Source organism: Albibacterium sp. (assembly GCF_035514885.1).
Classification (GTDB): Bacteria; Bacteroidota; Bacteroidia; order Sphingobacteriales; family Sphingobacteriaceae; genus Albibacterium.
Window position 1 is genome coordinate 1 of sequence record NZ_DATJCH010000026.1, and the last position, 57,671, is coordinate 57,671.

Below are 57,671 nucleotides of genomic sequence, written 5' to 3' on the forward strand. Positions count from 1 at the left end.
TTACGATGGATACTGCACCGATGATGTCTTTCTTCTGTTCTGTGGTATAACCGGTTACAACCACTTCGTTCAAACTGGTTACAGCCTCGGCAAGTGTCACATTAACAGCTGCACGGTTGTTGACTGCAACTTCCTGAGCTATATAGCCAATGTAGGTAAACTCTAAAGTGGCATTTGCCGGAGCGGTTAACGTATAACGGCCATTCACATCGGTCAATGTGCCGTTTGTCGTTCCTTTTACCACCACGCTTACGCCTGGTAAAGCCTCACCGGCTGCATCGGTAACTGTTCCTGATACCGTAGCCTGAACCAGACTCGAATTATTAGCTGCCAAACTTACCATGGGGCTCAACACACTGTTGCTTGATGCAAAAGAGGTGCTTCCCAAAACAAGTACAGCTAATACCTGGCCTGCCGTAATTCTCATTACTTTGTTCCAGTTAATAGGTTTTTGTAAATTAAGATTCATAGATTTATCCTTTTGGTTAAAAATTAAATAATTAGTTCCCGCCTTCTTATCAGAAGTTTCATCATGCGAGTTAAAAACCAGTCTTGTTAATACAAGATTGACATGTTTTAAATCAATCGTTTTCTGTCATATAATTTAGTTTAATAGTTAATTTTGTAATTAATTGGTTATAAAAAAGCAAACAGCAATCCAAGGCAATTGCTTAGCAGCAATTACTTAGACTTTATATCAATAAGAATTAAGAGAGCTAAGCACCTAATGCTTTTCTTGCATACTCAACGCACTTCGCAACTTCCTTCACAGCATCAGAGTCTGTTGGAATTTCGTATTCTAATTCAATCGTGGCTGGGAAATGATATTGATTTTTCGCTATCAGGTTGAGAACCTCAATAACAGGAGTATCACCTTCTCCCCAAACAACATTCTGACCACCATTGGCTTTAGACTTTCTGTCTTTAGTATGCATACTTGAAATGTGGGAATGACGAGCGTTAATAAACTCAATCGGGTCAAAGCCAGCAGCTACATAATGTCCCATATCAAAGTTGGCAGCATTATAAGCAGATTGAATAAAGGATGCATCCCACATATCAAATGTTTGCTGCAAATGTCCATGGTAACCTACATACACTCTATTTCTAGCAGCAATATCTCCTAAGCGTTTGGTTTGTGCGGAACTAGTAGGAAACTCTACCGTGACTTGATTAGCGCCCAATGCTTTGGCTGCGCGCATAGCATAATCTATTTCTTCATCGGTATTATTTACACCCAATGCACTTGGTTTAAAACCATAAATAGAAACCCCGGCATCGTTATACATTTTTCGCAATTGTTCAAAACGTGTCATTGATACACTTGCACGCCATGCAGCCACTTTTTTCCCATATTCTTCTTGTGCAGCTATGTACTCTGGGCTAGGTTGGGGACGAGGCTGTCCTGGAGCAGGTGCTGCCATTTGTGGGCGAACAGGAGCTTCTGGCGCTCCAGCAAATGCTTCTGCCGCAGGACCCATTAATTCAATAGCACTCACATTTGCATCTAAACAATACTGAAGAAGTTGTTCGGCACTGCTAGGCATACTCCTAAAAGAGTAGGTAATGCATCCTATTTGTACGCCATTAAATAAAGAGTTTGGTTTGCCTAAATTCTTGATATATGCTGGTGCTCCAAAAGTAGACTGAGAAGCCACTGCCATACCAGCTACCGCGAGAGTACTGGCGCCAAGAAATTTACGCCTGGATAGGTAATTGTTTTTCATAATTTATAAATTGGTTATTGGTTGATCTAATAAAAATCTAATATCTACAAAACAATTGTAAAAAGAAAGAAATATTTTCACAATTATGTTACAAGGCTATCTAACTAATAATCAGTGCAATCGATGGCATTTTTCGCAAAAAAATATCCTCAAAAAAGCAAAAGTCCCGAGAGTAAATACCCCCGGGACTTTTGCTTTTTTTAATTAAAACTCAGTAATTACTCAGCTCTAAACTCAACACCATTTAACGTCATTAAAAACTGGCTACCTTTGGCTTCTGCATTTTTAAATACAAAATAGATATCCTGTGGACCAGTTAAAGTCTGATTCAATTTGATAACAACATCAGAAGGTCTACTAGCCGCCCTGAATGCTGCTATTGATTCTGCTCTTAACTTATCTGCTGCTGCTTTATTTCCACCAGCATCTTGCAATGCCTGCTCTTCTGTTAATACCGGAATTTTTGGAGCAATAAATAGATTTACAGTTCCCTGTCCGATTAAATCACCGGTTGCAGAACCAAGACGCACTTCGATAGTAGCACCGGTATTCTTTTCTCTTTCTGTTGCATTACCATCAATACGTAAAGTTTTGATACCAGTCATATCCAACCCCTTAAATCCAAGAGAAGTGCCATCTAATGGTTTAACAATAGCATAACCGCCACGTCCGTCAACAACAAATTCGGCACCTTTTAATTCATCGGCATCACCTGCAGGAACCAATGGATTTCTCAATCTCACTAAGCTTTCCACTGTTTGTGCAGGAGCTGTTCCAGCACCTCTATCAGTATATCCGGCTTGAAGAATATACGATCCTCGGCCATTATCCCCATCAGGAACTATTGCGTTGAAGGTACCTTTCACAGGTAAGCTCTTAGAAGTTTCATCAGTAACATGCATGATATAGTTTAAGATTGTATTTGCATCGCTAATTGATACACCTGGATTAGCCGGCATTGCCGCTTCACCCCATACACCAGAACCACCATGACGGATTTTATTATTCAGTCTTTCCCATTCTGACGGAGTATTTTTATACTTTTCAGAAATTTTAACCAAAGCTGGTCCAATAGAAGCTTGATCTAAGTTATGACAACTAGTACAATTATTTTTAGCCATTAATGCCTGAGCAACATTTAAACCTGTCGACATATTAACGCTTCGTTGATTTTGTATTACTTCAGCCCAATCAAAACCTTCAGACACATATTGAATCGAAACAGAAACATGATCAGGAGTAATTTTACCATCAGCTAAGCTACCATCTTCAACATCGGTCAATTTCACATCATATTGGAAAGGTTTTCCAGGGAAGAAGAAAGTTTGGTTACCTGTTATTTCGAAAGATATTTCTGGCGCATTATTACCTGAGATGATTTTTACAGACTTCGAGCTACTCTCCCCTGACGGGTCCGTTACTGTTAGTGTAGCAGTAAATACACCTTCTTTATCGAAAGTAACTGAAGGATTCGCTTCATTAAACGTTTGTGTAGAAGCACCTGATTCATCAGAAACTTTCCACTCATATTTCAAATCATCACCATCCAAATCACGTGACCCTTCTGCCGAAAGTTTAGCAGTAAATGGTACAGTACCACCAGTTTTATCAACAGATGCCTCCGCGATAGGAGTACGGTTACCTGCATTATATTCAATTCTGACTAATTGAGAATTCGGACTTTTAGCAAACCAAGTACTTCCGTATTCCAATACATAAAGATCGCCTTCTGGGCCAAACTGCATATCAATTGGCTGAACTGGATGATAAGATGGTAAGAAACGTTCCATTGACTCATAGTCTCCATTCTCTTTCATAGTAATTGCCATAATCCAGCCTCTAGAAAAATCAGTAGCAATCCATTTACCTTCATAATATGATGGAAAAGGACGTTTAGCATCTTCTTTAAAATCTGCTCTATGATAAATTGGACCTCCTGTTGCACTACGACTTCCGCTACCTACTAATGGAAATTCTTCCGAAGGACCGTATGGGTAATAAATAAAAGGTTTAGCAACTGGTGGCAATAGTTCAAGGCCAGTATTGTTTGGTGAAGTATTGGTATAATGATTAGGATCCTTTGGCTCTAAAGGAACATTCTTCTCGTAATCAAAATACGGGAATGCCGCATTTGGACCAACAAAGTATGGCCAGCCAAAGTTACCTGGCCCACGAGCCTGATTCAATTCATCATAACCACGAGGTCCAATTTCAGTATCTTCGTTTGCATCCGGGCCAACTTCTGACCAATAAACATAACCAGTCTTACTATCTACGGCAACTCTCCAAGCATTACGGTGCCCCATAGTATAAATTTCTGGCCGGGTCTTTTCAGTACCTTCAGGAAATAAGTTTCCTTCTGGAATAGTATAAGTACCATCGTCCTCAGGGTGAATACGCAAAATCTTTCCACGTAAATCATTGGTATTTGCAGCATGCGCCTGGTCATCCCAACTAGCACGACCTGGTCTTTCATCTGTATGAGCAGATAGCGCATTTCCTGTATTATTTCCTACAGTCAAGAAAAGGTTTCCATCTTTATCCCAAGTCATACCCCCACCTGTGTGGCAACAAACTTCACGTTGAGTAGTAACTTCTAACATAACAATTTCAGAGTTATCTACCAATTTACCGTCAACTAATTCCCAACGGGTAAGAATGTGTTTTTTCTCTGTTGGATGAGCATAGTAAAGATAAATCCAGTGATTAGTATCAAAATCAGGATCAAGAGATACTCCTATAAGTCCTTCTTCTGCTTCTCTCACCACACCTTCTGCACTTGTATATTTCGTATTAACATTAATATGAGCAATTAATGTGGTTGTATCCAACGCAGCATCATATAGCTTGAGATCTCCCTTACGTTCAGAGATAACAACATTACCATTGCTCATTACCGCAAAGGCATTTGGCTCATCAAGATCTTGAGCCAAGACAACAGGCGTGAAGCGACTATCATCTGGTTTCTGTCCATTATCTACTATCCCGTTATTTGCGGAACAACCAGCAAATACGACAGTAAACAATACAAGAACCAAACCCATGAGCTTCATGAAATTAAATTTTCTCACAGTGCAAATTTTCATAAAATTTTTTAGTTAATTAATTAAGTTTATTGATATTAAGATTATAAATTAGTTTACAATGTTTCTGACAAGTGTTAAATTCACACAATGTAGGTTTCAAAAGTATATAATAAAAACTTTAGTTCCTATACATTTTTTTATTTTCCATAGCAAATAGAATTTTCATAAGCTTGTCACAAAACGAAGCACCTTGTAATTATACCGTAAATAAAAAAGAGGTTTTAATAGACTAGAAAATCTATAAAACCTCTTTTTCTCTTAATAGATAAATCAGCTAGATTCCGCTCAATTTCCACGGATCTCTATAGTCATCTTTAACAAATTGATTCACCACATCTACGTTTGTAACACGCATATTTTTTGCATCCCATAATAGTTTCTTTCCACGTGAAGGATATGATTTACGCATCGGACTTCCGGCCGGAGCATTCGTTGCTGGTGGAACATCTACAGATGCAGTAAACCCTCTGATAGCAAGATTTGCAATCAACATTGCCTCTGTTAACAAAGCAGCTTTTTCAAAAGGTGAACTCACTTCCATATTACCATAACCAGCCAAACAAGCTTGTACCCATTGTGCATAATGACCATTGGCTCCGTTAGGAACACGAGCATATTTAACCGGCACATTTAAACCTTGCATTCTCGATTCTGGCAATAGTCTGGGCCTGTCAGAATAGGTTTCAGCCATCATCTTTCCTTTAGTTCCAACGAAAAGAGAACCATTCGTTGGCCATATTTCATCTGGTCCGATTTCATCTGGACGAGAAGGAATAATTCCACCGTCAGACCAATGCACTTTCAACGGTTTTTTCGTCTTGCCCGTTGGAGCAAAAGTTAACGTAGAAGTAGTAGCAACCGGTCCGCTTTCGTCATTAGTATATAAGGTAGATACACTTGATTCTACTGAAACTACTTCTTTCAAATCAAATACATTCATAGGTGCCTCAATTAAATGTGCACCCATATCCCCAATCGCCCCGGTTCCATAAGCCCACCAGCCTCTCCAGTTAAACGGCACAACCGTTCCATACTGTGCATTTGGATCCGATTCAGGATAAGGTTTTGCAGCAGCCGGCCCTTGCCATAAATCCCAATCTAAAGTATCAGGCACAGGCGCTGTCTTTTCAGGCCACCTAACACCTTGAGGCCAGATAGGCCTGTTTGTCCAGCAATAAACATCTTCGATATCGCCAATCAAACCAGCTTCAAACCATTCTTTTAAAAGACGTGTACCGTCATTAGAAGCTCCCTGGTTTCCCATCTGCGATACTACCTTATAACGTTCAGCTAATTCAGCTAATAAGCGTGCTTCGTATATATTATGTGTTAATGGTTTTTGTATCCAAATGTGTTTTCCTAATGTAATTGCCGCTGTACCAATTACCGCATGGGTATGGTCAGGAGTTGATACCGAAACAGCATCAAAGTTTTTGCTCTCTTTATCGAATAGCTCACGCCAATCCACATATTTTTTAGCATCGGGATATTTAGCATAAGTAGCGGCCGCCCTTTTTTGATCTACATCGCATAAAAATGCGATCTTAGCTTTCCCACTGCCATTAAATCCATCAATATCACTTTCACCCTTACCGCCAACTCCTACCCCTGCTATATATAAAGTGTCGCTTGGTGCAACAAATCCCTTTCCGAGTACATGTCGGGGAACAATACTAAACGCCGCAAGCCCCAAAGCACCGGTTCTGATAAATTCTCTCCTGGAAGGAGCAGAAGAATTCCTTGTTGTGTCTTTTTTTGTCATTTTATATAGATTTTTGGTTAATTGAATATAGTCCCTATTACAAAACTATACATCAAGCAAGTTACATTTTTTATACTTTTTAACAAATATTTAATTCATAAAATAAAGATTCCAAAATGATGCAACAATGTATTAAGTTAAAATTTGGATTTACTGCGATTTATATTTTACTTTAGACATTAGATCAAAAACCAGAACAAATGCAATCAATAAAAAGCATACTACTTATCGCTATCTTAGTAGTAGCCACTCAAAGCCAGGCACAAACAAAAGTAATCGCACACCGTGGTGCATGGAAAGCACAAAATCTACCAGAAAATTCTATCGCTTCGCTTAACCATGCCATTCAGTTAAACTGCTTTGGTTCCGAATTTGATGTCCATCTCACGAAAGATGATGTACTGGTCGTCAATCATGATAAAGATTTTTACGGCATAGATATCGAGCGCTCTACCTACCAGGAGTTGTTAGCTAAAAAGCATCCCAACGGAGAGAGCATTCCCACCTTGGAAGCCTACTTAAAAGAGGGGATGAAACAGCGCAAAACTCGTTTGGTATTAGAAATAAAAAGCTCTATTATTGATAAAGCGCGCACGCTAAAAACTACTGAAATGACAGTAGCAATGGTCAATAAACTAAAGGCACAAAAATTAGTCGACTATATCTGCTTTGATTACGATGCAGGAAAACTAATTCATCAATTAGCGCCTAAGGCGGATGTAGCTTACTTAAATGGAGATATACCTCCCGACCAAGCAAAAAAAGACGGATATACCGGAATTGACTATCACTTCAATGTATTCAAAGAACATCCTGACTGGATAAAAGAGGCACATAACATTGGCCTTAGTGTCAACGTATGGACCGTTAATACTGATGATGACATACGAAATGCTATTAATCAAAAGGTAGATTACATTACCACTAATGAACCTGAAAGAGTATTTGAACTTATAAAAGCACAATAAGAAAATCTCTATTAATTTTAATTAACTCAATCAAACAAGGCAATATGAAAAATTACGAATTGAAAATCTTAGCACTAAGCTTCTTAAGCTTTTCTGCCTTTCAAGTCAGTGCACAACAACCTGCACCGTCAAGAGGAAATCCGGCAGATACAGAAGTTTGGGAACCTATTCCAAAGGTTGTTATTCCAGGAGAAAGCTTCAGCAATGCACCATCTGATGCAATTATATTATTTGATGGCAAGAATCTGGATCAATGGGTAACTGTTAAAGACAAATCGCCTGCAAAATGGACCGTTGCTGATGGACTGCTAACTGTCAATAAAGCAAGCGGCGATGGAAACATTGAAACTAAGCAATCATTCAAAAACTATCAATTACATTTAGAATGGCGTATTCCTGCTGATATAGATGGTGAAGGACAAGGAAGAGGTAATAGTGGTCTGTTTTTAGCTTCAACAGGAGGGGGTGACAATGGCTATGAAGTTCAAATCCTGGATTCATATAATAATGAAAACAAAACTTACGTTAATGGAATGGCTTCGAGTATTTATAAACAATTCATTCCGGCAGCTAACCCTGCAAAGAAAGCCGGCGAGTGGAACACCTATGATATAGCTTGGGTTGCTCCTACCTTCAATGCAGATGGTTCGGTTAAGACACCAGCACATGTAACTATATTCTTTAACGGCGTTTTAGTACAAAATAATGTTGAGTTAAAAGGCGAAACCTTATATATCGGCCAGCCGGTTTATAAACAATATGATTCGGCTCCTATTAAATTACAATCACACGGAGATAAAAGCAAACCAATTAGCTTCCGTAATATCTGGATACGTAATCTTTAAATCTGGACGATAAAAGAATAAAACAAGGCTTATAAAGGACTCTTATAAGCCTTGTTTTACTTTCAGCAATATTCATTTAGTACTCCTTCCGCTGTATCTTCGTTAAAACAGCCCAAAAAGCGTTGACGTAACGTAGGGATCACTCGGGAACAACGCAATCATGTAAAGCGAGGGTAATACAATTTACGAGCTTGCTTATAAGAAACTTAATATCTGCATCTTTTCTGTATCTTTGCAGAAATTAGAATAAAAGCACCCTTTTAAATAATACCATGTCAAATATCATTGCCATCGTTGGCCGTCCGAATGTCGGCAAATCCACCTTCTTTAATCGTTTAGTAGAGAAGCGCAAGGCCATTGTTGACGACTTTAGTGGAGTTACCCGAGATCGTCATTATGGAACTGGAGAATGGATCGGAAAACATTTCTCGGTGGTAGACACTGGTGGATATGTGCATGGGTCAGATGATATTTATGAGGCAGCCATTCGTGAACAGGTACTTATCGCAATCGATGAGGCAACCGTTATTTTATTTATGGTCGATGTAACTACAGGCGTTACAGACTTGGACGATGAGATTGCCAGCTTGCTTCGCAGAAGTAAGAAACCGGTTTTTGTTGTGGTTAACAAAGTAGATAATACCAATCTTCATATTGAAGCAACTGCTTTTTACAGCTTAGGATTGGGTGACCTTTTCCCTATCTCGTCTATGACGGGTTCGGGAACCGGAGAGCTGCTGGATGAAGTTGTAAAACACTTCGAAGATTTGCCGGAAGAAGAAAATACACTTGGGAAATATGCCATTGTAGGCCGTCCGAATGTAGGTAAATCTTCTCTTACAAATGCCCTGCTAGGACACACAAGAAATATTGTCACTTCGAATGCTGGTACCACTCGAGATTCCATATCAATTCATTATAATCAATTTGGACATGAATTTCTTCTTATTGACACAGCCGGATTAAGAAAAAAAGGCAAGGTTACTGAGGATATTGAGTTTTATTCGGTTATGCGTACCATCAAAACATTGGAAGAGGCAGATGTTATTCTTTTGATGTTGGATGCTACTGAAGGTATTGAATCTCAGGATATCAATATTTTCAGACTGGCAGAAAAGAACCGAAAAGGAGTGGTGATTATTGTGAATAAATGGGATTTAGTAGAAAAAACACATAAAAGTAGCAAGGAATTTGAAGATCGCATTCGCGAGAAGATAGCTCCTTTCACCGATGTACCGATTATTTTCACTTCCGTAACTGAAAAACAACGAATCATGAAGGTGGTTGAAGCAGCAGGAAGGGTCTATACTAATAAGACCAAAAAGATTTCGACATCAAAGTTAAATGACACTATGCTGCCGATTATTCAAAACTTCCCTCCTCCGGCAACCAAAGGAAAATACATTAAAATAAAGTATGTTACACAAATTAATGGTCGATCACCAATGTTCGCTTTTTTCTGTAACCTACCCCAATATGTGAAAGATCCGTATAAACGTTTTATAGAAAATAAGCTTCGGGAGAACTTCGATTTCGAAGGTGTACCTCTGGAAATTTATTTTAGACAGAAATAAGCTCAGCATTTGCTGAGTGCTATAAACCGATAAGGCCTTGGGATTGAGTTCCTAAGGCTTTATTTTTACAAATAAAATTAGGTTGTATATTAATTCAAGACTTCCAGACTTCGCTGAACCATATAGTCATCATGATTGCGAACCTTAAACCAAGCTTCATTTCCGAAAAAGTACCGACCCATCAATGCCTTAATATCTACTTCTAATTGCTTCGAAGACAACTTAACTTCTTGAGTAGAATAATTAACATCGTGACTTTTCAAGAATTCCAGAAACTCTTTAAAAGTACCAGGAGACAGGTGATAGTCTTCGATAAAGTTTTCGACAGCAAAAGATGGCGGACTGCTAATTAGTTTATTATAGACAAATTTACTTATCAGGTCTTTTTCTACTACTTCCTTATAAAATGGAGTTAAAGCTATGGTATCCATCGGTATATAAATATCGGGCATAATCCCACCATTAACTTTAAATAATTTACCTGAGCTGCTTTTATAGATTCTTCCATCGGCACTTACTGAATCTGTTCGGGTAATTTCCTGAGTTAGCTCCCCACTTATAAACCGCTGATTCAATTCATTAAAATACTGACCGTTGCCGAACTTATAAGGCTTCTGGATGCTTCGTCCCGTCGGTGTGAAATATCGCGCTACAGTAAGACTTAAAGCCGAACCATCTCCAAAATCAAATTGCTCTTGCACTAAGCCTTTGCCAAAAGAACGACGTCCGATAATAATCCCTCTTTTTAAATCCTGAATAGCTCCCGCGACAATCTCACTTGAAGACGCAGAGTTTTCATCAATCAAGACTATCAATTGTCCCTTTTCATACAAGCCACCATCGGTTGAATAATAATCAGTTCGTTTTTCATTAGCTCCTGCTGTATAAACAAGAAGTTTATCGGCTGGAAAGAATTCATCTGCAACTGCCAAAGCAGCATAGAAATATCCTCCCCCATTTCCACGAAGATCTAAAATTAACTTATCAAAGCGGTTCCTACCCAATGCTTTTAAAGTAGCATCAAATTCTTCTGCTGTACGTTCGCCAAAACGTTTTATTCGAATATAAGCCACTCTGGGTTGAATAATATAGGCTGCATCTAATGAGCTAACAACAATCTGATCTCGTTTAACCTTCATGGGGCTTTCAATCTCCTTGCCGTCTCTGCTAACCCAGATATTGACCAGGGAGCCACGTTTCCCTCGAACCAAATTCGAAATTTCTTCTTGACTGCGGTTAACCCCGGCAATGAGGGAATCGTTAACCCAGATTAACTTATCTCCACGCAATATACCTGCTTTTTGTGCTGGGCCATTCTCAACGACATTGGTAACCAACAAGGTATCATTTATGGAAAAGTATTCAATACCGATACCATCAAAGCTCCCCGAAAGATTCTCTTCCATAGCCCTGGCTTTACGTGGAGAGAAATAGACTGAGTGCGGATCCAGTCGTGACAGTATTTCCACAATTGCAACATCTTGAAGAGTATCCAGGCCTACTTTATCTACGTAGCGTTCTTGAATTAATTGCAAAGCTTTTTGAACTTTTCCGGTTTTATCTGTTGTACCAAGAGGGATAAAGCTATTATTTCCTATGCTTATGGATTCTTCAGCATAATTCTGACCAAGCATTAGCCCGACCGCAAGAACGGCGGCGTAAGCTAAGGCAAACCAGATGTTTTTTTTGGTAGAATTCTGCATATAATATTGGCACAAAAATAGCGTTTATCGCTTGTATTTTAATAATTATTGGTTAAAAGAACAAATAAAGAGCCAAATAATTTGATAAAGAATTATTTGTATTAATTTTATGACAGTTACCTGTTATTATCCGTGAATTATGCATGAAATTGAACCTTATTATCGCTGGCGAGATGATTATATTGCTGCAGAAGATGAACGCTCACCATTTTTTAACGAGGAGTACAGTGAGTTTGAATATGATAAACAGATTTATAATTTTTTACTCCACCCGCAGTGGGATTCCTTTGGCTCAGACACGTTGTATTTAAAGATTTTATTTGCAGATTATGAGCAAGAATATGCCATTATTGAGTTTATTGGAGAATGGAACGATGCGATAGATAATGATATTATGTTACTCAAAAGAGAGGTGATTGACCTCATGATTGATGAAGGCATTAACAAGTTTATTTTAATTGGAGAAAATGTTTTAAACTTTCATGCTTCAGATGACAGCTATTATGAAGAATGGTTTGAAGACGTAGGTGATGGATGGATTGCTGGTATAGATTTTCGCGAACATGTGATAGAGGAATTTAAAAATTCGGATATCGATTACTTTATTAATTTCGGTGGGACATTAAATGAACTGAGCTGGCGGACTTTAAATCCGGTGCAGGTTTACCATCATGTGAAGGAACAAATACAGCTCCGTTTAACATAAACGATACTTTATGAGGAAATCAATTGTTTTTATTTCATTTCTAACAGGTCTTCTTTTTTTATCTATTAATATCTCTGCTCAGGAGAAGAGTGATAACACTTTTGATAAAATCTTAGATAAAGAAAGCCTGCCTATTCCTGCCGAAAAAGATCAATTGTTTTATCTCCAACGTGATCCCAACACGAATACGATTATCTATTCCGTGAATTTGGAAGATGGTAAATTGGATGCCAGTCGGCCAGTAAAAGCTCATTGGATTCGCTATGCAGAAGGGGGTAAAAGAACTAATTTGTCCTTTATCCAACGAACAATGGCCTATGGAATACATCACTCAAAGGTAGTTGATGGAGAATTTGATGTTAAGATTCAAGCATATAAGGATCTGCCAATTCATGTAAGATTTAATCCGCAAAGCAAAAAATATCAGGCTTATACTCCTGTTAATAAGAAAGAGATCGTTCTGGAACGTATTTTTGTCCGCATTAATGGTGGGTCACTTTTTAAACCCCATGTTGAATACATTGAAATCAGTGGCTATGACCCGATCAACAAAGTAAAGATCAATCACCGTTTCCAGCCTTAAAAGACGATATAAAGAAACGGTGATTGAGCAATTAATTAAACGTCGTAGGTAGTAGACGATGTTTCTCCACCCCTACCTGTCCAGTTGGTATGAAAGAACTCACCACGTGGTTTGTCTAGACGTTCATATGTATGAGCACCAAAATAATCTCTTTGTGCTTGCAATAAGTTTGCTGGCAATCTTTCGCAACGATATCCATCATAGTATGTCAATCCAGCACTCAAACATGGTGCAGGAATACCATAGGTTGCAGCAGCAACAATTACATTGCGCCATCCTGCTTGTGCTTCTTGAATTTTATCCCGGAAGAAATCATCTAAGATCAGATTCTGTAAGTTTGGATTCTTTTCGAAAGCCTCTTTGATTTTTCCAAGAAATGCGGAACGGATAATACATCCTTCACGCCACATCATAGCAATGCTACCATAATTAAGTGTCCAGCCATATTCCTTCGCTGCAGAAGCCATCATTTGATATCCTTGTGCATAGGAAATTACCTTAGCAGCATAAAGGGCATCGCGCAAATCATTAAGTAAAGCAGCACGATCACCGTTGAATGTTGCTTTAGGACCCGACAATACTTTAGAAGCAGCCACGCGTTCATCTTTCAATGCAGATAAACAACGCGCAAAAACAGACTCTGCAATTAATGTCAAGGGTACACCTAAATCAAGCGCTACCGTACCTGTCCACTTACCAGTTCCTTTTTGTCCGGCAGTATCTAATATCTTGTCAACCAATGGCTGACCATCTTCGTCTTTAAATGCTAAAATATCACGGGTTATCTCAATCAGATAACTATCTAATTCTCCTTCATTCCACTCTTTAAACACATCATGCATTTCATCAGGAGTCATACCCAACACATCTTTCATGATATGATAAGTTTCATTGATGAGTTGCATATCGCCATACTCGATACCGTTGTGTACCATTTTAACGAAATGTCCGGCACCACCGCTACCTACCCAATCACAACAAGGAGTACCATCAGCCACTTTTGCAGCGATGCCTTGAAAAATAGGCTTTACAGCAGGCCAAGCTGCTTCAGAACCGCCCGGCATAATGGATGGTCCTAATAAAGCTCCTTCTTCACCACCTGAAACACCTGTACCGATATATAGTAAACCTTTGCTTTCTAAATATTTAGTACGACGTTCAGTATCCGGGAAATGAGAATTACCTCCATCAATGATAATATCACCAGGCTCTAAGTGAGGAATTAACAGTTCAATAAAATCATCTACCGGTTGGCCGGCCTTCACCATTAACATCACCTTACGAGGTCGTTTCAATGATTTGATCAGATCTTCGATGGATGTGGCACCATAAATATTTTTACCTTTTGCACGCCCATTTACAAAGCGCTCTACCTTATCTACCGTACGATTATATGCCGTTACATGAAAGCCTTTACTCTCCATATTGAGAATAAGATTTTCTCCCATCACGGCAATCCCAATGACACCAATGTCAGATTTTTCTTGCATATCAGTTATTTATTTTATTTTTCCAATCTCCAAAGTTATACTTTAGACGCGAAAAACAAACAGAAAAGTGAGTAAGTTTATTAGCGGACCTTCTTATCTTAAATTTAATCTCCCTTAATTTGGTAGAGATTGTAAAATTATTTGCATCTTTGCAGTGCTTATAGAGAAAGACGGAGGGATTAGACCCTACGAAGTCTTGGCAACCTGTACTTACAAGGTGCTACATTCTACCTGAACGAGAAATCAAACCAGGAAAGATAAGCTGCAGTTTCATTACCTCCTGCTCCTCTATATTTAAGCATTAATTTAATTTTTCCAACGTACTTGATTACGGTGGTTATTTATCAATGATATGGATATTAGAGAAGAGTTACAAAAGCGTATTTTGATTATTGATGGAGCCATGGGAACGATGATTCAACCCTATAAGCTTGATGAAACGTCTTTCCGTGGTGAACGATTCGCCCATCACCCTTGCGATGTTCAAGGGAATAATGATTTATTAAACCTGACACAGCCCCAAATAATATTAGATATTCATCGTGAATATTTAGAAGCAGGGGCAGATATCATTGAGACGAACACTTTCAGTTCGCAGAAGATCTCAATGGCAGACTATAAAATGGAATCTCTGGTCTATGAACTCAACTTAGAAGGTGCTAAGTTGGCAAAGAAAGCAGCAGATGAATCTACACAAAGCAATCCTGACAAACCTCGTTTTGTGGCAGGTGCTATCGGTCCGACAAACCGTACAGCATCTTTGTCGCCGGATGTTAACGATCCGGGTTTTCGGGCAGTCACCTTTATGGACCTGGTAGAAGCATATTATGAGCAAGTTCGCGGCTTAGTAGATGGTGGAGTAGATTTGCTTTTAATAGAGACCATTTTTGATACTCTCAATGCGAAAGCGGCAATATTTGCCATAAAAAAATATCAGCAAGAACTTTATGATAGTGGAAAGCTAGCTACAGACAAACAGCTGGAAATTATGATTTCCGGAACCATTACCGATGCGAGTGGAAGAACACTCTCTGGCCAAACGGTTGAGGCTTTTCTTAATTCTGTAAGTCATGCAAATGCTCTAAGCATTGGCTTAAACTGTGCCTTAGGTGCTAAAGAGATGCGCCCGCATATTGCTGAACTTTCTGAGAAAGCACCTTGCTATGTTTCAGCCTATCCAAATGCTGGTTTACCCAATGAATTTGGCGCATACGATGAGGATGCCCATGAAACTTCGCATCTATTAGAAGACTTTATTAAAAACGGTTTTGTAAATATTGTAGGGGGTTGTTGTGGTACAACACCGGAACACATTGCTCATATTGCTGAAAAAGCAGCAGGTGTAGTACCAAGAAAACCTGCTGAACCTAAACCTTATTTGCGTTTAAGTGGATTAGAGCCTATAACACTCCAACCTGGCAGCCTTTTCGTAAATATCGGGGAACGAACCAACGTTACTGGCTCTCCGAAGTTTTCTAAACTCATATTGAACGGCGACTTTGAAGCTGCCCTAGCTATAGCCAGACAACAGGTTGAGGGTGGAGCACAGGTAATCGACGTAAACATGGATGAAGGGATGTTGGATTCGGAAGCAGCCATGGTTAAGTTTTTAAACCTAATTGCCTCTGAGCCGGATATTTCGAAATTGCCAATAATGATCGACTCCTCCAGATGGTCGGTTATTTATGCCGGACTTCAATGCTTACAAGGTAAAGGAATCGTAAATTCTATTTCATTAAAGGAAGGTGAAGAAGAGTTTCTAGAACATGCTCGCATTATTATGAACTTTGGAGCTGCGGTAGTGGTCATGGGTTTTGATGAAATAGGACAAGCCGATAGCTTTGAACGAAGAATAGAAATTGCTGAACGTTGCTATAAATTACTAACCGGCATCGGATTCCCTGCACAAGATATTATTTTTGACCCAAATATATTGACTGTTGCAACCGGCCTAGAAGAGCATAATAATTATGCAGTCGATTTTATCCGTGCAACAAAATGGATTAAAGAGAATCTTCCTCTTGTACATGTAAGTGGTGGGGTAAGTAATATCTCTTTCTCTTTCCGTGGAAATAACACAGTTCGTGAAGCGATGCACTCTGCATTTCTATATCATGCCATTAAAGCTGGTTTGGATATGGGAATTGTGAATGCTGGTATGCTGGAAGTTTACGAAGCAATAGACCCAAAGCTATTGGTATATGTAGAAGATGTTCTATTGAACAGAAGGGAAGATGCAACGGAACGTCTGGTTGATTTTGCTGAAACTATTAAATCGAAAGGAAAAACAATTGTTAAGTCTGAGGAATGGAGAAATGGTACAGTTCAGGAACGTTTATCGCATGCCTTAGTAAAAGGTATTATTGATTATTTGGATGATGATGTTGAAGAAGCTCGTTTAGCTTATGACCAGCCATTAGAGGTAATTGAAGGACCATTGATGGATGGGATGAACGTGGTTGGTGATTTATTTGGAGCTGGAAAAATGTTCCTCCCACAGGTAGTGAAATCAGCTCGTGTAATGAAAAAGGCAGTAGCCTATCTCTTACCGTTTATTGAAGCAGAAAAATTAAAAAACAAGGATACTGTAAGCCGAAAGAATGCTGGTAAAATTATCATGGCGACCGTAAAAGGCGACGTACACGATATTGGCAAAAATATTGTTGCAGTTGTATTGGCATGTAATAACTTTGAAGTAATTGACCTGGGTGTAATGGTTCCACTACAGCGCATTATTGATGAAGCAATCAAGAATGATGCAGATATTATTGGTGTAAGCGGACTAATAACTCCTTCATTGGATGAGATGGGGAATTTCGCGAAAGAAGCTGAGCGACAAGGATTAAAATTACCTATCCTGATTGGTGGGGCTACTACATCGCGTATCCATACGGCCGTAAAAATTGCACCAAATTACTCGGGGCCGGTTGTACATGTATTGGACGCCTCAAGAAGTGTTGGTGTTTGCACAAATTTATTAAACGAAGAAAATAAAAAAGAATATACAGATAAGATCAGAGACGATTATACACGAGCAAGAGAAGCTCATTTGAGTAAGCGATCTGACAAGAAATTTGTAACAATTCAAGAAGCAAGAAAAAACCGCTTTCAGACGGATTGGTTAGATTACACCCCGCCTAAACCTACTTTCTTTGGTACTAAAGTATTAGCTGATTTTCCATTAGAAGAATTAGAGCCCTACATTGATTGGACTCCGTTTTTCCATACATGGGAACTTCATGGTAGATATCCTCGAATATTAACAGATAAGGTTGTAGGCGTTCAGGCCAGTATTTTATTCGAAGATGCGAAAGTGATGCTTCGGAAACTAATCGACAATAAACTATTGAAAGCTAATGGAGTAATTGGTTTTTGGCCGGCCAACAGCGTCAATGATGATGATATCGAATTATATACTGATGATACTCGCAAAACAGTTCTGACAACCATTCACACTCTTCGTCAACAATCTGAAAAGGTTAAAGGCGAACCACATTATGCATTAGCTGATTTCATTGCACCAAAAGATAGTGGGAAAGCAGATTATTGGGGAGGATTTGCGGTAACAACCGGTTTGGGATGTGATGAATTGGTAAAAGAATATGAGGCAAATAATGATGACTACAATGCAATTCTTGTAAAGGCTCTTGCAGATCGCCTTGCGGAATCTTTTGCTGAAAAGATGCATGAATTGGTACGTAAAGATTTCTGGGCTTATGCCCCTCAGGAAACTCTGGATAATGAAGAACTGATCAAAGAAAAGTACGATGGTATCAGACCGGCACCAGGCTACCCGGCTTGTCCGGATCATACAGAAAAAAGAACATTATTCGATTTGTTGAATGCTGAAGCGAATGCTGGGATTCATTTAACTGAGAGCTTTGCTATGTATCCAACGGCAGCAGTAAGTGGCTTCTACTTTTCTCATCATCATTCCCGCTATTTCGGATTAGGGAAAATCGCAAAAGATCAGGTAGAAGATTACGCGATTCGTAAAGGTGCTTCACTAGAAGTTACTGAGAAATGGCTAAGCCCGAATTTATCTTATTAATATTAATCAATTCTAATGAAAATAACGGAACACATTAAAAGCGCTCAAGGAAAAGCTTTATTCTCTTTTGAATTACTTCCACCTGTTAAAGGCCAAAGTATAAAGCATATCTATGATACAATTGATCCGCTAATGGAGTTTAACCCTCCCTTTATTGATGTAACTTACCATCGTGAAGATTATATTTACAAAGAACAACCTGGAGGTTTGCTGCAAAAAATCGCCTATCGTAAGCGCCCAGGAACGGTTGCTATTTGTGCTGCCATCATGAACAGATATAAGGTAGACGCGGTACCACATCTTATTTGTGGAGGTTTTACCAAGGAAGAAACTGAGAACGCGCTTATTGATTTACAATTTTTAGGAATCGATAATGTATTGGTGCTTCGTGGAGATGCACGCCAAACCGAGAATGCATTTTATCCTACGCCAGGTGGACATGCATATGCTTCTGATCTATTGGAACATGTAGTAGACATGAATCAAGGAAAATACTTACACGACGCCATTGATATTACAGATCAAAGTACCTTCTGTATCGGTGTTGCAGGATATCCGGAGAAGCATTTCGAAGCTCCAAATTTAGAAACCGACTTTAAATACCTCAAGAAGAAGGTTGATTTAGGAGCTAATTTTATTGTGACGCAAATGTTTTTCGACAATAGAAAATATTTGGAATTTGTTAAAAGATGTAAAGAGTATGATATTCATGTGCCAATTATTCCTGGATTAAAACCTATTACGCATTCAAGACAACTTATATCTTTGCCTAAGACTTTTCACATCGATATTCCTGTTGATTTAAGCGATGCTGTACGTGCATGTAAATCCGAATCAGATGTTAAAGAAGTTGGTATTGAATGGCTAATAGCTCAAAGCAAAGAATTGATTGAAATAGGTGCACCGGTTCTCCATTATTATACCATGGGAAATGCTGAACCTACCAAACGAATTGCTGAAGCCGTATTTTAAAGAATTTATAAATGGAGATAGCAACCGAAAGAATCGCGGAAAAGAAATTACGAGAATTTACGCAAGATGTATTTTTGTCAATAGGCTGTAGTAAGAGTGATGCTGAGCTGGCGGCAGATGTTTTGCTTAAGGCAGATTTACGTGGAATTGATTCACATGGTGTCGCAAGGCTTACTGGCTATGTTCGTTTATGGGATAAGAAACGAATTAACCCGACTCCTCAGATTAAAATTATTCACGAAACTCCTAGTACGGCTACCATAGATGGGGATGCCGGACTAGGTTTGGTTGTTGCGCCTTTTGCTATGAAAATAGCTCTTGAAAAGGCGGAGAAATGTGGTTCAGGGTGGATTGCTATTAAAAACTCGAATCATTTCGGAATTGCAGGATACCACGCACTAATGGCTGTCGAAAAGGAAATGATTGGAATGGCAATGACCAATGCGAGTCCACTGGTTACTCCAACTTTCTCAAAAGAAAGAATGTTGGGAACAAACCCTATTTGCTATACTTTTCCTGCCGGAGAATTCCCTCCGATTGTAGTGGATATGGCAACTTCGACGGCAGCCAATGGCAAACTGGAAGTTGCTAAAAGGAAGAATCAACCGATTCCAAATGGATGGGCTCAAGATGTAGACGGAAAACCATCCGTAGATCCAGGTGTGGTTACACAAGGGGGCTCTCTCCTACCTCTTGGTGGTGATAGGGATCATGGCAGTCATAAGGGTTATGGATTAAGTGCTTCTGTAGATATTTTCTCTGCAGTATTATCTGGGGCTAACTATGGTCCTTGGGCTCCTCCTTTTGTTGCGTATTTAAATCCGCTGAATAATCTTCCAGGAGATGGGTTAGGACATTTTTTGGGAGCCTGGCGTGTAGATGCTTTTCGCCCTATTGAAGATTATAAAAAAAATATAGATCAATGGATAGCGAGGTTTAAAGTTGCGGAAAGAATTGATGAATCGCAACCGGTAATTATTCCTGGCGAACCTGAGTATGAAGCTGAACTTATTAACCGAGTAGAAGGAATTCCTTTGGTTCAATCGGTTAAGGATGATTTAAACACCTTAGCGGTGAGGTTTGGTATTGAAGCTTTGTAAAGGTTTCTTGATTATTTAATAGAGATTGGTAAACAAGAAAGTCATTATAATGGGGCGCTTGTAAAAAAAGGAATTATGTTTTTATTGACTTGTTTTTGGCTACAAAAACTCCATTAAAAATATAATTCCTTTTTTAATCATTCAAAGAGGACTTTTAATCAATCCCCATAAAAATTCGATTCCAACGAACTTTATTAAAGAAGGTACCTACTTCATCCAAGCTTAACCAAACAAATAAGGCTTTACCTACAATGTGATCTTCTGGCACAAAACCCCAAAAGCGAGAATCAGCTGAACTATGACGATTATCTCCCATCATCCAGTAATAGTCCATTTTGAAGGTATAGCTATCTGCTTTCTCAGAATTAATATAATACCCATCATCACGCTTTTCAAAAGTATTGCCTTCATAAACGCTTATTAAACGTTCGTAAAGTGGGACATTAACACTATCCAGTTCAATAGTCCAGCCCTTTTTAGGAACTATAATAGGACCAAAATTATCAACATTCCAGGGGAAAGCCTCAGTATGTGGATATATTTGATTATCATACATCCCTGCAGGGGCAATGTTAGGCTTAATAGCTTCCACATTCGCCCATGCAGAAACAGCCTCAGCTTGTTTCTCGGTCATGGTAAATATATACTCTGTTTCGGATTGGCGCATTCCTTCTATACGCATATCCAATAAAGTTTGAGGATTTAAATCAGTACCATTTGTTTTAACATAATAAGATGTTTGACTCTCAGGTGGATTCTCTCCCTTTTTGCCATTGACATAGACTTGTGTATTAACAATACTAAGCGTATCACCAGCAATAGCAAGGCACCGTTTAATGTAATTCTCGCGCTTATCTACTGGGCGACTTAAAGGTGGATCTGCATCCATGGGGTAATTGAATACAACAACATCGTTCCGTTCTATCTTCTCAAAACCAGGCAAACGATGATAATCCAGCTTAATTCCTTCCCAGTAGGCTTTTCCTCCTGTAGGAAGTGTATGATGAGAAAAAGGAAAAGCTATAGGAGTCATAGGAACACGAGGCCCGTAATTCACTTTACTTACAAAAATAAAATCACCGATTAATAGGCTTTTTTCCATAGATCCGGTTGGGATCATATACGCTTCAATAAGAAACCCACGAATTAAAGTTGCTGCAACTACAGCAAATATAATTGCATCCGCCCATTCACGGGCAGCATTCTTTTTAAAAGGATATTTTTCTTTAAACTCCTGAGTAGCCGATTGCCCCCAATAGCTTGTTGTTGTATCCATTCCCCACAAAGGAAATACAACAAAAGGTAATAGAACAGTACCTGCATGATCAAGGAAATTTCGCTTTCCAAAGCTTTTAACAAAATCGATATAAAGAGTAATGCCAATAAAGATATTCAGAATGGGGATAATTAGAAGAATTACCCACCAGGACTGGCGACCTGTTAATTTCGTTATAATATATTCGCGGTAGAATGGAATCAGTGCTTCCCAGCCTGGTCGTCCGGCCTTGATAAACATTTTCCACAATCCAACATGGATTAGAACGAGAATAATAAAACAAATGATATAATTCATTGGATGGTTATTTTGGTTTTAACTAGTCGAATTTAAACATATCTTTCACATTATAGAATCCAGTTTTATCGTAGAGCCATTCAGCAGCTATAATTGCACCTAAAGCAAATCCGGAGCGGCTATGGGCTGTATGTTTAAATTCGATTTGATCCACTTCAGAGCTATAAAGAACTGTATGTGTACCAGGAACATCTTCTAATCGGTGAGACTCTATTAGTAATTGATTGCTTTTAGGAATAGTTTCGTCCTCCCCGATAACATTATTAATCCAATCAGACTTGCTATCATAATTCTCAATAATACCCTCTGCAATGGTAATTGCAGTTCCACTAGGAGAATCTAACTTTTGAATATGGTGAATCTCTTCAACCTGTACTTCATATTGCTTATAAGGGTTCATGGCTTTCGCCAAAAGTTTATTAATATGAAAAAAGATGTTTACCCCAATACTGTAATTTGAACCATACATGAGGGTATGGTTATTTGAGATACACTGGTCTTTAATATCATCTAATTTATCATACCATCCAGTAGTTCCTACAACTACCGGAACATTAGCCTTAAAGCAAAATTCTATATTTTCTAAAACTGCATTTGGTGTGCTGAAATCAATAGCGACATCGGCTTGTTGAAGCTCTTCAACCGTTACTTGATCACGATTATTTTCGTCAACTATTAATACAATTTGATGGTTTCTATCGATAGCAAACTTCTCAATGATTTGCCCCATTTTACCATAGCCTATTAATGCGATGTTCATCTTCTATTATTGATTGATTTAGATTGCAATATACGATATTATCTTTTTCCGTAAATTAAAAGATCAGTGAATTGTAACAGTCATTTTTAAACCTAAAACTGGTGTTCTACTTGCAAGCAAGCTCGATGACTGTTCAATTAAAGGATTAATTTTGAAACTCAGATCATCCTCCATATTATAGCGAAACATCATTCCATCAACATAAGCATCAATTAAATTCAACGCATAGAGGCCGGCACTCAAAAGAATGGTTAAATCCCGGTTTCTTCTATAAAAATCTTTGGATTGGATGACCCATTCAGTACTTGCTTTGGCATACTTCTCATTTAAATATTGGTTATTATTGAGTGTGCGAAACTGAGCTTCGGCAAGCATTTCTTTATAACCACTTTGAGCAACATCATAGCTAATAATCAAACCAACTACTCCGCCATATATAATGGGCACCTTCCACCAACGATTATTCGTAATCTGGCCCCAACCTGGTATCATTGCAGAACGCCGTACAGCAAGTCTAGATCTGTTTTCTAGGGCTAAGCGGGTAGAATCTTTATATATAGCCGGTTCCTGATCTTGATCTGCAATTGCACTTTTATCCACATTTTCATCTGTAGGAACATTGGTAGTATCTTGCATATTTAAGCTATCCACTGAGATTATTTTTATTTCGTTGTGAACAGAATCTGGATTTTGTGCTTGCGCATATCCGATACAACAAATAATAACGATTAGGAATGCTTTAAAATATCGCATTGTTTACCAATCTAATAATTCTAAAATCCGGTTAAGATCATCCTCTGAGTTAAAAGGAATTTGAATGGAACCTTTACTTTTATCAGCAGCTACACTCAGCTTAACGCGTGTAGCAAATTTAGTGGCTAGGTCATCCTCGATTTTCTGGAATTGGAAAGATCTGGGATGTGCCTTTTTCTTTTGATCTTTACTTTTATCTTCTACATTCTGCTGTAGCAAGCGTACCAGTTCTTCTACTTTTCTTACAGAAAGACCTTTCTTAATAATCTCCTGATGAATAAATAATTGTTTTTCTACTTCTGCAACATTTACTAAAGCTCTTGCATGGCCCATACTAATTTTGCCATCACGAATAGAAGCTTGTATGCTTGGAGGTAGTCTTAACAAGCGAAGATAATTGGTTACTGTAGAGCGATTTTTACTAACCCGATCACCCAACTCTTCCTGTTTTAGATTGCATTCATCAATCATACGTTGAAAACTCAATGCCACTTCAATTGCATTTAAGTTTTCTCGTTGAATGTTCTCGATCAATGCCATTTCTAACATTTGTTGATCGTTCGCGCTACGTACATAAGCGGGAATTTCAATTAGACCAGCTAACTTCGAGGCTCGTAATCTTCTTTCTCCAGATATAAGCTGATAGGAATTGTCAGACATTCGGCGTACAGTAATTGGTTGAATAAGTCCTTGTAATCGGATTGATTCAGCTAATTCTTTCAAGGCTTGGCTATCGAACTCAGTTCTAGGCTGAAACGGATTAACTTCAATGTACTCAATCTTTATAGGGCTTACAGAACCTAGAGACTTATTAATTCTTTCTTCAGGTTCTGGCCTGCTTTGAGGTTCTCTTCTGATATCCTCATTATCATTTAATAATGCACTTAGTCCTTTTCCTAAACCTGTTTTTCGCTGCTGTGCCATATTATCTTGTCGTCTTTTGATCCTCAACCTTCCTCAAACCATTTTTCAATAAAACTTCTCTTGCTAAATTTAAGTAATTGATCGCTCCTTTTGAGTTCGCATCATGCATGATTACAGATACACCAAAGCTAGGGGCCTCACTAAGTCGCGTATTTCGTTGAATGATTGTATCAAATACCAAATCTGTAAAGTGAGAACGAACTTCTTCTACTACTTGATTTGAAAGACGCAGACGCACATCATACATTGTTAATAAGATTCCTTCAATTTCAAGATCTGTATTTAAACGATTTTGTACAATTTTAATTGTATTTAATAGCTTACCCAAACCTTCTAATGCAAAATATTCACATTGTACTGGAATAATAACTGAATTAGCGGCAGTTAGTGCATTAATGGTAATCAAACCAAGTGACGGAGAACAATCGATAATAATAAAATCATATTGATCCTGAACCTGACTAAGAACGTGTTTCATTTTAAATTCACGATTCTCTAAATTAATCATTTCGATTTCTGCTCCAACCAAATCGATGTGGGCAGGTAAAAGATCTAAATTAGGAGTATCTGTAGTACAGATTGCCTCCATAGCAGGAACATCATTAATAATGCATTCGTAAATGCTGGTTTTGATTGTTCTTGGATCATAGCCTATTCCCGAAGTAGAATTAGCCTGCGGATCGGCATCCACCAATAAGGTTCGATATTCTAAGACAGCCAGACTCGCTGCTAAGTTGATTGAAGATGTAGTTTTCCCAACTCCGCCTTTTTGATTAGCTAATGCAATAATTTTACCCATAGATGCAATTTCCTGCTATTATATAAACTGCTTAAAGACTAAATCTGTTGTCTTTAATTTAATAAGCAAGCTAATATGTTTAACTTTGCTTTATTAGCAATTATGAAAGGGCTAAGATACGAAAATTAAAATTTTAACTTCTTCTCTACACTCTTATATTATCTTTAATTTTACACATGATTACGATCATCTCTGGTACAAACCGTTTAAATAGCAGCACATTAAAGCTTTCAAGGTACTATCAAAAACAATTTGCAAAATCTGGAGCAGAAACTACCCTTTTTTCTTTAGAAGACCTACCACCAAATTTAATTGTATCTGATCTGTATGGAGCCAGAAGCGAAGCATTTAGTAAAATATTAACGATTATTGAGCCCAGTGAGAAAATTGTTTTTGTAATCCCTGAATATAACGGGAGCTTTCCGGGAGTCTTAAAAACCTTCCTTGATGCAACTAAATACCCAGATAGTTTTCAAGGGAAAAAGGTGGCATTAGTGGGATTATCGAGTGGAAAATATGGCAATATACGTGGTATTGAGCATTTCACAGGTGTTTGTCATTATATGCAAATGCACGTACTCCCTTTAAAAATCCATATCCCCTATATTCGTCAGGAAATAAATGAACAGGGCGACCTCTATAAAGAGGAAACCCTATTATACACACAAATGCAAATTGAAAACTTCCTGAATTTTTAAAGATTTACTTAGGATCTCCTTCTACCGTATAGTTTTTCACTTCCCCAAACTGACCTATCGTATCTTTAAAGGCTTCAGTGTTTCCGACAATGATTAAGTAAGCATTCGCTGGCTTAATATATTTAGGCGCAATATCATTAAGCGTCTCAGTGGTTACTGCATCCAGATTCTTTAAGTAATTTTTATAGTAATCTTTTGGCAAATCATAGATCTCTGTATTTAATGCGAAATTAGCTATAGTGGCAGGATTCTCTAAAGACCGCCCGAAACTACCTGTTAGGTAAGCCTTTGCAGCAGCCACTTCTTCTTCCGTAATAGTTTTTTCTGTAATATTCTTTAATTCATAAAAGAATTGATAAGCAGCACTATCAGTAACTTCCGTGCGAACGCTAGCATCTGCGGCAAAATTGCCACTGATTCTATCAGGGCTAATACTTGAATAGGCCCCATAGGTGTATCCTTTACTTTCCCGCAGGTTCATAAACAGACGTGAAGATGCTCCGCCACCCAAAATATAAGTTAATAGTGAGGCGCCAATCCTATCCGGACTATTAAATTGTAATTCTACAGGGTAGGTTATATTTATAACAGACTGAACACTGGCAGGTCTGTCAACTAAAACAACCTGGTTCTCTGTCGGCACAACAGCCTTTGGCCACTTATGTGTAGGAACCGCTGCCTTTTCCCAGCTTCCAAAATATTTTTTCATCAAGGCTTCAGCTTCGTTCTTCGTTATATCTCCCACAATGGCCATGTAAGCAATATTTGGCCTAAAATAACTCTTATAATAATTAGCAATATCAGCCACTTCAATAGCATTTACCGTTATTTCAGTAGCATTCTCACCATAAGGATGATCTTTACCATATAAAACCGCATTACTAACAACCATGCCAATAGAATTTGGATCATCTTTATCAGCGGCTAAAACAGAAATTGTTTGCTTTTTTAACTTATCCAACTCTTCCTGTGGGAAACTCGGGTTAAATAACACATCTGCGAACAAAGTCAAAAGAGCCTCTTGATGTTTCGTCAATGAAGATGCAACAGCCGAGGTAGAGCTAACATTGATACTTGCTCCTATCTGATCAATGGCTTCATCTAGTTGGTCTTTATTCAAACTTTTGGTTCCACCCATCATTAATGGACCCACCAAACTAGTGTATCCTGCTTTATTACCTTCCAGAATAGGATCACGATCTAATTTCAATGAAAAGGTTACCCGAGGAAGCTTATGATTCTCTACCACAAAGACTTTAAGGCCGTTCGGCAATGTAAAAGTTTCTGCATCACCGATATTAATAGTTGGTGCTGCTCCTGGTTCTGGATAATGACTACGATCAACTTGAGCGAAAACGCTATTAAGGGTAAAAAACAGAAGTGTTATATAAATACTTATCGATTTCATTTGTTTTCGTTTTAATTTTCCTTCTTATTGGACAGCATTTACAGGTTGGGCAGATTTTGGCAAATAATGCAAGACGACGCGTCCGCTCTTATCAAAATATTCCTTTGCTACACGCTGAATATCTTCCCGTTTAACCTTATTATACTTCTCCATCTCTCTATTTATTTCATTAGCATCTCCAAAATAAACTTTACTTTCTGCCAGGTTTTCTGCAATGCCGGCAACGGAAGAGTTCTGAGTAACAACCGCATTTTCAACCTGAGCCAACAACTTCTGGAAATCTTTTTCAGATATGCCTTCAGCTTTGACTTTTTCAATTTGAACATCAATGCTTTGTTCTAATGAATCTGCATCAACACCCATATTTGCGATACCGTATAATAGGAAAACACCCCCATCTTCAAGGTCTAAAGGAATTGCAGCAATTTGCAGAGCGGTTTGTTCCTTATCAACAAGCTCTTTATTCAATAGAGAACTGTTTCCACCAGTTAAATAAGTAGAAAGCATATCTAAGGCATAAGAATCCGGGTGATCTTTACGTGGAAGATTATAAGCCTCAATGACTGCTGGCAATTGAATATTATCATAAATAATATCTCTTATCTCCTTACTTCTTCTCGGTTCAGTTACCGTTGGACGTGGAATTTCTTTGGTCCCTCTTGGTATTTCTGCAAAATAAGTTCGTATCCATTTTTCTGCCTGATCATAATCAATATCTCCTGCAATGGTTAAAATTGCATTATTAGGCACGTAAAAAGTTTTATAAAAGTCCATGAACTGATTTAGCCTGGCTGAATTCAAATGTTCCATGGATCCGATTGGTGGCCATTGGTAAGGATGAACATGATATGAACGTTTTAAAACTTCAGGGAGGATTGTGCCATAAGGCTGGTTTTCATAACGTTGTCTTCTTTCCTCTTTTACTACTTCACGCTGAGTATTTACTCCAACAGTATCAATTTTAGCATGGAACATGCGTTCACTTTCCATGTAAAGGGCAGTTTCAAGGTAATTTGAAGGCACAACCTCATAGTAATAAGTTTGATCGTTCGAGGTATAGGCATTTAAAGTTCCTCCAATAGACTGGATTTTCTTCATAAACTCTCCCCGTCCAATATTCTCGCTTCCCTCGAACAATAGATGTTCAAAGAAATGGGCAAAACCAGTACGTTCCGGATCCTCATTCTTTGATCCAACATGATACAATACAGACACTGCAACAATAGGAGTAGTTTTATCCTGGTGCATAATAACGTTTAAACCATTATCCAGTTTAAACTCCTTAAATTTAATCTCATTTTGAGCATGTACATTCGAACCAATACACAAAAGAGTAGTAACTAAGGCAGATACGAATAATTTCTTCATTAAAGTTATTTTAGGGTTCTCTGAGCTTTAGCAAAAATATATAATTTTGATGACTTTTAAGAGACCTCAAAAATCTATCTCATTCATTGTTTTATGCACTCCAAGAGACTATATGTATTACAATCTTATAATTTAATTAATATATTGAATAACAAAGTAGGTATAATTTATCCATCTTTGTCTACTTTATCATAGTCTATTCAACAATAAATGATCGACTTTTTTAAAACAAGAATAATAGAATTTTTGAATCTAAATGGAAAATGTAAATATTAAAGATTTGGCATTTGCCTTAGGGCTTTCTACCTCAACAGTATCTAGAGCGTTTAGAGGAAATAGCGACATCAATCCAAAAACAAAAGAACGCATATTGACAAAGGCAAAAGAAATGAACTATCAGCCTAATCATTATGCCAGCAATTTAAGAGATCAAAGAAGCCATACTATTGCTGTTATTGTTCCGGAGTTAGCCAATAATTTCTTTTCACAAGCCATCAATGGAATTGAAAAGGTAGCACAGGAGAATGGCTATCATATCCTTATTTATCGAACAGGGGATGATTTTGAAAAAGAAGTATCATTTATTAATGCTCTGCATAATGGACGAGCAGAAGGAATTATCATGTCAGTTTCTGGAGAGTCTCAAAATCACAATTATTTAAAAACCTTAAATACGAAAGGAATAAAACTTGTATTCTTTGACCGTGTATATGATGATATAAAAGCTTCAAAAGTTATCACAAATGATTATGAAAGTAGCTTCTTGGCTACACAACATTTAATTGAAGCTGGATGTAAACGACTGGCATATTTAGTAATAAACAAAAAACTTTCTATTGGAAAAATGCGGATGCAAGGGTATCTAGATGCATTAAAAGAATCAGCTATTCCATTTGATGAAAAATTAGTTATCAATTGCAGCAATGAAGCAGAAGAAAATTACAAAATCTTATCGAAAGTCTTTACTAACCTCAAACCTGATGGCGTTTTTGCATCAGTTGAACGTTTAGCAATAGCTACTTATTATACTTGTCAGAGTCTTGGATTAAATATCCCTGATGATATAAAAGTCATTGGTTTTTCCAGTCTTGAAATTGCTCCCTTATTAAATCCATCACTGTCTACTGTAACTCAACCGGCTTACGAAATGGGAACAAAAGCAGCTATGCTTTTGTTCGATTCATTAAAATCTTCAAAATCAGAACAAGAATTTGAGACCCAAGTTTTAACATCTAAAATCATCCAAAGAAAATCAACTTCCTGATTTTAAGCTTAACTTTTTTCTCCAATTGGAAAACAACAACAAAAAAGTTATCCACATTTTTAACAAAAAGCAAAACAATATTTATTGTTCTCAACTTTATAGAATTTTATTCAATCATTTTTACACAAAGTATACACAAATGCAACACGCTTATATAAAACAAGTTGCTAAGAAATACCATAGAGTGTAAAACTTACGCTTACTTAACAATTTTCCAATAGCTTTTGAGCATTATTTGAGCCACTTCAAAATGTTAATAACTTTTGGAGATTTATTTGTTTTCGGGAACGTTCCCGAATATCTTTGATTTCACACACCCACTCATAAATGGGAGATCAATATTTGAGAACTAAAACCCAGTAAAATGAAAAAACAATACTTAAAAAAGATTAGTCTCTTTTTGTTTTTGGCAATGCTGACCAACCTCGCATTTGCTCAAACAGGAAGTATCAGCGGTCAAGTGATCGATGAGACTAACGAACCTGTAATTGGTGCATCAATCCTCCTAAGTGGAACAACGATTGCTACATCTACAGATGAGAATGGAAACTATACTTTATCAGGAGTTCCAGCTGGCAATCAAACTTTAATCATCCGCTATATAGGGTACCTTAATCAAGAACAACAAATTCTTGTATCGGGCAATACCACTCTAAATATACAATTAGAGGTGGATGATCTCCTGTTAGATGAAGTAGTTGTGGTAGGATATGGTACACAAAAGAAAAGTGATTTAACTGGGTCAATTGCCAGTGTTTCAAGCGATGATTTTCAACAAGGGGCAATCACAACTCCGGAACAATTGATCTCAGGAAAAATTGCAGGTGTGGCTATCACCTCAAATAATGGAGCACCTGGCTCAGGAAGTACTATTCGAATCCGAGGCGGAGCATCTTTAAATGCAAGCAACGATCCGCTGATCGTTATTGACGGAGTACCCGTTAGTAACAGTTCGATCTCTGGAGCCGCCAATCCATTAAACTTGATCAATCCAAATGACATTGAGAACTTCACGGTCCTAAAAGATGCTTCTGCAACAGCAATTTATGGCTCAAGAGCTTCTAATGGAGTTATTTTAATTACTACTAAAAAAGGCAAGTCTGGAGCAACCAAGATAAATTTCAGCTCCCAGTTTTCTATTGCAACCCCTTACAAACAAGCTGATGTATTATCCGCCGATCAATTCAGAGAGTATGTAAATACCTATGGAAATGACACATACAAAAGCTTATTAGGTACTGCTAATACAGACTGGCAAAAGGAAATCTATCAAAATGCACCAAGTACAGACAATAACATCAGCATTTCGGGTTCTCTAAAAAACTATCTGCCCTATCGAATTTCCGTTGGTTATTTAAATCAAGATGGAATCCTGAAAACAGGAAACCTTGATCGTATGACTGCTGCGGTAAATTTAAGTCCGACTTTACTAAATAACCATTTAAAGGTGAACATTAATGTAAAAGGAACTTATAGTAAAAACAAATTTGCGAACCTGGATGCCATTGGTGCAGCAGTAAGCTTTGATCCTACAAAACCTGTATATTCAGGCAACGATAATTATGGTGGTTACTATGAAATATTAGATCCGGATCCAACTTCGTCTACAGGTATTAAACAACTTGCTCCAAGAAATCCTCTTAGTTTATTGAAACAAAAAGATGATAGAAGCACCGTTCAAAGAAGTATTGGAAATATCCAATTGGATTACAGTTTGCCATTCTTAACTGATTTACATGCTAACCTGAATTTAGGTTATGACATTTCAAAGGGAGAAGGAACCATTGTAATTCCAGAATCAGCAGCATCCTCCTATCGTAGATTCCAGGATGACAACCAAAACTTCTTTAGTGGAGTTAACAATCAATACAAACAAACCCAACAAAATCAACTATTAGAGTTTTACTTAAACTACGGAAAAGACCTTGATTTCTGGAATAGTCGCTTAGACGTTGTTGGAGGTTATGCTTACCAAGCTTTTTCAACTACCAACTATAATTATGGCGATTATAGCTTTGACGGTCAGTTACGCCCAGGGTCAACACCTCTATACGAATTTGACAAGCCAGAAAACAGATTGGTTTCATTTTATGGACGTGCAAACTATACGATTAACGATCGTTATTTGTTGACGGCTACTGTTCGTACAGATGGATCCTCACGGTTTAGCAAGGAAAACAGATGGGCAACTTTCCCTTCTGCTGCTTTAGCATGGAAGATTATTGATGAACCTTTTATGACAGATAGTAAAGTAATTTCTGACTTAAAACTTCGTATAGGTTATGGAATTACAGGTCAGCAAGAAGGTATTGGAAACTATGACTATATCTCCTATTATAACTTAAGTACCGAATCTGCCCAATACCAGTTTGGTGATGATTTTTATAATATGTATCGTCCCGGAGGCTACTATTATAATCGTAAATGGGAACAAACTGCTACTTCAAACATTGGCCTGGACTATGGTTTCTTAAACAACCGAATCACAGGTAGTTTGGATTTATATTACAAGAAAACAAGCGATCTTTTAAATGAAATCGGACAATCTGCCGGAACCAACTTCTCAAATAAAATTGTTGCTAATGTAGGGTCAATGGAGAATAAAGGAATTGAATTTGGTTTGAATGCACAAGCTATCCAAAGAGACAATTTCAATTGGGATATCGGTTTTAATATGACCTATAATAAAAATGAAATTACACGGTTAACCATAGAAGACAATCCTACTTCTCCGGGAAATAAATATGCAGGAATTTCGGGTGGTACAGGACAAACTGTTCAAATATTCTCGGTAAATTATCCTCGTAGTACTTTCTATGTTTATCAACAAGTATATGGCGAAGATGGCCTTCCATTAGACGGTATTTTTGTAGATAGAAACAAAGACGGAGTGGTCAATGAAAACGACCTATATCATTATCAGAACTCAGACCCTAAGCTGTATTTCGGATTAAGCAGTAATGTTAATTACAAAAAATGGACTGCAGGTTTTTCTCTAAGGGCTAGTTACGATAACTATATATATAACAACGTATTCTCAAATACAGGAATCGAGCGTAACATCCTAAATCCTTTGGTTTATTTAAATAATGGCTCAACAGATGTTCTAAACAGCCATATCTCTGGGAATATAAACGGTGACCGTGCTTTACTTTCAGATTACTACATTCAAAATGGCTCTTTTATAAGAATGGATAACATCAATATAGGCTACAACTTCGGCAAAATATTAAAGAATGCCGGCGATCTAAATATTGGTTTTAATATTCAAAATGCGTTTGTAATCACAGATTATAAAGGTGTAGATCCGGAATTAGGCAATGGTATTGACAACAACCTATACCCAAGACCAAGAACATATGTTTTAGGATTAAACCTATCCTTTTAATTGATTAACCAACTTAAACAGTGTTTAAAACTTCTTAATCACTGCTTAAATAAAAAATAAAGAAGATGAACCTCTCACTAATAAAAACCATGATTGCCGCAGCGTTGATTACGACTGTAGCATCTTGTACAGATAAACTGGACCTTCTCCCAACAAATGATGTAACAGCAAATATCGTTTACAGCACACCAGAAGGATATAAACAGGCATTAGCTAAAGTATATGGTGCATATGCCCTTACCGGAAATACCGGGCCTGCAGGAAATAAAGATATTCAAGGCTCTATCGACGAAGGAAACTTTACTGACTTTCTTCGTACCTATTGGTATGCGCAAGAGCTAAGTACTGATGAAGCTGTTTTAGGGTGGAGCGATCCCGGATTACCAGATTTCCACAATATGAATTGGTCTCCAACGAATTCTGCATTAACCGGATTATACTATCGCTCTTTATTTCAAATCACATTGGCAAATGATTTCCTTAGACAATCAACAGATGCTAAGATTTCCGAACATGGAATTACCGGTAGTGATGCTGATGTTATCAAATCTTATCGAAGTGAAGTACGCTTCTTAAGAGCTTTTCAATATTGGGTACTAATGGATTTATATGGTACGCCAGCATTTGTTACAGAGGATGATGTACTAGGAGCTGATTTACCTCAGCAGATTCAAAGAGCAGATTTGTTTCTATATGTTGAATCGGAATTGAAAGCTATCGAGACTGAATTACTAGATCCTCGCTCTAATGAGTATGGACGTGCTGACAAAGCTGCGGCCTGGGCATTACTTGCAAGACTATATTTGAATTCAGAGGTGTATACCGGAACTGAGAGATATAGTGATGCCATTACCTACTCAAAAAAAGTAATCGATGCAGGTTATAGCTTGAGTAACGATTATCGTAATTTATTTCTAGCCGACAATCATAAAAATAAAAATGAATTCATTCTAACCATCAATTATGATGGTGTTCGTAGCCAGAGTTTCGGGGGAACATCCTTCATAACACATGCAGCTGTGGGTGGATCGATGCCAGCACAGAGCTTCGGTATTAGTGGTGGTTGGGGAGGTATAAGAACAACGGAAAACTTACCTAAATTATTTCCAGACTATAGTGGAACTGCCGATAAACGAGCTCAATTCTATCAAGATGGTCAAAATATTGAGATTAAGGATATTAGCTCCTTTACAGATGGCTTTGGTGTAACCAAATTCAGAAACGTAACTCAAGCTGGAGTAGCAGGTTCAAGTTTAGACTATTCAGATATTGACTTTCCTTTATTCCGTCTTCCAGAAATGTATTTGATTTATGCAGAAGCTACTCTAAGAGGAGGTGCTGGTGGAGATAAAGCCACTGCCATTACTTATATCAATAAGATGCGTGAAAGAGCTTATATGAATACTTCAGGAAACGTGAACGACATCTCCCTAGACTTTATTTTGGACGAACGTGCAAGAGAATTATACTGGGAAGGATTTCGCCGTACGGATCTTATACGCTATAAAAAATTTGTAGAGAATTCCTATTTGTGGCCTTGGAAGGGAGGCTCAAAGAATGGACAGGAAGTAGAATCTTATCGTACATTATTCCCAATTCCTTCTGATGATTTAACTGCCAATCCAAATTTGAAACAAAACGCCGGTTATAATTAAGGGTTTAAATTATATGTTCAAATTAAAAAAAATAAAGATGAAATCAATTAACTATATTCTTCTATTTACCATGATCTTTGCTTTGCTTGGATCTTGTAAAAAGGATGAGCAACAAGCTATTGCTACTTCAGGAACGGCTACAAGCTTCAGTGCATCCACTTCAAATGTCGTTCTTTCGAAAGAATCGGCAGACGAAACAGTTCTTACACTTGAGTGGACAAAAGCAGACTTCGGCTACCCAGCAGAAATATCAAATACAATCCAAATTGATGTAAAAGGAGGAGATTTTTCAAATGCAAAAGAAGTTACTACCGATGTAGCTTCGTTTTCCAAAGAATTTGCGGGAGCAGAACTTAACAGCATATTATTGTCTATGGACTTGCCGGTTGGTGAGCCTGTGCAACTTATTGCGAGATTAAAAACTCAAATCAAGTCATCAACATTAACTCCTGTTTATTCTGAAGTGCTGAACATAGAAGCTACTCCATTTTCATTAATTTCGTACATCTATGCACCAGGAGATTATCAAGGCTGGAACCCTGCAACTGCCGATAGTTTGACTTCACAAAAAAGTAATGGTATTTACGATGGGATTATTTACTTCCCAAACAATGTCGGCGCTTCTTTTGAATTTAAAATTACTACTGACAAGAACTGGGATAATGCATATGGAGATGCTGGCGACGGCAAATTAAGTACAGACGGAGGTAATTTAAAAGCACCGGGTGCAGGAAGTTATCAAATCAAAGCAGATCTGAATGCTCTTACCTATGAAATGATTTTCAATCAAATGGGAATCATCGGAGATGCTACTCCAGGTGGCTGGAGCACTGATACAGATATGATTTTTGACAATGGAAAACAAACATGGTCTGTTACCGCTCATTTAGATGCCAAAGAACTAAAGTTTAGAAAGAATCATGATTGGGGTGTAAATTACGGTGGAACTGATGGAGCTGCTGTGTTAAATGGCGACAACATAAAAATTACCGAAGCAGGTGAATATGTGATCACATTAGACATAAACACGTTAACCTATAGCATTATCAAAAAATAGAATCAGAGGGTTTCTGTAGTCTTAGAGTTCTATACTATAAAAACCCTCTATTTATTCCTCAATCTTCTATTATGAAATTAAAACTTATTCTTTCCGCCCTCTCCTTTTTCCTTTTTCCTTTTTTATATGCCCAAATTCCACCTTTAGAGCGTATTGAGCCTGCAAACTGGTGGATAGGGATGAAAAATCCGAATGTGCAATTAATTGTTCACGGCAACAATATCGCTGAACGAACTGTTTCTATCAATTATCCGGGAGTAAGCCTTAAAAAAGTAAACCTAGTAGAGAACCCCAACTACTTATTTCTTGACCTAGAAATCTCTATTCATGCCAAATCAGGATCATTTCCCATTGTTTTTCAGAAAAAGGGGGAAGAGAATATTGAATTCCTTTATTATTTAAAAGACAGGACAGTTAACGAAAAAAGAAACCAAGGTGTAAGAAGTGAAGATTTCATTTATTTAATTATGCCTGATCGTTTTGCTAATGGTGACCCCAAAAATGACATCGTAAAAGATATGCAAGAAACCAGCCTAGATCGTGATTCGATGTATAAACGACATGGTGGAGATTTACAAGGGATTATTGACCATCTGGACTACATCGAGGAATTGGGTGTAACTGCTTTATGGTTAAACCCCGTTTTGGAAAATGATCAACCTACTACATCTTATCACGGCTATGCTAATACCGAAAATTATAAAATTGATCCTCGATTTGGAAGTAATGAGTTATATAAGAAATTAGTTGATGAAAGCCATAAACGGGGATTAAAAATCATTATGGATTTAGTACATAATCATATTGGCAGTCGACATTGGACAATGCTAGATCTGCCCATGAGAAACTGGGTGCATCAATGGTCAAGTTATACTAAAACTAATTATCGAGAGCAGGTTTGGATGGACCCTTATGTTGCACAGGCAGATAAAAAAATCATGGTTGATGGCTGGTTTGATAACCATATGCCCGATGTAGATCAAGCGAATCCTTTTGTGAAGAACTATATTACACAGAGCCATATTTGGTGGCTAGAATACAGTGGATTAGATGGTTTCAGATTAGACACTTACGCTTATAATGATTTAAACTATATGTCAGAATGGGGAAAAATCATTAAAGAAGAATTTCCACAAGTCACCTTTTTCGGTGAAACCTGGGTTCATGGAGTGCCCAATCAAGCGTATTTTACACAAGGAAATACCATAAATCAAGGAATCGATACACAATTAGAAGGAGTAACTGATTTTCAGGCCTTGTGGGGAATCAATGAAGCCTTAAATGGAAAATTCGGTTGGATGGATGGTGTAGCTCGCCTTTATAATGTGTTTGCAAATGATTTTGTTTATCAAGACCCGACACGCAATGTAGTATTTCTAGATAACCATGACCTATCACGCTTTTACTCTGTAATAGGAGAAGATTTTGACAAATATAAATCTGGAATCTCTTGGCTCTTGACTACAAGAGGTATTCCACAGCTGTATTATGGAACTGAGATATTGATGAAAAACTTCTCAAACCCGGATGGATTGGTGAGAGAAGATTTCAAAGGAGGCTGGAAAGACGACCAGGAGAATAAATTTATTCAAGATGACAGAAATGCTCAAGAAAATGAAGCATTCAATTTCGTAAAAACTTTAGCCAATTATCGTAAGAACCATTCAGTATTACAAAGTGGAAAGATGATGCAGTTCATACCTGAAGAAGGAATCTATGTATACTTCCGGTATAATACAGATCAAACGATTATGGTTATCATGAATAGTAATGAAAATGATGAAGAGATAGCTACTACCCGGTTTTCTGAACGCATGAATGGTTTTAACAAAGCAGTTAATGTGGTTTCTCAAGAAGAAATAAGTGAATTGAAAACAATAAAAATACCTGCAAAAACTACCTGGGTATTGGAGTTAAAAAAATAAAATGAAAAAAATTAATGCGTGCCTATTCGACCTGGATGGAGTTTTAGTTGATACTGCAATTTATCATTATAAAGCGTGGCGACGATTAGCCAATGAATTAGGTTTTGATTTTACTGAAAAAGATAATGAAAAATTAAAAGGGATCAGTCGTATACAATCATTAAAACTGATTCTAGAGTGGGGTAAAATTGAGAAAACACCAGAAGAACTTCAGGAACTATCTCAAAAAAAGAATGATTGGTATTTACAAATGATTACTCATATGCAACCCAGTGAGCTATTACCGGGTTCTCGGGAGTTCTTACAAGAACTAAAAAATCAAGGCATAAAAATAGCCTTAGGATCAGCTAGTAAAAACGCGATTATTATTTTGGATAAAACCAATATACGCCATTTTTTTGATGCAATTGTAGATGGGAATATGGTACAAACTTCTAAACCTGATCCTGAAGTTTTTTTAATTGGTGCTAAACTATTAAATGTCCCACCTCAGCAATGCGTAGTAATCGAAGATGCGATTGCAGGTATAGAAGCGGCTTTAACAGCCAATATGAAAGTTATAGGTATTGGAGATAAAGTAACATTAAAAAAGGCAAATTTAGTAGTTGCCGGTTTATCAGAAATGACATTTGAACAATTGAACAGTTTATAAATCCTTATTTATTCGGAGGATTGATATTATATGAAGAATTACATACAAAAAGATGAGTGGAATATCATCGAAGAAGGATTTGACCCGGCGTTAAATAAGATATCAGAAAGCCTATTTAGTATTGGCAATGGCCGTTTCGGACAACGTGCCAATTTTGAAGAATCTTATACAGGTGACACGTTACAAGGAAATTATGTAGCAGGAATCTATTATCCTGATAAAACGCGAGTAGGATGGTGGAAGAACGGGTATCCTGAATACTTTGCTAAAATATTAAACTCGGCGAATTGGATTGCGCTTTTGATAGAAATAGAAGGGGAGCAATTCGACTTAAATAATTGCAAGATCTCAAACTTTAAACGGATCCTTCATATGAAAGAAGGCTATTTAGAACGATCTTTTATTGCCGAGCTTAAAAATGGAAGACAGGTCAAGGTAAATGCAGTTCGCTTTTGTAGTATTTCAGATACTGAAATTGGTGCAATCCAGTACTCCATCACTCCTTTAAACTTTTCTGGAACTATCACAATCACATCTTTAATTGATGGGGATGTTAAAAATAAAGACTCTAATTATGATGAGAAGTTTTGGGATGAGGTTTATCAAGAAGTAAAAGATGAACAAGCGTATCTAACACTGCGTACCAAAAAAACCGGATTTGATGTTTGTACAGGAATCAGCACTTCTTTCTTCTGTAAAAGAGAAAAGCTTCCAATTAAAAGCGAAGCAATTTCCAGAAAAAAAATAGTGGGCAATCGCATTCAACAAGAGGTTACCGAACAGGTGGAATATACTATCTATAAATATGCTGCTATTGTATCTTCTGAAAATTATGAAAGGTCTGAATTAATCAATGCTTGTAAAGAGGCATTGAAGCGTGCAACAGAAAAAGGTTTTGAAAACCTTTTGGAAGATCAAAACCAAGCCTGGAAAAAAAAATGGGAAGAAAGTGACATACTCATAGAGGGTGATACTGCTGCACAACAAGGCATTCGTTTCAATATTTTTCAACTAAACCAAACTTATACGGGTGAAGATGCACGATTAAACATTGGCCCCAAAGGTTTTACTGGTGAAAAATATGGAGGTTCTACCTATTGGGATACGGAAGCCTACTGTGTTCCTTTTTATTTGTCGACTGCAAAACAGGAAGTGAGCAAAAATCTATTACTTTATAGATATCGACACCTTCCGAAAGCCATTGAAAACGCTGAAAAATTAGGCTTTGTAAATGGCGCGGCATTATATCCAATGGTTACTATTAATGGGGAAGAATGTCATAACGAATGGGAAATCACTTTTGAAGAAATTCACCGCAACGGTGCTATTGCTTATGCAATTTTTAATTATGTTCGTTATACGGGTGATCATGATTATTTAATTGACTATGGGCTAGAAGTACTCATTGCTATTGCCCGTTTTTGGAGCCAGCGCGTTAACTGGAGTGAAGAAAAACAGCAGTTTGTCATTTTAGGGGTTACAGGCCCCAATGAATATGAAAACAATGTCAATAATAACTGGTACACCAATTTAATGGCTACCTGGTGTTTAAGTTATACAATGGAAGTATTAACATATGTAGCTGAACACTCACCGACTGCATATCAAAATCTGCTTCAAAAAACAAACTTCAATCGGGAGACAGAAACATCTCGTTGGAATAAAATCATTGACAAGATGTACTTCCCAAGCCATGATAAACTAGGAATTTTCCTACAACAAGATGGATATTTAGATAAGGAACAAATATTGGTGAAAGATTTAGATAAGAAACATTACCCTATACATCAGAACTGGAGTTGGGATCGAATTCTACGCTCTTGCTTTATTAAACAAGCTGATGTTCTGCAAGGCTTATATTTCTTTGAAGATAATTATGATATCGAGACCTTAAGAAAGAATTTCGACTTCTATGAGGCTCGTACAATTCATGAAAGCTCACTATCTCCTTGCGTTCACTCTATTCTGGCGGCGAAGCTAGGAAATGAAGAAAGAGCATATGAATTCTATCTCCGTACTTCACGTTTGGATTTAGACGACTATAATAATGATACGCAAGACGGCCTACATATTACATCAATGGCAGGAACCTGGATGAGTGTAGTAGAAGGTTTTGCAGGAATGCGGGTAAGAAACAATAAACTTCATTTTAATCCGATGCTTCCAGCGAAATGGACATCCTATTCCTTTACCATTGGCTTTAGAGGTAGCAAACTTAATCTAAGCATTAAGAAAAGTCTTATTAAGATAAGTAATCACTCAGAGAAAGATCTTATTATTGTTATTCGCGATCAAGAACACCGGATTGCCGGCAAGACGGATATAGAAGTTTCAAGCTTTAAAGTTAAGACAGATGAAGGTTAGCTATTTCTTACTTATTCTACTGTTTACCTTTCTTGGTATATCTTGCCAAACTGCGAAAGAAAACACAAAAATCAATAATGAGAAAATTGTGCTTTATCAAATGATGGTTCGTCTTTTTGGTAATCAAAACCAAACGAATGCTCATTACGGTTCAAAGGAGGAGAATGGGGTTGGAAAATTTGATGATATTACGACTGTTGCTTTAACTGAAATCAAAAGCTTAGGCGTTTCACATATTTGGTACACGGGCATTTTAGAGCATGCTACAATGACAGACTATACCACTTACGGAATAAATCTAGATGATGGCGATGTAATAAAAGGAAGAGCAGGCTCACCCTATGCTATCAAAGACTACTATGATGTTGACCCAGATTTAGCCGTTAAAGTAGAACAACGAATTGAGGAATTTGAAGCCCTCATCAAACGAACACATGCTCTCGATTTAAAAGTAATCATTGATTTTATCCCCAATCATGTAGCTCGTGAGTATCAATCGGATAAAAAACCAGCTGGTGTACGCGATTTTGGAGAAGATGATGATACGAATAAATCCTTTAGTACAACCAACGACTTCTACTATATACCCCGGGAACAATTTCTAGTTCCCACACAAGAGGGACTAAACCTTCCACAATTTGAAGGAGATATCAGAGATGGTAAGTTTAACGAAAATCCTGCTAAAGCAACCGGCAACAATATCTTCTCAGCAAAGCCTTCTAATCAAGATTGGTATGAAACCGTTAAACTAAATTACGGGATCGATTATCAAAATGGCAATAAAGCATATATCGATCCTATTCCTCCTGTCTGGGAAAAGACTAAAGAGATTTTATTGTACTGGGCAGAAAAAGGAGTTGATGGATTTCGCTGTGATATGGCTGAGATGGTTCCTGTAGAATTCTGGAATTGGGTTATACCCCAAGTGAGAATAAAGTATCCCGAACTCATTTTCATTGCTGAAGCATACGACCCTGCAGTCTATGAAAAATATTTGACTATTGGTAAGTTTGACTATTTATATGACAAAGTAGGGCTATATGATGCGTTGAAACCTTTGATCAAAAATGAAGAAGAGGCAGATGTAGAGCAGATACGTAAAAGCAGAAGTTTCATTAAAGACTACCAAAACCAATTCTTAAGCTTTCTAGAAAATCACGATGAGGAGCGTATTGCTTCTGAAGGTTTTGCTAAAAATCCGATCTATGCCCAACCAGCAATGGTTGTCTCAGCAACAATATCAGGTGGACCGATTATGCTTTATTTCGGACAAGAAGTAGGTGAGCCCGGAGAAGGTAATGAAGGCTATGGTGGAGAAGACAACCGAACAACTATTTTCGATTATTGGGGAGTTCCTGAACATCAAAAATGGATGAACGAAGGAAAGTTTGATGGAGGAGGCTTATCGATTACACAAAAACACCTGCGTTCATCTTATGAACGTCTATTACAATTTGTAAAAAATGATCCGGTTATTGCAAACGGAACATTTACAGAAATAGAAGTTTCCTCAAACACACCTAAAAAGGTATACGCTTTTATCCGTTCTTTTGAGAATAAGCATGTATTAGTCGTTGCTAATTTCAATCGTGATCCAGCATCAGTAAACATCAAACTCCCAAAGGAATTACTTAACAATCGAGATAAAACACTAACTATTAATAAGATCCTTACTGAAGATTCTTTCCAAACAAGTTCTTTTCATAAAGGAATTTCTTTACAAATTGAACCCTCATTCGCCCAAATACTAAAATTTGAATTATGAAACGAATAGAAAAACCTACCCTTTCTTTCTGGCAAATATGGAATATGAGTTTTGGATTTCTAGGAATCCAGTTTGGCTTTGCTCTTCAAAACAGTAATGCCTCTCGAATATTACAGACATTTGGAGCTGATGTAGAACACCTTTCTCTATTTTGGTTAGCTGCACCTATTACAGGAATGATCATCCAACCAATTATCGGACATTATAGTGATCGAACTTGGACAAAATTAGGAAGAAGAAGGCCCTATTTTTTAGTGGGTGCTTTATTCGCTGCATTTGCCCTGATAATAATGCCCAATGCTCACCTATTAGCTTATTTGCTTCCACCCATTATGATTGGAGCAGGAATGCTCATGATTATGGACGCTTCTTTCAATGTAGCGATGGAACCTTTCCGCGCACTTGTTGCTGATAATTTACCTGATAAACAAAGAAGCCTCGGTTTTTCTATACAAACTTTTTTAATTGGGACGGGAGCAGTTTTAGGTTCTTGGTTACCTTATCTAATGAGTGAATATTTCGGAGTTTCAAAAATAGCTGCTCCAGGAGAAATTCCAGACAATGTTATTTTTTCATTTTATGTTGGTGCAGCCACTCTTGTAGCTACTTTACTCTGGACAGTATTTACGACCAAAGAGTATACGCCAGAGGAATTGCATCATTATGATCCTGTTAACATAGAAATAGAGAATGAGAAAAAAGGAATTCTTAGTATTTTTACAGATTTCTCGAATATGCCTAAAGCAATGAAGCAATTGGGTCTGGTACAGTTCTTCTCTTGGTTCGCACTGTTTTCCATGTGGGTATTTTCAACGCCGGCTATTGCGCAACATGTATATAAACTAATGCCTGACGATACCTCGTCTAGCACCTATGCCGATGCTGCCAATTGGGTTGGAATCTTGTTTGGAATCTATAATGGGGTATCGGCGATTTACGCTTTATGTTTACCTAGAATAGCCAAATTAACTTCTCGTAAAATAACACATGCTTTTTCATTAGTTATAGGAGGAATTGGTCTACTTTCCATCTACTTTATTGAAGATCCGAATCTGCTCATTTTATCAATGATCGGAGTTGGTTTAGCATGGGGAAGTATTTTAGCAATGCCCTACGCTATTCTTTCAAGCTCTATTCCTGCCCGTAAAATGGGCGTTTATATGGGGATATTTAACTTTTTCATCACACTACCACAGATTATAAACGGCTTTTTTGGAGGAATAATTGTAAAAGAGATTTTTGGCGGTCAGGCTATCTTTGCTTTGGTAATGGCAGGAGTTTTAATGATTGCCGCTGCGATTTCAGTATTATATGTTCAGGATGAGGAAAATTCAATGAAGAGTCCCATTGCTAAAATAACCGATTAAAAGCACGCTACGAATCTGATGAAGAAATTAGTACTCATATTGACAATCCTGAGCCTTATATTCTCGGCATGTAAGAAATCAATCGGACCAGAAGAAGAACCTGGAACAGACTCCAATCCACCAAGTGATATAACAAGTGGCCTTCTTTCTTTTTCACCAGATTTTCCATCCGGTAAAGAAGCAATAACTATTGTTTTTGATGCTTCCGAAGGCGACGGAGGCCTAATGAATTATTCAGGAGATGTATATGTATATACTGGTGTTATTACTGATAAGAGTACACAAGCAGGAGATTGGAAATATAACAAATGGGCTTGGGATCAAACTCCTCCTAACGATGTAAAAATGAAAGCTATTGGAGGTGGAAAATATAGTCTGGAAATAAAAGACTTAAATGATTTCTATAAAATACCAGCAGGCGAAAACATTTTAAAATTAGCACTCCTATTCAGAAATGGTGATGGATCTCAAACCGGTAGAAATGGTGATGGAAGTGACATTTTCCTTCCCTTGTTCAATAAAAATCAACTAAATATCCGCATCGTTTCCCCAAATTTGGAACCCACTTTCAACCCATCAATCGGAGCCCTCTCCAAAATAGTTGGAGACGAGTTAGAAGTGAAAGCCATTTCCTCTAAACCTGCAGACCTTAGTTTATCTTTAAATGGCAAAATCTTTCAATCAAAGAATAATGAGAGCACCATTTCAGGAGTCGTCAAACTAACAGAAAATGGTAATCAGCTAATTGAGGCAAAGGCTAGTGCCTCTGGCGGCAACACAACTGCCAACTTTCAATTTGCAACTTCAGGGGAAGTAGAGCAAGCCGAAATACCGGCAGTTGCGAATCCAGATGGTTTTACACGATTAAATAATGGTACTTCAGCTATCTTTACCCTATATGCCCCTCAAAAAGAGGGTATATTTATCATCGGTGATTTTAATGATTGGGAAGCCAGATCGGATTACTTTATGAAACGTAGTCCGGATGGAAAACGATGGTGGCTGCAAGTCGATGGACTTGACCCGCAACGTGAATATGCCTATCAATTTTTAGTAGATGGCACCTTAAAGATTGCTGACCCCTATGCTGAAAAAATATTAGACCCAAGTAATGATCCCTTTATCCCTGCAGCGAACTATCATGGCAGTAAAACATATCCCATTAATAAAACTACAGGTATCGTCAGCATATTCAAGGGTAAACCCGAATCATATAGCTGGAATATTAATAGTTTCAATCGACCAGAAAAGGATAAACTTATTATTTATGAATTACATTTGCGAGATTTCCTAACAGCCAATAACTACACTACATTAACAGATACCCTATCCTATTTGAAAAGATTGGGAGTAAATGCCCTACAGTTAATGCCTATCAACGAATTTGAGGGAAACTCCAGTTGGGGATATAATCCATCTTTTTATTTTACACCAGACAAATTCTATGGAAGCCCCCTAATGCTTAAAAAGCTGATTGACGAATCACATAAGGCTGGTATGGCCATCATTCTAGATATGGTACTTAACCATTCTTTTGGTCAATCGCCCATGGTACAATTGTATTTTGATCAGGCAAATAATAGACCAAGTGTAAACAGCCCATGGTTCAATCCAATTCCTACCCATCCTTTTAATGTGGGCTATGATTTCAATCATGAAAGTGAAGCTACCAAACAATTCACTAAAAACGTATTGAAATTCTGGATGCAGGAATATAAAATAGATGGTTTCCGTTTTGATCTTTCGAAAGGTTTTACGCAAAAAAATTCAGGAGATAATGTAAACGAATGGAGTCGTTACGATGCCTCACGCATAGCTATTTGGAAAAATTACAACCAGTATATAAAAAGCCTTTCGCCTGATAATTTCTATGTCATATTAGAGCATTTTGCAGATGACCAAGAAGAACAAGAATTATCAAAAGATGATATGATGTTATGGAATAATCTAAATGCAAGTTTTAACGAAGCTAGTATGGGTTATCTGCCGGGTTCAAACTTCTCTAGAGGATTCTATAATACTCATGGTTTTCAGGGTTCAGAAAATTTAATCTCTTATATGGAAAGTCATGATGAGGAACGAATGATGTATAAGAATTTGCAATACGGTAATGCAGCAGGCACGTATTCCATCAAATCATTATCTACAGCTTTAAAACGCCAAGAGATGGCTGCGACCTTTTTCTTTGCTATTCCTGGCCCAAAAATGATCTGGCAATTTGGAGAATTAGGATACGACAGATCTATTGAAGAGAATGGTCGCACCGGTGAAAAGCCAGTTCTCTGGAGCTACAAAGAAAATCCTAATCGCTTAAAGCTCTATCAAACTTATGCCAAACTCATTTCATTAAAGAAAAACAAAGCTGTTTTCAATACTTCTGATTTTGAATACAAACTTGACGGATCCATCAAATATATTATATTGAAAGGTATAGACGAAACCCTATTCGTAGTTGGAAATTTTGGGGTTACCTCGCAAGAAGCAAAAGTTGCCTTACCCAAAGCCAACACTTGGTATAATCAGTTAACAGCTGACCAAATTATACTTACAACAAGGAATTACATTAAAACCTTAGCTCCCGGAGAATATTATATTTTCAGTGACAAGGTAAAATAAGTTTTGTCTGGTGATTCCTTCAAAGAACTATCACAATAAAAAGTTTAATTGTTCTTTTATTTTTTATTTTGTAAGTTTGAGAAGATGAATCAAGTGTTAACATATAACAAGCTAAGCCTGTATCGAAGTTCCTGTTTAATTGAGGAACATACTCGGTTCATCAAATTCCTCATTGTATAATAGCTGCGTTTCAGCATCTATTTTTTTTAATCCAAATTTCTTACATATCATTAACCTTATCAATTGATAATTTAACATACAATAGCTTTATGAAAAATAACACCAATACAGCAGTAGTATTAAGCGAGGAAGACTTCGAACTACTAAAAAGCTTTGTGACTCCCTCTGCAAATGATGAAAATCCAATGTCTTTGGCCTATGAATTAAGTCGTGCGAAAGTTGTAAAAAGAGATAAGGTTCCGGAAGGCCAGGTTAGAATAAACTCCAAGGTGACCATTGAAGATTTAGTAAGTAAAGCTAAAACTACAGTAACCATTGTTCATCCTTCAGATGCTGATATTAAACAACAAAAAATATCTGTTTTAACACCCATTGGCTCTGCATTGATTGGTCTTAAGATTAATGACGTAGTTGAATGGAAAATGCCAGTTGGTTTAAGAAAATATACCATCCTGGAAGTAAGCTACCCTGGTTAACGACTGATTAGTTATTTAATACCTAATTCAAAAAAGCGATTCAATAATAACTATTGAATCGCTTTTTATGAATTAGGTTATCAATCTCTTTTAACCACTTCTCTGGCCTTATTGGAATAAACTCTTATAGTACAATATTCACGATCCTACCCTTTACTATAATTACCTTCTTAGGAGATTTTCCTTCTAAATATTTCTGTAAATCCTTATTCTTTAAAACCTCTTGTTCAACTTCAAAAGCTTCCATGCTTAAGGAAAGTTGAATCTTCAACCGAACTTTACCATTTACCGAAATAGGATAAGCAAACTCACTCTCTACTAAATACTCTGGGTTAAATACCGGATAACTTGCATAACTGATAGTACCTGGCTCATTTCCTAATTTCTCCCATAAATCTTCTGTAATATGCGGTGCATATGGCGCAAGTACAAGACATAAATCCTGAAGCACCTCCCTTTTATTACATTTAAGATCAGTGAGTTCATTAACACAGATCATAAATGCAGAAACAGACGTATTAAACGAAAACCGATCAATATCTTCCTGAACCTTCTTTATAATCTTATGAAGGGCTTTTAATTCTGCTGGAGTTGCTTTATCGTCTGATATCTTAAAATTAAAATCCTGATCATGGAAAAGTTTCCAGAACTTACGAAGAAACTTAAAGACTCCTTCAATACCATTTGTATTCCATGGTTTGCTCTGCTCCAAAGGACCAAGAAACATTTCATACATTCTTAATGTATCAGCACCATAGGCATCGATAATATCATCAGGGCTAACAACATTAAATTTGGACTTAGACATCTTTTCAACTTCATGTCCACAATGATACTTTCCATTTTCCAATATAAATTCAGCATCCTTGTATTCAGATCTTGAAGCTTTAAATTTTCCAATATTCAAAATATCATTAACAACAATATTCACGTCGACATGAATCGCATTTGTTTTGTATCCGTCTTTAAGTCCATAAGAAACAAACGTATTAGTTCCTTTACCTTCTTCATCCAACACCCGATATATAAAATTGGACCTACCTTGAATCATTCCCTGATTAATCAATTTCTTAAAAGGCTCTTCTTCGGGTACATAACCCAAGTCTTTAAGAAACTTATTCCAAAAACGACTATATAATAAATGTCCGGTAGCGTGTTCAGACCCACCGATATAAAGGTCAACTGCCCGCCAATAATCCACCGCACTTTTCGAAACAAACTCATCACTGTTCTGAGAATCCATATAACGATACCAATACCAGCTTGAGCCCGCCCAACCAGGCATCGTGCTTAACTCATAATCATACTGATCTTGGTATTTCCAATTCTTCGCCCGCCCTAAAGGAGGCTCTCCACTCTCGGTAGGTAAATACTGATCAACCTCTGGCAATACAAGAGGCAATTCGCTTTCTTTAATTAAATAAGGCAATCCATTCTTAAAATAAACAGGTACAGGCTCACCCCAATAACGCTGGCGACCAAAGATGGCATCGCGCATACGATAATTAATTTTTCCCTTCCCTTTGCCCATCTCCTCTAATTTCTCCAGCAGGAAAGGAACAGCTTCTGAATAGGTCATTCCATTGATAAGATCCGAATTAATATATCTTCCCTCTTTTGATGGATCAGCCTCTTGCTCTATATTTTGCCGATCATGAATCGGAATTATTGGTAAATTAAAATGCTTAGCAAAAAGATAGTCGCGTTGATCACCTGAAGGAACGGCCATAACAGCACCCGTACCATAACCAGCCAATACATAATCAGCGATCCAGATTGGTATACGATCTCCAGATAAAGGATGAATGGCATAGCTGCCTGTAAAAGCACCCGATACCGCCTTGGTATCAGCCATTCTTTCTAACTCTGACTTCTTCTTAGTTTTTTCAACATATGATTGTACCAAATTTCTTTGCTCTGTTTGAGTTAACTCATCAACCCATTCATGCTCAGGAGCCAAAACAATAAAACTAACCCCATAGATAGTATCTACCCTTGTTGTAAATACTTCAATATCTTTATTACTCTCTGTAGTAAATTTAACTAAGGCACCTATACTTTTACCAATCCAGTTCCGCTGCATTTCAACCAACGGATCTGGCCAATCAACGGTTTCCAGGCCATTCAACAAACGTTCAGCATAAGCAACAATACGCATGCTCCATTGCATCATCTTCTTTTGCTCTACAGGATAACCTCCTCTTTCTGATAAGCCACCGATAACTTCATCATTGGCTAATACAGTTCCAAGGGCGGCACACCAGTTCACAGTACTTTCCCTTAAATAAGCAAGACGGTATTTTAATAGCTCCCGTTGTTTTTCTTCTTCTGTAAAATATTTCCACTCTTCAGCTGAAAAGGTCTTTACATCTTCATCAGAAAAGGCATCAATTCCATCACTTCCATGTTGCTCAAAATGAGCAATAAGATGATTAATAGGCTCTGCCTTATCACTTGTCCGATTATACCACGCATTAAATAACTGCATAAAAATCCACTGCGACCAATGGTAATAATCAGGATTACTGGTACGAACCTCACGGCTCCAATCAAAAGAGAAACCTATTTTGTCTAATTGAACACGGTAGCGTTTTATATTTTCTTCAGTCGTTAATGCCGGGTGCTGACCTGTTTGGATGGCATATTGCTCTGCAGGTAAACCAAAAGAGTCAAAGCCCATTGGATGCAATACATTAAATCCTTTTAGACGTTTATATCGGGCATAGATATCTGAAGCAATGTAACCGAGCGGATGACCAACATGTAAACCCGCTCCAGAAGGATAAGGAAACATATCCAAAACATAATATTTTGGCTTTTCCGACGTATTATTTACTTTATATGTTTGGTTGGCCGCCCAAAATTTTTGCCATCTTTGTTCAATTTCCTTAAATTGGTAATCCATTTTATTGCGTTTTCAAGCTTAATGGCAAAAATAGAACTTTTTTTATGGCTTTGGGAGTTTTTGAATAAGGATAGTCCTTTTCTCACATCATTTAGTTAATTTCGCACTTTAATACTTGGACATGGAAGAATTTGAAGTAAGTACAACCTCCAAAAAAACAAAATCAGTATATATCTCTACGGTAATAAGTATAGCCTTAGTGCTATTAATGACTGGATTGTTAGGATTGATCCTAGTTCATGCTAAGAACTTATCCAATTACGTAAAAGAAAACATAGTTTTAAATATTATCTTAGATGGAGATGCAAAAGAGGCCGAAGTCCTGAACTTGCAAAAAGAAATCAATGCAGATAAATACGTACTTAAAACACAATATATCAGTAAGGAACTTGCTGCCAGAAACCTACAGCAAGATTTAGGTGAAGATTTCGTAGAATTTTTAGGTTATAATCCTTTGCTGTCATCCATTGATGTGTACCTGAAAGCTGAATATGCAAATAAAGATAGTATTGATGTCTTTACCAAACACATTACAGAAAACAAAATGGTTCAAGAAGTTGTATATCAGGAATCATTAATTGATATGGTCAACCAAAATATACGAATAATAGGCTTAATTATTCTTGGATTTGCATTTATATTATTAATAATCGCTGTAGCATTAATAAATAATACCATTCGGCTGGCAATATATTCTCAACGCTTCCTGATTAAAAGCATGCAAATGGTGGGAGCGACCAAAGGGTTTATACGAAAACCGTTTATCGGTTATGGTTTAGTGCACGGCCTATTAGGTGCGCTTATAGCTATTATTATGCTAATGCTTTTGTTATACTTTGGACAAGAGCAGATTCCAGAGTTAGTAATTTTAAGAAATTACTATGAATTTGCCTTAATCTTTCTAGGCGTTATAGTCCTTGGAATACTGATGTCAGGTCTCAGCACTTACTTTGCTGTATCAAAATATTTAAGGTTACGAATGAACGATTTATACCGTTAAAATGGCTCAAAAAATTAAAGACTCCACTCAAAAAACCAAATTACCAGGAATGGTATTCGGTAAAATAAATTATCAGTTTATGCTGGCAAGCATTGTAGTAGTTGCAATCGGATTCTTCCTAATGTCAGGCACTAAAGATATATATAGCTTTACAAAAATAACGTTAGCACCTATTGTGGTTATTATTGGATTTGCTCTAGGATTTGTTTCTATCCTAATAAGACCAAAACGCGACTAAGCTATGACTCTATTTGAGACGCTGGTCTTAGCTATTATTGAAGGCTTGACTGAATTTTTGCCGGTTTCATCGACCGGACATATGATTCTTGCGACTTCTCTATTAGGAATGGAATCTACTGCCTTTGTAAAATTATTTACGGTAGCCATTCAACTGGGAACAATTCTATCGGTTGTTGTCCTTTACTACAAACGTTTTTTCAGATCAATCAATTTCTACTACAAACTATTCGTTGCTTTCATTCCTGCTGCAGTTCTTGGCTTAATATTCAGTGACCTGATAGACGACATGCTCGAAAGCCCAATGACTGTGGCAATATCCTTGGTTATTGGAGGAATTATTTTATTGTTTGTGGATAAATGGCTTGATAATCCAAAAATCGACGACTCCGATGAAATCACCTATATCACAGCTTTAAAGATTGGCCTATATCAATGTTTAGCGATGATTCCCGGTACTTCCAGATCAGGAGCAAGCATTGTAGGCGGTATGACACAAAAACTAAGCAGGAAAGCTGCAGCAGAGTTTTCTTTCTTTTTAGCAGTACCAACCATGTTTGGCGCTACTGCGAAAAAACTACTCGACTTCTATAAAGATGGAGGTACGCTTACTACACACGAAACTGGCATGTTATTAATTGGCAATGTCGTTGGTTTTATTGTTGCAATTATAGCAATTAAGTCATTCATCGGCTTTCTGACCAAACACGGTTTTCAACTTTTTGGTTGGTATCGTATTATAGTTGGTGCAATAATTATTATATTATTGCTAAGTGGACAAAGCTTAAGCATGGTATAATGGATCAAACAGAAAATACACGGTTTCCGGAATTCGATTTCGCAGAAGGAGAAGTTTTATTAATTGATAAACCTCTTACCTGGACCAGCTTTGATGTGGTTGGGAAAATAAGGAACTCGATAAAGCCCTTAAAAGTTAAAGTAGGTCATGCCGGAACCTTAGACCCACTAGCAAGCGGACTGCTGATTCTTTGTACCGGAAAAAAAACTAAAACGATTGATCAATACCAAGCGCAGGAAAAGGAGTATACCGGAACATTCTTTTTAGGAGCAACAACTCCTTCGTATGATTTAGAAACAGAGGTTGATCAGCATTTTGATATTAGTGAAATAAGCACGGAACAAATACACGCTGCTACTAAACAATTTATCGGAGAAATCAATCAATTCCCTCCTCCACATTCGGCCATAAAGATCGGTGGCGAACGTCTTTACGAGAAGGCGCGCAGAGGAGAAACAGTAGAACAAAGACCCAGGTCAATTACAATTAATACCTTCGAGATAACGGCTATAAATATCCCTCAAATAAGTTTCAGGGTTGTTTGCAGCAAAGGGACTTATATTCGTTCCTTAGCTCATGACTTTGGGAAAGCTTTAAATGCCGGTGCTTATTTAAGCTCTCTTCGCCGGACTAAAAGTGGTGACTTTTCTGTTGAAAACAGCTATAAAGTTATGGAACTGGTGAATCATATACGTTCACTGAATCAGAAGGTTAGTCAATAAATTAATAAACGATCGGGATTATCTTGCATTCATATGAAAATCTATAGAAACATAGAAGATTTTATTCCAGTTGACAACGCGGTTGTTACCATAGGAACATTCGATGGAGTTCATATAGGTCATCAGAAGATTCTGTCGAATCTAAAAGATAGCGCGAAAGAAATTAACGGAGAAACAGTCTTATTAACGTTTTTCCCACATCCTCGCATGATATTGCATCCTGAAGATGACAGCTTACGCCTCATCAATACAATTGAAGAAAAAGCACATCAACTAGCTGCCTGCGGAATCGATCATCTTATCATTACTCCGTTTACAAAAGAATTCGCCCAACAAAGCCCAGAAGATTATATTCGGGATGTCTTGGTAAGTAAGATAGGAACAAAAAAGATTGTAATCGGTTATGACCATCGCTTCGGGATCAACAGATCAGGCTCACTAAGCGATCTCCTCTCTTATGCTCCGACATTTGGATACAGTGTTCAGGAAATTCCCGAACAAGACATCAATGCAGTTACTGTTTCATCCACTAAAATACGCGAAGCTTTAATAAAAGGACAGATTGAAGTAGCAAATAGTTTCTTAGGTTATCCTTATGAGCTTACCGGAACTGTTATTAATGGAAAAAGAGTAGGAAGAGAAATAGGTTTTCCAACAGCAAACCTATCCATCAATGAAAGTTATAAGCTTATTCCTGCATATGGAATTTACGCGGTTGAAGTATCCATTGTTAAACCTATCCTAATCAAAGATGGCGAATTTAAAGGCCAGAAAGAATATGAAAAGTTTAAAGGAATGGGGTATATTGGTACAAGCCCTACCGTAGATGGCACAAAAAGGAGCATTGAAGTAAATCTATTCGATTATAATGATGACCTCTACGGTAAAACCCTACGTGTTAAATTCCTACATTTTGTTCGGCAGGATATCAAATTTGATTCAGTAGAAGAAATGATCCAACAGATAGCAGAAGATGAGAAGACAATCAAGAATCTATTGTCTAATAAACTGAACTGATATCTGAAAGCGTATCACGTCTCCAACAACAACAGAGCCTGCTTCCGTTATAGCATTCCAGTTTAATCCGAACTCTTTACGGCTAACCTTACCGGTGACTTCGAAACCTGCTTTAAAATTTCCATAAGCATCCGTAGTTGTACCACCGAATTCAACATCAACCTCTATGGGTTTCGTAATTCCACGAATTGTAAGATCACCTGATAAGACAAATTCATCATCTTCATTGTCTTTTGGTTTAAATGAATTTGATTTAAATGTTATTGTTGGATAACTTGTTGCATCAAAGAAATCTGCTGAGCGGAGATGCTCATCACGAGGATCTTGATTAGTATCAATACTTGTTACATCTATTGTAAATTCGACCCTTGCCGAGTTAAAACTATTTTCACTTTCTGTTTCTACCGTACCGTCAAATTTTCTAAACTTACCAGAGACAGTTGAAATAACAAGATGCTTTGCTTTAAAATTTACTTCTGAGTGTGTGGGGTCCAGTACCCATTTAGTTGCCATAATTTCCTGATTTAATAACGTTAATACTGCGTATTAATAATATTATATCACTAACAAACAATGGCAAACATTGTTTAGGAAACTATAATTTCATAAGTTATTTCTACACCGCCTGCAGCAAGCATATCATGAACCGAACAATATTTTTTAACAGCTAACTCCGCGGCCTTCTCAGCTTTTTCAAGCGAGACTTGATTGCCTTCTATAAAGAACTTAAGATGAATATCAGTAAAAACTTTTGGAATGGTATCGGTTCTATTTCCTGATATTTCTATTTGCACATCTTGAATATCTTGTCTTTGCTTTTTCAGGATGCTTATCAAATCAAGCACACTGCAAGAACCTAAAGCCATTAAAACTAACTCCATTGGTCGTACACCCAATCCCTCGCCACCTATTTCCGGAGAACCATCAATATGTACTTTAATGTTTGAACTTGATGAAGAGCCTTCAAAATGAACTGCTTGATTTACACGTTTTAAATTAACATCCATATTATAATATTATGCTTTAGTATACATCTTAGAATAGATCTTAGTTACTTTTCTTTAAAGCTTGTAAAATGTCATCTTCTATATCCTCAACAGCCTCCAAACCAATAGATATCCGAATACTTCCTGGTAATATACCTAAATTAACTCTTTCTTGTTCAGTTAGTTTTGAATGCGTAGTAGAAGCCGGATGTGTAACAATCGTTCGGGAATCACCTAAATTTGACGTTATTAAAATCATTTCAAGACTATTCATAAAACGTTGTGCTTGCTCATATCCACCTTTTAAAACAAAGGTAATTACACCACCACCTTGTTTCATTTGCTTTTTAGCTAATGCATATTGAGGATGAGAAGGTAGAAAAGGGTAACGAACAACTTCAACTTCAGGTTGCTTCTCTAACAATTCAGCAATGGTTAATGCATTGCTGCAATGACGATCCATTCGCAAGGGAAGGGTCTCTAAGCTTTTAGAAAGTAACCAGGCATTAAAGGCCGACATAGCCGGACCGGTATGACGAATAAAGAATAACATTTCGTCAATCAATTCCTTTTTTCCTACTACAACACCACCCAATACCCGTCCCTGTCCATCCATATATTTCGTCGCAGAGTGACTCACCAAATCAAAACCATACTTAATAGGCTTCTGCAAATAAGGAGTTGCAAAACAATTATCAATATTCAGAATAATATGGGGATACTTTTTCTTGAAACTACCTAACCACTCTAAGTCTACCAATTCTAATCCGGGATTAGAAGGTGTTTCAAGGAATATCATTTTTGTATTCTCCTGAATTGCCTTTTCCCAATCTTCTGGTTTAGCAGCATCAACATAGGTATGTGTTATACCCCAGCGTGAGAATAATTGAGTAAACAATTGATGTGTAGAACCAAAAATAGCACGGCTAGAAACGATATGATCACCACTCTTTAAAAGAGCAGCAAAAGAAGCAAACACAGCCGCCATTCCAGATGCAAATGCGAGACCTGCCTCAGCACCTTCTAAAGCACAAACTTTCTGAATAAACTCACTTGTGTTTGGGTTTGAATACCGCGAATATATAATACCTTCTTCTTCATTTGCAAACACAGCACGACACTGTTCAGCATCGTCAAAAATAAAGCTGGATGTTAGGTATAAAGGTACTGAATGTTCCCGATTTTGAGAGCGAGGGAACTGCTCGCGGATGACTTTACTTTCGTCTTTCATTGAATTTGATTACAGAAACAAAACTAAAAGGAAAGATCTCATTTTAGTTTTGTTTATTTCCCTCCAAATTTAATTAAAACAATAAATCTTCGGAAAATTATTTAGTATAATTACTGTTCTCGATGAAAAAAAAATTAATTAAACATCAGGGCACCAACCGTCAGATTAGTACGGGCATCTATCAAAATAGCTCCCCCGGTTGCCTTATTCTCCGCATAAGAATCTACTACTAACTCATCGGCCGATCTGATTCTAACCTTTCCGATATCGTTTAAAGAGAAACTATCAGCAGGAATCTCTTCCAATGTATTAATATTTACTTTATGAAGTATATCCTGGATCTTTACACGAGACAATTTACTGTTTGTTTGAAGAAGATAAGTCTGTGATAAATCTAATGGACGCAAATCCATCCAGCAAATAGAAGCCTCTAAATCTTTCGTTACTTCAGGAATATCAGAAGCAGACACAATCAAATCTCCCCGGCTGATATCAATATCATCCTTTAATCGAATAATTACCGACTCTCCTTCTTCAGCATTTTCCTTTTGGTCATTGTTTAGTTCGATATTCGTAATCGTACTTCTAAATCCAGAAGGCATAATTGCAATTTCATCCCCAACTTTAAAAGAACCACCAACAATTCGGCCTGCATAACCTCGATAATCATGAAGTTCGTCGGTTTGCGGTCTCACAATCCATTGTACCGGAAATCTTCCTTTACCTGATGTTGCAAATGGCTTCACATCAACCGTTTCTAAAAACTCAATCAAAGAAGGCCCTCCATACCAAGGCATATTTCTGGATTTAATTACAATATTGTCTCCACGCAATGCACTAACCGGAATAAATTCAATGTTTTGAATCGTTAGCTTATCTGAAAATTGCAGATAATCATGCTTAATTTTTTCAAAAGATTCTTGGTCATAATCAACCATATCCATCTTATTTACACAAACCAACACATGCTGAATATTCAATAAAGAGACCAGAAACGTATGACGAATAGTTTGCTCGATAACACCTTTACGGGCATCAATTAGAATAATAGCAAGATCAGCACCTGAAGCACCGGTTACCATGTTTCTGGTATACTGTATATGTCCGGGAGTATCTGCAATTATAAACTTCCTTTTATCTGTCTGGAAGTACTTATAAGCAACATCAATGGTAATGCCTTGTTCTCTTTCAGCTTTTAAACCATCAGTTATAATA

43 protein-coding genes and 1 riboswitch (1 of these 44 running past the window's edge) are annotated in these 57,671 nt (G+C 37.3%); of the genes, 25 read left to right on the forward strand and 18 right to left on the reverse strand.

The genetic code is table 11. The features are described from left to right. The 4 genes from VL047_RS13190 to VL047_RS13205 all read right to left on the reverse strand — a co-directional run. The coding region (locus VL047_RS13190) for a carboxypeptidase-like regulatory domain-containing protein (RefSeq protein WP_325361293.1) at nt 1-469 on the reverse strand (469 nt) is incomplete at its 3' end. A gap of 247 nt (nt 470-716) precedes the next feature. Further along, on the reverse strand, nt 717-1,727 hold the full coding sequence (locus VL047_RS13195; protein ID WP_325361295.1) for a sugar phosphate isomerase/epimerase: 1,011 nt from the start codon (nt 1,725-1,727) through the stop codon (nt 717-719). A 218-nt stretch (nt 1,728-1,945) separates the two neighbouring features. Next, complete coding sequence (locus tag VL047_RS13200) at nt 1,946-4,798, reverse strand: PQQ-dependent sugar dehydrogenase (protein WP_325361297.1); 2,853 nt, start codon at nt 4,796-4,798, stop codon at nt 1,946-1,948. A 289-nt stretch (nt 4,799-5,087) separates the two neighbouring features. Further along, the gene (locus VL047_RS13205; protein WP_325361299.1) at nt 5,088-6,575 is read right to left on the reverse strand and encodes a Gfo/Idh/MocA family oxidoreductase; all 1,488 of its coding nucleotides are present in this window, start codon (nt 6,573-6,575) and stop codon (nt 5,088-5,090) included. A gap of 200 nt (nt 6,576-6,775) precedes the next feature. Between VL047_RS13205 and VL047_RS13210 the strand changes: the two genes are divergently transcribed. The 3 genes from VL047_RS13210 to der all read left to right on the forward strand — a co-directional run bounded on the left by VL047_RS13210 (nt 6,776) and on the right by der (nt 9,962). Next, nucleotides 6,776-7,543, forward strand: a complete 768-nt coding sequence (locus tag VL047_RS13210; protein ID WP_325361301.1) for a glycerophosphodiester phosphodiesterase — start codon at nt 6,776-6,778, stop codon at nt 7,541-7,543. Nucleotides 7,544-7,587: 44 nt separating this feature from the next. Continuing rightward, entirely contained in the window at nt 7,588-8,388 is an 801-nt protein-coding gene (locus VL047_RS13215; protein WP_325361303.1) for a DUF1080 domain-containing protein, read from the forward strand. A 272-nt stretch (nt 8,389-8,660) separates the two neighbouring features. Further along, nucleotides 8,661-9,962: a ribosome biogenesis GTPase Der gene (der, locus tag VL047_RS13220; RefSeq protein WP_325361305.1), complete on the forward strand. Its 1,302-nt coding sequence runs from the start codon at nt 8,661-8,663 to the stop codon at nt 9,960-9,962. Between the two features lie 89 nt (nt 9,963-10,051). Here der and VL047_RS13225 read toward each other — a convergent pair whose 3' ends face one another. Then, on the reverse strand, nt 10,052-11,665 hold the full coding sequence (locus VL047_RS13225; RefSeq protein ID WP_325361307.1) for a S41 family peptidase: 1,614 nt from the start codon (nt 11,663-11,665) through the stop codon (nt 10,052-10,054). A gap of 139 nt (nt 11,666-11,804) precedes the next feature. Here VL047_RS13225 and VL047_RS13230 point away from each other — a divergent pair, with 139 nt between their 5' ends. Beyond that, nucleotides 11,805-12,371: a hypothetical protein gene (locus VL047_RS13230; RefSeq protein ID WP_325361309.1), complete on the forward strand. Its 567-nt coding sequence runs from the start codon at nt 11,805-11,807 to the stop codon at nt 12,369-12,371. 10 nt (nt 12,372-12,381) lie between these two features. Continuing rightward, entirely contained in the window at nt 12,382-12,954 is a 573-nt protein-coding gene (locus VL047_RS13235) for a DUF4833 domain-containing protein (protein ID WP_325361311.1), read from the forward strand. Between the two features lie 35 nt (nt 12,955-12,989). Here the strand turns inward: VL047_RS13235 and gnd are convergent, their stop codons facing one another. Beyond that, entirely contained in the window at nt 12,990-14,444 is a 1,455-nt protein-coding gene (gene gnd, locus VL047_RS13240; RefSeq protein ID WP_325361313.1) for a decarboxylating NADP(+)-dependent phosphogluconate dehydrogenase, read from the reverse strand. A gap of 155 nt (nt 14,445-14,599) precedes the next feature. Further along, nucleotides 14,600-14,708, forward strand: a riboswitch (SAM riboswitch). 88 nt (nt 14,709-14,796) lie between these two features. Between gnd and metH the strand changes: the two genes are divergently transcribed. From metH to VL047_RS13255, 3 genes are read left to right on the forward strand one after another with little or no spacing between them, the layout of a single operon-like run. Beyond that, on the forward strand, nt 14,797-18,495 hold the full coding sequence (metH, locus tag VL047_RS13245) for a methionine synthase (protein WP_325361315.1): 3,699 nt from the start codon (nt 14,797-14,799) through the stop codon (nt 18,493-18,495). A 15-nt stretch (nt 18,496-18,510) separates the two neighbouring features. Next, entirely contained in the window at nt 18,511-19,467 is a 957-nt protein-coding gene (metF, locus tag VL047_RS13250) for a methylenetetrahydrofolate reductase [NAD(P)H] (protein ID WP_325361316.1), read from the forward strand. Between the two features lie 11 nt (nt 19,468-19,478). After that, nucleotides 19,479-20,567 (forward strand): Ldh family oxidoreductase, encoded by a 1,089-nt coding sequence (locus VL047_RS13255; protein WP_325361318.1) that lies wholly within the window; start codon nt 19,479-19,481, stop codon nt 20,565-20,567. Between the two features lie 154 nt (nt 20,568-20,721). Here the strand turns inward: VL047_RS13255 and lepB are convergent, their stop codons facing one another. The 5 genes from lepB to VL047_RS13280 form a co-directional block, all read right to left on the reverse strand. Then, entirely contained in the window at nt 20,722-22,140 is a 1,419-nt protein-coding gene (lepB, locus tag VL047_RS13260; RefSeq protein ID WP_325361320.1) for a signal peptidase I, read from the reverse strand. Nucleotides 22,141-22,162: 22 nt separating this feature from the next. Next, nucleotides 22,163-22,900 carry a 4-hydroxy-tetrahydrodipicolinate reductase gene (gene dapB / locus VL047_RS13265; RefSeq protein WP_325361321.1) on the reverse strand — a complete coding sequence of 246 codons (738 nt, stop codon included), beginning with the start codon at nt 22,898-22,900 and terminating at the stop codon, nt 22,163-22,165. Nucleotides 22,901-22,963: 63 nt separating this feature from the next. Then, nucleotides 22,964-23,653 (reverse strand): DUF5683 domain-containing protein, encoded by a 690-nt coding sequence (locus VL047_RS13270; protein WP_325361322.1) that lies wholly within the window; start codon nt 23,651-23,653, stop codon nt 22,964-22,966. 3 nt (nt 23,654-23,656) lie between these two features. Continuing rightward, complete coding sequence (locus VL047_RS13275; protein WP_325361324.1) at nt 23,657-24,577, reverse strand: ParB/RepB/Spo0J family partition protein; 921 nt, start codon at nt 24,575-24,577, stop codon at nt 23,657-23,659. A gap of 1 nt (nt 24,578) precedes the next feature. Further along, a complete protein-coding gene (locus VL047_RS13280; RefSeq protein WP_325361325.1) occupies nt 24,579-25,376 on the reverse strand; it encodes an AAA family ATPase in 798 nt (265 codons plus the stop codon). 176 nt (nt 25,377-25,552) lie between these two features. Here VL047_RS13280 and VL047_RS13285 point away from each other — a divergent pair, with 176 nt between their 5' ends. Beyond that, nucleotides 25,553-26,074 carry an NAD(P)H-dependent oxidoreductase gene (locus VL047_RS13285; protein WP_325361326.1) on the forward strand — a complete coding sequence of 174 codons (522 nt, stop codon included), beginning with the start codon at nt 25,553-25,555 and terminating at the stop codon, nt 26,072-26,074. A 4-nt stretch (nt 26,075-26,078) separates the two neighbouring features. Here the strand turns inward: VL047_RS13285 and VL047_RS13290 are convergent, their stop codons facing one another. Then, nucleotides 26,079-27,482, reverse strand: coding sequence for a pitrilysin family protein (locus VL047_RS13290; protein WP_325361328.1), 1,404 nt, complete (start codon nt 27,480-27,482; stop codon nt 26,079-26,081). Between the two features lie 24 nt (nt 27,483-27,506). Further along, the gene (locus VL047_RS13295; protein ID WP_325361330.1) at nt 27,507-28,850 is read right to left on the reverse strand and encodes a pitrilysin family protein; all 1,344 of its coding nucleotides are present in this window, start codon (nt 28,848-28,850) and stop codon (nt 27,507-27,509) included. 256 nt (nt 28,851-29,106) lie between these two features. On the opposite strand from VL047_RS13295, the gene VL047_RS13300 reads away from it, so the two are divergent. The 11 genes from VL047_RS13300 (at nt 29,107) to VL047_RS13350 (ending at nt 47,559) form a co-directional block, all read left to right on the forward strand. Beyond that, on the forward strand, nt 29,107-30,114 hold the full coding sequence (locus tag VL047_RS13300) for a LacI family DNA-binding transcriptional regulator (RefSeq protein WP_325361332.1): 1,008 nt from the start codon (nt 29,107-29,109) through the stop codon (nt 30,112-30,114). A 364-nt stretch (nt 30,115-30,478) separates the two neighbouring features. Beyond that, entirely contained in the window at nt 30,479-33,502 is a 3,024-nt protein-coding gene (locus tag VL047_RS13305) for a TonB-dependent receptor (protein WP_325361334.1), read from the forward strand. A 65-nt stretch (nt 33,503-33,567) separates the two neighbouring features. Further along, entirely contained in the window at nt 33,568-35,157 is a 1,590-nt protein-coding gene (locus VL047_RS13310; RefSeq protein WP_325361336.1) for a RagB/SusD family nutrient uptake outer membrane protein, read from the forward strand. 37 nt (nt 35,158-35,194) lie between these two features. Further along, the gene (locus VL047_RS13315; RefSeq protein WP_325361337.1) at nt 35,195-36,214 is read left to right on the forward strand and encodes a SusE domain-containing protein; all 1,020 of its coding nucleotides are present in this window, start codon (nt 35,195-35,197) and stop codon (nt 36,212-36,214) included. A 71-nt stretch (nt 36,215-36,285) separates the two neighbouring features. Further along, nucleotides 36,286-38,139, forward strand: coding sequence for a glycoside hydrolase family 13 protein (locus VL047_RS13320; protein WP_325361339.1), 1,854 nt, complete (start codon nt 36,286-36,288; stop codon nt 38,137-38,139). A gap of 1 nt (nt 38,140) precedes the next feature. Then, the gene (pgmB, locus tag VL047_RS13325) at nt 38,141-38,791 is read left to right on the forward strand and encodes a beta-phosphoglucomutase (RefSeq protein ID WP_325361341.1); all 651 of its coding nucleotides are present in this window, start codon (nt 38,141-38,143) and stop codon (nt 38,789-38,791) included. A 30-nt stretch (nt 38,792-38,821) separates the two neighbouring features. Then, nucleotides 38,822-41,155 (forward strand): glycoside hydrolase family 65 protein, encoded by a 2,334-nt coding sequence (locus VL047_RS13330; protein WP_325361343.1) that lies wholly within the window; start codon nt 38,822-38,824, stop codon nt 41,153-41,155. Continuing rightward, nucleotides 41,145-42,920, forward strand: coding sequence for an alpha-amylase family glycosyl hydrolase (locus VL047_RS13335; protein ID WP_325361344.1), 1,776 nt, complete (start codon nt 41,145-41,147; stop codon nt 42,918-42,920). The genes VL047_RS13330 and VL047_RS13335 overlap by 11 nt, the downstream gene beginning before the upstream one ends. Beyond that, nucleotides 42,917-44,287 carry an MFS transporter gene (locus VL047_RS13340; RefSeq protein ID WP_325361347.1) on the forward strand — a complete coding sequence of 457 codons (1,371 nt, stop codon included), beginning with the start codon at nt 42,917-42,919 and terminating at the stop codon, nt 44,285-44,287. The genes VL047_RS13335 and VL047_RS13340 overlap by 4 nt, the downstream gene beginning before the upstream one ends. A gap of 18 nt (nt 44,288-44,305) precedes the next feature. Next, nucleotides 44,306-46,903, forward strand: coding sequence for an alpha-amylase family glycosyl hydrolase (locus VL047_RS13345; RefSeq protein ID WP_325361349.1), 2,598 nt, complete (start codon nt 44,306-44,308; stop codon nt 46,901-46,903). Nucleotides 46,904-47,172: 269 nt separating this feature from the next. Continuing rightward, complete coding sequence (locus VL047_RS13350; RefSeq protein ID WP_325361351.1) at nt 47,173-47,559, forward strand: GreA/GreB family elongation factor; 387 nt, start codon at nt 47,173-47,175, stop codon at nt 47,557-47,559. Nucleotides 47,560-47,683: 124 nt separating this feature from the next. On the opposite strand, the gene leuS is transcribed toward VL047_RS13350, so the two are convergent. Next, nucleotides 47,684-50,464, reverse strand: a complete 2,781-nt coding sequence (leuS, locus tag VL047_RS13355) for a leucine--tRNA ligase (protein WP_325361352.1) — start codon at nt 50,462-50,464, stop codon at nt 47,684-47,686. A gap of 121 nt (nt 50,465-50,585) precedes the next feature. On the opposite strand from leuS, the gene VL047_RS13360 reads away from it, so the two are divergent. Genes VL047_RS13360 through VL047_RS13380 form a run of 5 tightly spaced genes read left to right on the forward strand, consistent with a single transcriptional unit; the run spans nt 50,586 to nt 54,239 of the window. After that, the gene (locus VL047_RS13360) at nt 50,586-51,464 is read left to right on the forward strand and encodes a cell division protein FtsX (protein WP_325361354.1); all 879 of its coding nucleotides are present in this window, start codon (nt 50,586-50,588) and stop codon (nt 51,462-51,464) included. A gap of 1 nt (nt 51,465) precedes the next feature. Next, on the forward strand, nt 51,466-51,702 hold the full coding sequence (locus VL047_RS13365) for a DUF3098 domain-containing protein (RefSeq protein WP_325361356.1): 237 nt from the start codon (nt 51,466-51,468) through the stop codon (nt 51,700-51,702). A 3-nt stretch (nt 51,703-51,705) separates the two neighbouring features. After that, nucleotides 51,706-52,500 (forward strand): undecaprenyl-diphosphate phosphatase, encoded by a 795-nt coding sequence (locus tag VL047_RS13370; protein ID WP_325361357.1) that lies wholly within the window; start codon nt 51,706-51,708, stop codon nt 52,498-52,500. Further along, a complete protein-coding gene (truB, locus tag VL047_RS13375) occupies nt 52,500-53,222 on the forward strand; it encodes a tRNA pseudouridine(55) synthase TruB (RefSeq protein WP_325361359.1) in 723 nt (240 codons plus the stop codon). Before VL047_RS13370 ends, truB begins: the two co-directional genes overlap by 1 nt. 33 nt (nt 53,223-53,255) lie before the next feature. Then, nucleotides 53,256-54,239: a bifunctional riboflavin kinase/FAD synthetase gene (locus VL047_RS13380; protein ID WP_325361361.1), complete on the forward strand. Its 984-nt coding sequence runs from the start codon at nt 53,256-53,258 to the stop codon at nt 54,237-54,239. Here VL047_RS13380 and VL047_RS13385 read toward each other — a convergent pair. The 4 genes from VL047_RS13385 to VL047_RS13400 form a co-directional block, all read right to left on the reverse strand. Continuing rightward, complete coding sequence (locus tag VL047_RS13385) at nt 54,216-54,752, reverse strand: YceI family protein (RefSeq protein ID WP_325361363.1); 537 nt, start codon at nt 54,750-54,752, stop codon at nt 54,216-54,218. The genes VL047_RS13380 and VL047_RS13385 overlap by 24 nt on opposite strands. Nucleotides 54,753-54,826: 74 nt before the next feature. Continuing rightward, nucleotides 54,827-55,246, reverse strand: coding sequence for an OsmC family protein (locus VL047_RS13390; RefSeq protein WP_325361365.1), 420 nt, complete (start codon nt 55,244-55,246; stop codon nt 54,827-54,829). A 40-nt stretch (nt 55,247-55,286) separates the two neighbouring features. Next, nucleotides 55,287-56,456, reverse strand: coding sequence for a trans-sulfuration enzyme family protein (locus VL047_RS13395; RefSeq protein WP_325361367.1), 1,170 nt, complete (start codon nt 56,454-56,456; stop codon nt 55,287-55,289). A gap of 134 nt (nt 56,457-56,590) precedes the next feature. Then, nucleotides 56,591-57,671, reverse strand: partial view of a sulfate adenylyltransferase subunit 1 gene (locus tag VL047_RS13400; RefSeq protein ID WP_325361369.1) — the 3' portion only. It continues 158 nt past the right edge of the window; only the last 1,081 of its 1,239 coding nucleotides appear in the window; its start codon lies off the right edge, out of view; the stop codon is at nt 56,591-56,593.

Coding starts and splice junctions, on each gene's coding strand:
- metF (WP_325361316.1), top strand. CDS start 18,511: ATGAAAATAACGGAACACATTAAAAGCGCTCAAGGAAAAGCTTTATTC.
- VL047_RS13290 (WP_325361328.1), bottom strand. CDS start 27,482: ATGAAATCGATAAGTATTTATATAACACTTCTGTTTTTTACCCTTAAT.
- VL047_RS13350 (WP_325361351.1), top strand. CDS start 47,173: ATGAAAAATAACACCAATACAGCAGTAGTATTAAGCGAGGAAGACTTC.
- VL047_RS13295 (WP_325361330.1), bottom strand. CDS start 28,850: ATGAAGAAATTATTCGTATCTGCCTTAGTTACTACTCTTTTGTGTATT.
- VL047_RS13225 (WP_325361307.1), bottom strand. CDS start 11,665: ATGCAGAATTCTACCAAAAAAAACATCTGGTTTGCCTTAGCTTACGCC.
- VL047_RS13320 (WP_325361339.1), top strand. CDS start 36,286: ATGAAATTAAAACTTATTCTTTCCGCCCTCTCCTTTTTCCTTTTTCCT.
- VL047_RS13215 (WP_325361303.1), top strand. CDS start 7,588: ATGAAAAATTACGAATTGAAAATCTTAGCACTAAGCTTCTTAAGCTTT.
- VL047_RS13330 (WP_325361343.1), top strand. CDS start 38,822: ATGAAGAATTACATACAAAAAGATGAGTGGAATATCATCGAAGAAGGA.
- VL047_RS13300 (WP_325361332.1), top strand. CDS start 29,107: ATGGAAAATGTAAATATTAAAGATTTGGCATTTGCCTTAGGGCTTTCT.
- VL047_RS13335 (WP_325361344.1), top strand. CDS start 41,145: ATGAAGGTTAGCTATTTCTTACTTATTCTACTGTTTACCTTTCTTGGT.
- VL047_RS13255 (WP_325361318.1), top strand. CDS start 19,479: ATGGAGATAGCAACCGAAAGAATCGCGGAAAAGAAATTACGAGAATTT.
- VL047_RS13315 (WP_325361337.1), top strand. CDS start 35,195: ATGAAATCAATTAACTATATTCTTCTATTTACCATGATCTTTGCTTTG.
- VL047_RS13390 (WP_325361365.1), bottom strand. CDS start 55,246: ATGGATGTTAATTTAAAACGTGTAAATCAAGCAGTTCATTTTGAAGGC.
- dapB (WP_325361321.1), bottom strand. CDS start 22,900: ATGAACATCGCATTAATAGGCTATGGTAAAATGGGGCAAATCATTGAG.
- VL047_RS13235 (WP_325361311.1), top strand. CDS start 12,382: ATGAGGAAATCAATTGTTTTTATTTCATTTCTAACAGGTCTTCTTTTT.
- VL047_RS13310 (WP_325361336.1), top strand. CDS start 33,568: ATGAACCTCTCACTAATAAAAACCATGATTGCCGCAGCGTTGATTACG.
- VL047_RS13395 (WP_325361367.1), bottom strand. CDS start 56,456: ATGAAAGACGAAAGTAAAGTCATCCGCGAGCAGTTCCCTCGCTCTCAA.
- lepB (WP_325361320.1), bottom strand. CDS start 22,140: ATGAATTATATCATTTGTTTTATTATTCTCGTTCTAATCCATGTTGGA.
- VL047_RS13195 (WP_325361295.1), bottom strand. CDS start 1,727: ATGAAAAACAATTACCTATCCAGGCGTAAATTTCTTGGCGCCAGTACT.
- VL047_RS13345 (WP_325361349.1), top strand. CDS start 44,306: ATGAAGAAATTAGTACTCATATTGACAATCCTGAGCCTTATATTCTCG.
- VL047_RS13380 (WP_325361361.1), top strand. CDS start 53,256: ATGAAAATCTATAGAAACATAGAAGATTTTATTCCAGTTGACAACGCG.
- leuS (WP_325361352.1), bottom strand. CDS start 50,464: ATGGATTACCAATTTAAGGAAATTGAACAAAGATGGCAAAAATTTTGG.
- VL047_RS13205 (WP_325361299.1), bottom strand. CDS start 6,575: ATGACAAAAAAAGACACAACAAGGAATTCTTCTGCTCCTTCCAGGAGA.
- VL047_RS13360 (WP_325361354.1), top strand. CDS start 50,586: ATGGAAGAATTTGAAGTAAGTACAACCTCCAAAAAAACAAAATCAGTA.
- VL047_RS13340 (WP_325361347.1), top strand. CDS start 42,917: ATGAAACGAATAGAAAAACCTACCCTTTCTTTCTGGCAAATATGGAAT.
- der (WP_325361305.1), top strand. CDS start 8,661: ATGTCAAATATCATTGCCATCGTTGGCCGTCCGAATGTCGGCAAATCC.
- VL047_RS13210 (WP_325361301.1), top strand. CDS start 6,776: ATGCAATCAATAAAAAGCATACTACTTATCGCTATCTTAGTAGTAGCC.
- VL047_RS13280 (WP_325361325.1), bottom strand. CDS start 25,376: ATGGGTAAAATTATTGCATTAGCTAATCAAAAAGGCGGAGTTGGGAAA.
- VL047_RS13270 (WP_325361322.1), bottom strand. CDS start 23,653: ATGCGATATTTTAAAGCATTCCTAATCGTTATTATTTGTTGTATCGGA.
- VL047_RS13365 (WP_325361356.1), top strand. CDS start 51,466: ATGGCTCAAAAAATTAAAGACTCCACTCAAAAAACCAAATTACCAGGA.
- VL047_RS13230 (WP_325361309.1), top strand. CDS start 11,805: ATGCATGAAATTGAACCTTATTATCGCTGGCGAGATGATTATATTGCT.
- VL047_RS13385 (WP_325361363.1), bottom strand. CDS start 54,752: ATGGCAACTAAATGGGTACTGGACCCCACACACTCAGAAGTAAATTTT.
- VL047_RS13370 (WP_325361357.1), top strand. CDS start 51,706: ATGACTCTATTTGAGACGCTGGTCTTAGCTATTATTGAAGGCTTGACT.
- gnd (WP_325361313.1), bottom strand. CDS start 14,444: ATGCAAGAAAAATCTGACATTGGTGTCATTGGGATTGCCGTGATGGGA.
- VL047_RS13305 (WP_325361334.1), top strand. CDS start 30,479: ATGAAAAAACAATACTTAAAAAAGATTAGTCTCTTTTTGTTTTTGGCA.
- VL047_RS13275 (WP_325361324.1), bottom strand. CDS start 24,577: ATGGCACAGCAGCGAAAAACAGGTTTAGGAAAAGGACTAAGTGCATTA.
- truB (WP_325361359.1), top strand. CDS start 52,500: ATGGATCAAACAGAAAATACACGGTTTCCGGAATTCGATTTCGCAGAA.
- VL047_RS13285 (WP_325361326.1), top strand. CDS start 25,553: ATGATTACGATCATCTCTGGTACAAACCGTTTAAATAGCAGCACATTA.
- pgmB (WP_325361341.1), top strand. CDS start 38,141: ATGAAAAAAATTAATGCGTGCCTATTCGACCTGGATGGAGTTTTAGTT.
- metH (WP_325361315.1), top strand. CDS start 14,797: ATGGATATTAGAGAAGAGTTACAAAAGCGTATTTTGATTATTGATGGA.